Annotated in this window: 54 protein-coding genes (1 of these 54 running past the window's edge); 8 read left to right on the plus strand and 46 right to left on the minus strand. The window is 69.3% G+C overall.

The annotated features are described in order from the left end of the window. Window positions 1-124: 124 nt before the first annotated feature. A complete protein-coding gene (locus NOCA_RS26220) occupies window positions 125-700 on the plus strand; it encodes a hypothetical protein (protein WP_140403937.1) in 576 nt (191 codons plus the stop codon). 45 nt (window positions 701-745) lie between these two features. Here NOCA_RS26220 and NOCA_RS00010 read toward each other — a convergent pair whose 3' ends face one another. The 23 genes from NOCA_RS00010 to NOCA_RS00120 all read right to left on the minus strand — a co-directional run bounded on the left by NOCA_RS00010 (window position 746) and on the right by NOCA_RS00120 (window position 24,149). After that, entirely contained in the window at window positions 746-1,240 is a 495-nt protein-coding gene (locus tag NOCA_RS00010; RefSeq protein ID WP_011751413.1) for a hypothetical protein, read from the minus strand. Between the two features lie 54 nt (window positions 1,241-1,294). Next, window positions 1,295-2,041, minus strand: coding sequence for a hypothetical protein (locus NOCA_RS00015; protein ID WP_011751414.1), 747 nt, complete (start codon window positions 2,039-2,041; stop codon window positions 1,295-1,297). Between the two features lie 15 nt (window positions 2,042-2,056). After that, the gene (locus tag NOCA_RS00020; protein WP_011751415.1) at window positions 2,057-2,761 is read right to left on the minus strand and encodes a helix-turn-helix domain-containing protein; all 705 of its coding nucleotides are present in this window, start codon (window positions 2,759-2,761) and stop codon (window positions 2,057-2,059) included. A gap of 5 nt (window positions 2,762-2,766) precedes the next feature. Next, window positions 2,767-3,453: a hypothetical protein gene (locus NOCA_RS00025; protein ID WP_011751416.1), complete on the minus strand. Its 687-nt coding sequence runs from the start codon at window positions 3,451-3,453 to the stop codon at window positions 2,767-2,769. Between the two features lie 14 nt (window positions 3,454-3,467). Next, the gene (locus tag NOCA_RS00030) at window positions 3,468-4,940 is read right to left on the minus strand and encodes a type IV secretory system conjugative DNA transfer family protein (protein WP_011751417.1); all 1,473 of its coding nucleotides are present in this window, start codon (window positions 4,938-4,940) and stop codon (window positions 3,468-3,470) included. Between the two features lie 36 nt (window positions 4,941-4,976). Beyond that, window positions 4,977-5,465 (minus strand): hypothetical protein, encoded by a 489-nt coding sequence (locus tag NOCA_RS26865; RefSeq protein WP_140403938.1) that lies wholly within the window; start codon window positions 5,463-5,465, stop codon window positions 4,977-4,979. Continuing rightward, window positions 5,462-6,043 (minus strand): ATP-binding protein, encoded by a 582-nt coding sequence (locus tag NOCA_RS26870; RefSeq protein WP_041545908.1) that lies wholly within the window; start codon window positions 6,041-6,043, stop codon window positions 5,462-5,464. The genes NOCA_RS26865 and NOCA_RS26870 overlap by 4 nt, the downstream gene beginning before the upstream one ends. A 92-nt stretch (window positions 6,044-6,135) precedes the next feature. Then, window positions 6,136-8,802 (minus strand): endonuclease/exonuclease/phosphatase family protein, encoded by a 2,667-nt coding sequence (locus NOCA_RS00045; protein ID WP_011751419.1) that lies wholly within the window; start codon window positions 8,800-8,802, stop codon window positions 6,136-6,138. A 74-nt stretch (window positions 8,803-8,876) separates the two neighbouring features. Continuing rightward, the gene (locus NOCA_RS00050; protein ID WP_011751420.1) at window positions 8,877-10,412 is read right to left on the minus strand and encodes an ATP-binding protein; all 1,536 of its coding nucleotides are present in this window, start codon (window positions 10,410-10,412) and stop codon (window positions 8,877-8,879) included. A 564-nt stretch (window positions 10,413-10,976) separates the two neighbouring features. Continuing rightward, window positions 10,977-11,384: a hypothetical protein gene (locus NOCA_RS26235; RefSeq protein ID WP_011751422.1), complete on the minus strand. Its 408-nt coding sequence runs from the start codon at window positions 11,382-11,384 to the stop codon at window positions 10,977-10,979. 201 nt (window positions 11,385-11,585) lie between these two features. Continuing rightward, the gene (locus NOCA_RS00060; RefSeq protein WP_011751423.1) at window positions 11,586-13,151 is read right to left on the minus strand and encodes an SCO6880 family protein; all 1,566 of its coding nucleotides are present in this window, start codon (window positions 13,149-13,151) and stop codon (window positions 11,586-11,588) included. Next, a complete protein-coding gene (locus NOCA_RS00065; protein WP_011751424.1) occupies window positions 13,148-14,524 on the minus strand; it encodes a hypothetical protein in 1,377 nt (458 codons plus the stop codon). The genes NOCA_RS00060 and NOCA_RS00065 overlap by 4 nt, the downstream gene beginning before the upstream one ends. Further along, window positions 14,521-15,339, minus strand: coding sequence for a hypothetical protein (locus NOCA_RS00070; protein WP_011751425.1), 819 nt, complete (start codon window positions 15,337-15,339; stop codon window positions 14,521-14,523). Before NOCA_RS00070 ends, NOCA_RS00065 begins: the two co-directional genes overlap by 4 nt. A gap of 1 nt (window position 15,340) precedes the next feature. Then, window positions 15,341-15,670 carry a hypothetical protein gene (locus tag NOCA_RS00075; RefSeq protein ID WP_011751426.1) on the minus strand — a complete coding sequence of 110 codons (330 nt, stop codon included), beginning with the start codon at window positions 15,668-15,670 and terminating at the stop codon, window positions 15,341-15,343. A gap of 19 nt (window positions 15,671-15,689) precedes the next feature. Further along, window positions 15,690-16,622, minus strand: coding sequence for a hypothetical protein (locus NOCA_RS00080; protein ID WP_011751427.1), 933 nt, complete (start codon window positions 16,620-16,622; stop codon window positions 15,690-15,692). Beyond that, window positions 16,619-16,867 carry a hypothetical protein gene (locus NOCA_RS00085; protein WP_049774146.1) on the minus strand — a complete coding sequence of 83 codons (249 nt, stop codon included), beginning with the start codon at window positions 16,865-16,867 and terminating at the stop codon, window positions 16,619-16,621. Before NOCA_RS00085 ends, NOCA_RS00080 begins: the two co-directional genes overlap by 4 nt. 76 nt (window positions 16,868-16,943) lie before the next feature. Then, window positions 16,944-17,834, minus strand: a complete 891-nt coding sequence (locus NOCA_RS00090; RefSeq protein WP_011751429.1) for a hypothetical protein — start codon at window positions 17,832-17,834, stop codon at window positions 16,944-16,946. Window positions 17,835-18,153: 319 nt separating this feature from the next. Beyond that, window positions 18,154-21,483, minus strand: coding sequence for a LysM peptidoglycan-binding domain-containing protein (locus NOCA_RS28375; RefSeq protein ID WP_274378253.1), 3,330 nt, complete (start codon window positions 21,481-21,483; stop codon window positions 18,154-18,156). Further along, window positions 21,419-21,769: a pilus assembly protein TadG-related protein gene (locus tag NOCA_RS00100; RefSeq protein ID WP_158305601.1), complete on the minus strand. Its 351-nt coding sequence runs from the start codon at window positions 21,767-21,769 to the stop codon at window positions 21,419-21,421. Before NOCA_RS00100 ends, NOCA_RS28375 begins: the two co-directional genes overlap by 65 nt. A 71-nt stretch (window positions 21,770-21,840) precedes the next feature. Then, on the minus strand, window positions 21,841-22,557 hold the full coding sequence (locus NOCA_RS00105; RefSeq protein ID WP_238383334.1) for a TadE/TadG family type IV pilus assembly protein: 717 nt from the start codon (window positions 22,555-22,557) through the stop codon (window positions 21,841-21,843). Then, window positions 22,554-22,967, minus strand: coding sequence for a TadE family protein (locus NOCA_RS00110; protein WP_011751433.1), 414 nt, complete (start codon window positions 22,965-22,967; stop codon window positions 22,554-22,556). Before NOCA_RS00110 ends, NOCA_RS00105 begins: the two co-directional genes overlap by 4 nt. A 48-nt stretch (window positions 22,968-23,015) precedes the next feature. Continuing rightward, entirely contained in the window at window positions 23,016-23,213 is a 198-nt protein-coding gene (locus NOCA_RS00115) for a hypothetical protein (protein ID WP_011751434.1), read from the minus strand. A 36-nt stretch (window positions 23,214-23,249) separates the two neighbouring features. After that, entirely contained in the window at window positions 23,250-24,149 is a 900-nt protein-coding gene (locus NOCA_RS00120; RefSeq protein ID WP_049774147.1) for a hypothetical protein, read from the minus strand. Between the two features lie 220 nt (window positions 24,150-24,369). Here NOCA_RS00120 and NOCA_RS00125 point away from each other — a divergent pair, with 220 nt between their 5' ends. From NOCA_RS00125 to NOCA_RS00135, 3 genes are all read left to right on the plus strand, one after another. Then, a complete protein-coding gene (locus NOCA_RS00125) occupies window positions 24,370-25,497 on the plus strand; it encodes a tyrosine-type recombinase/integrase (protein ID WP_011751436.1) in 1,128 nt (375 codons plus the stop codon). 4 nt (window positions 25,498-25,501) lie between these two features. Then, the gene (locus tag NOCA_RS00130; RefSeq protein WP_011751437.1) at window positions 25,502-25,846 is read left to right on the plus strand and encodes a helix-turn-helix domain-containing protein; all 345 of its coding nucleotides are present in this window, start codon (window positions 25,502-25,504) and stop codon (window positions 25,844-25,846) included. A 308-nt stretch (window positions 25,847-26,154) separates the two neighbouring features. Beyond that, on the plus strand, window positions 26,155-27,630 hold the full coding sequence (locus NOCA_RS00135; RefSeq protein ID WP_238383335.1) for a hypothetical protein: 1,476 nt from the start codon (window positions 26,155-26,157) through the stop codon (window positions 27,628-27,630). A 5-nt stretch (window positions 27,631-27,635) separates the two neighbouring features. On the opposite strand, the gene NOCA_RS00140 is transcribed toward NOCA_RS00135, so the two are convergent. From NOCA_RS00140 to NOCA_RS26875, 6 genes are read right to left on the minus strand one after another with little or no spacing between them, the layout of a single operon-like run. Beyond that, window positions 27,636-28,529, minus strand: a complete 894-nt coding sequence (locus tag NOCA_RS00140; protein ID WP_011751439.1) for a type II secretion system F family protein — start codon at window positions 28,527-28,529, stop codon at window positions 27,636-27,638. Then, a complete protein-coding gene (locus tag NOCA_RS00145; RefSeq protein WP_011751440.1) occupies window positions 28,529-30,028 on the minus strand; it encodes a CpaF family protein in 1,500 nt (499 codons plus the stop codon). Before NOCA_RS00145 ends, NOCA_RS00140 begins: the two co-directional genes overlap by 1 nt. Beyond that, the gene (locus NOCA_RS00150; protein WP_011751441.1) at window positions 30,028-30,861 is read right to left on the minus strand and encodes a hypothetical protein; all 834 of its coding nucleotides are present in this window, start codon (window positions 30,859-30,861) and stop codon (window positions 30,028-30,030) included. The genes NOCA_RS00145 and NOCA_RS00150 overlap by 1 nt, the downstream gene beginning before the upstream one ends. Next, on the minus strand, window positions 30,861-31,640 hold the full coding sequence (locus NOCA_RS00155; protein ID WP_011751442.1) for an SAF domain-containing protein: 780 nt from the start codon (window positions 31,638-31,640) through the stop codon (window positions 30,861-30,863). Before NOCA_RS00155 ends, NOCA_RS00150 begins: the two co-directional genes overlap by 1 nt. Before the next feature lie 2 nt (window positions 31,641-31,642). Continuing rightward, window positions 31,643-32,566, minus strand: coding sequence for a hypothetical protein (locus NOCA_RS26240; protein WP_140403939.1), 924 nt, complete (start codon window positions 32,564-32,566; stop codon window positions 31,643-31,645). After that, window positions 32,551-33,567, minus strand: a complete 1,017-nt coding sequence (locus tag NOCA_RS26875; RefSeq protein WP_140403940.1) for a hypothetical protein — start codon at window positions 33,565-33,567, stop codon at window positions 32,551-32,553. The genes NOCA_RS26240 and NOCA_RS26875 overlap by 16 nt, the downstream gene beginning before the upstream one ends. Before the next feature lie 199 nt (window positions 33,568-33,766). On the opposite strand from NOCA_RS26875, the gene NOCA_RS00175 reads away from it, so the two are divergent. The 3 genes from NOCA_RS00175 (at window position 33,767) to NOCA_RS00185 (ending at window position 37,470) form a co-directional block, all read left to right on the plus strand. After that, window positions 33,767-34,123 carry an ArsR/SmtB family transcription factor gene (locus tag NOCA_RS00175; protein WP_011751445.1) on the plus strand — a complete coding sequence of 119 codons (357 nt, stop codon included), beginning with the start codon at window positions 33,767-33,769 and terminating at the stop codon, window positions 34,121-34,123. A gap of 207 nt (window positions 34,124-34,330) precedes the next feature. Then, complete coding sequence (locus NOCA_RS00180; protein ID WP_041545913.1) at window positions 34,331-34,738, plus strand: hypothetical protein; 408 nt, start codon at window positions 34,331-34,333, stop codon at window positions 34,736-34,738. A gap of 539 nt (window positions 34,739-35,277) precedes the next feature. After that, window positions 35,278-37,470 carry a hypothetical protein gene (locus NOCA_RS00185; protein ID WP_238383336.1) on the plus strand — a complete coding sequence of 731 codons (2,193 nt, stop codon included), beginning with the start codon at window positions 35,278-35,280 and terminating at the stop codon, window positions 37,468-37,470. An 83-nt stretch (window positions 37,471-37,553) separates the two neighbouring features. On the opposite strand, the gene NOCA_RS00190 is transcribed toward NOCA_RS00185, so the two are convergent. From NOCA_RS00190 to NOCA_RS28080, 11 genes are all read right to left on the minus strand, one after another. Further along, window positions 37,554-38,588, minus strand: a complete 1,035-nt coding sequence (locus tag NOCA_RS00190) for a PDDEXK nuclease domain-containing protein (RefSeq protein WP_049774150.1) — start codon at window positions 38,586-38,588, stop codon at window positions 37,554-37,556. 136 nt (window positions 38,589-38,724) lie between these two features. Further along, window positions 38,725-39,186 carry a hypothetical protein gene (locus NOCA_RS28075; RefSeq protein ID WP_238383337.1) on the minus strand — a complete coding sequence of 154 codons (462 nt, stop codon included), beginning with the start codon at window positions 39,184-39,186 and terminating at the stop codon, window positions 38,725-38,727. A 390-nt stretch (window positions 39,187-39,576) separates the two neighbouring features. Further along, window positions 39,577-40,185: a hypothetical protein gene (locus tag NOCA_RS00200; RefSeq protein ID WP_011751451.1), complete on the minus strand. Its 609-nt coding sequence runs from the start codon at window positions 40,183-40,185 to the stop codon at window positions 39,577-39,579. Next, window positions 40,182-41,153, minus strand: a complete 972-nt coding sequence (locus tag NOCA_RS00205; protein WP_011751452.1) for a ParA family protein — start codon at window positions 41,151-41,153, stop codon at window positions 40,182-40,184. The genes NOCA_RS00200 and NOCA_RS00205 overlap by 4 nt, the downstream gene beginning before the upstream one ends. Window positions 41,154-42,135: 982 nt before the next feature. Next, window positions 42,136-42,606 carry a hypothetical protein gene (locus tag NOCA_RS00210; protein ID WP_011751453.1) on the minus strand — a complete coding sequence of 157 codons (471 nt, stop codon included), beginning with the start codon at window positions 42,604-42,606 and terminating at the stop codon, window positions 42,136-42,138. Window positions 42,607-42,625: 19 nt separating this feature from the next. Beyond that, window positions 42,626-44,032: a hypothetical protein gene (locus NOCA_RS00215; protein WP_011751454.1), complete on the minus strand. Its 1,407-nt coding sequence runs from the start codon at window positions 44,030-44,032 to the stop codon at window positions 42,626-42,628. Between the two features lie 116 nt (window positions 44,033-44,148). After that, window positions 44,149-44,658, minus strand: a complete 510-nt coding sequence (locus tag NOCA_RS00220; protein ID WP_011751455.1) for a hypothetical protein — start codon at window positions 44,656-44,658, stop codon at window positions 44,149-44,151. 77 nt (window positions 44,659-44,735) lie between these two features. Beyond that, entirely contained in the window at window positions 44,736-44,972 is a 237-nt protein-coding gene (locus NOCA_RS00225; protein WP_011751456.1) for a macro domain-containing protein, read from the minus strand. A gap of 11 nt (window positions 44,973-44,983) precedes the next feature. Next, window positions 44,984-45,325, minus strand: a complete 342-nt coding sequence (locus tag NOCA_RS00230; RefSeq protein ID WP_011751457.1) for a hypothetical protein — start codon at window positions 45,323-45,325, stop codon at window positions 44,984-44,986. Window positions 45,326-45,478: 153 nt separating this feature from the next. After that, entirely contained in the window at window positions 45,479-50,653 is a 5,175-nt protein-coding gene (locus NOCA_RS00235; RefSeq protein ID WP_238383338.1) for an SNF2-related protein, read from the minus strand. A gap of 173 nt (window positions 50,654-50,826) precedes the next feature. Then, window positions 50,827-51,081 carry a hypothetical protein gene (locus NOCA_RS28080; protein ID WP_238383339.1) on the minus strand — a complete coding sequence of 85 codons (255 nt, stop codon included), beginning with the start codon at window positions 51,079-51,081 and terminating at the stop codon, window positions 50,827-50,829. Window positions 51,082-51,447: 366 nt separating this feature from the next. Between NOCA_RS28080 and NOCA_RS00240 the strand changes: the two genes are divergently transcribed. Then, window positions 51,448-52,737, plus strand: coding sequence for a DUF1173 domain-containing protein (locus NOCA_RS00240; protein ID WP_011751459.1), 1,290 nt, complete (start codon window positions 51,448-51,450; stop codon window positions 52,735-52,737). Between the two features lie 64 nt (window positions 52,738-52,801). On the opposite strand, the gene NOCA_RS27755 is transcribed toward NOCA_RS00240, so the two are convergent. From NOCA_RS27755 to NOCA_RS00260, 6 genes are all read right to left on the minus strand, one after another. Then, window positions 52,802-52,957 carry a hypothetical protein gene (locus NOCA_RS27755; RefSeq protein ID WP_172419838.1) on the minus strand — a complete coding sequence of 52 codons (156 nt, stop codon included), beginning with the start codon at window positions 52,955-52,957 and terminating at the stop codon, window positions 52,802-52,804. 21 nt (window positions 52,958-52,978) lie between these two features. After that, entirely contained in the window at window positions 52,979-53,896 is a 918-nt protein-coding gene (locus NOCA_RS00245; RefSeq protein ID WP_041545914.1) for a hypothetical protein, read from the minus strand. Between the two features lie 190 nt (window positions 53,897-54,086). Further along, a complete protein-coding gene (locus NOCA_RS27295) occupies window positions 54,087-54,245 on the minus strand; it encodes a hypothetical protein (protein WP_158305602.1) in 159 nt (52 codons plus the stop codon). Between the two features lie 19 nt (window positions 54,246-54,264). After that, window positions 54,265-55,326 (minus strand): DUF4192 domain-containing protein, encoded by a 1,062-nt coding sequence (locus NOCA_RS00250; protein ID WP_011751461.1) that lies wholly within the window; start codon window positions 55,324-55,326, stop codon window positions 54,265-54,267. 79 nt (window positions 55,327-55,405) lie between these two features. Continuing rightward, a complete protein-coding gene (locus NOCA_RS00255) occupies window positions 55,406-56,023 on the minus strand; it encodes a DUF3145 family protein (protein ID WP_011751462.1) in 618 nt (205 codons plus the stop codon). A 22-nt stretch (window positions 56,024-56,045) separates the two neighbouring features. After that, window positions 56,046-56,240 carry the 3' portion of a hypothetical protein gene (locus NOCA_RS00260; RefSeq protein ID WP_011751463.1) on the minus strand. The gene runs 543 nt beyond the window's last position, so the window shows 195 of its 738 coding nt (coding positions 544-738); its start codon lies beyond the right edge, outside the window — the gene reads right to left on this strand; the stop codon is at window positions 56,046-56,048.

A 56,240-nucleotide genomic window follows, 5' to 3' on the forward strand; every position in this document is an offset into this window, starting at 1 on the left:
ACGTCGGCTGACTCTGGGGATCTCCGCAACGTTCGCCGCGGGCGGCTCGTGAAACTTCGCTGCATCTCGACAGCTGCTGCCGACGGCGAGAGAGTGTCGGCGCGGCGTGGAACACTCGACCGACATGGAGATGGACCTCGATTCTCGGAACGCAGCGCTGGTCGTGGGAGACGAGCTACACGACTCCGTCGAGATCCCGGGCTACGAGGCCCACAGCACCTGGGGATACGACCCCAACACCAGGTCCTACTGGGCATCAGTGTGGCCCAACATGGGCGACCGAGACGCCCCTCCCACGGTCTCCGTTGGTTGGAGCGGCTCAGCTCTGCCGCGCCCCGACTGTGTTCTCGTCGAACTGTGCACCCAGCTCCGACACGATCCCCTGACCGTCGCGCGCGGCCTCGGCCTGATGCGACCGATCCATCCTCGAACGCCAGAACAACTGGCCACGCGCCACTTCGATGTGTTCGAGCCGGGCGTCGTCGACGGCTACACCCTCGTCGGCAGCTGGCTGGTCGGCGACGCGGACCGGTGCCCGGCAAGCGCCTGGCCTTGCTACCCCGGCTTCGTTCCCACCGCGGAGCATCTCTGGTCAGAGGTCCTGTACGTGACCGGACGCCTCTACTTGGGCGAGCGGACCAGTCTTCTGGCGTCGATCGACGAGGCTCTGGGCTACGCGGCCGGACTGGTCAGCGACTGACCGCTCGGTGGAAGGGTAGCCCTCGCCGGGGCCAGCATTCGTGAATCAGAACAGCGCCATCTGCGCCTCGTCGACCGAGGCCAGCGCGCGAGCGATCCGTTCATCATCCCAACCGTCGGCTACCGCGGCGCGCAGCGCGAGCGACCGGCGGTACATCGCCTCTCGGCCCAGCAGCCGACCCCGGTAGCCGCGCGAGTCACGGCGGCCGTGCTGGGCGATGCGTGTCAGGTTTGCGGCTTGGGTGGAACCTTCGAGGTGATCGAGCAGGGTGCCCTCGGCACGCACGCAGATGGGGTTGTCACACACGACGTGCTCGACCACGGGGGGAAGGTCGATCGACACGCCTTCGGCCAGAGCCCACGCCACTCGATGCGGCCTCAGCACCCTCTGGCGCCCGTCCCGGGCCACCCAAAAGCGCCCGTACCCGTCGTCACCGATCGCGGCCGTGCCGCCTCCGGCCCACAACCAACAATCGGTCTCCCGTGGGCCCTTCACGACGCGCGACCAGAACCGGTCGATCTCGTCCGCCGTGAGGTGCATGAGGTCAACGTAGACGCCGGCACCGACACTTTCAGTGCGGTCCTGGCCGAGGGCTCAGCGGCCGATGCTCGGATCAGTGCTCGGGAGGCTGAAGAGTCCTTCCTCCGGAGGCGCCGCCGTCGCCGGCGCCGGCGACGGCGCGGTGGCCGGGGCCCGGAGCGCGCCGGCCTGCATGGTCGCGGATTGGGTCGGCACGGCAGGTGCCGCTGGTTGCTGGTCGAGGAGCTCGAGGAGGTCCACAGGCTCGTCATCGACGGTCAGCGGGAGCGCGCGGGCGATCGCCGCCTTCTGGCGGTCCCACACCTCACGCAGTGCGACGAGGTGCTTGCCGTAGACCGCGTCCCACTCGGTCTCGGCAGCCTTGTGCTCTTCATCGGTGGCGTAGCGGCGCCGCCAGGGCCAGCCGCCGCGTTCATCGCTGAACTCGCTCCAAATGCGGTTCTCGTCGCGCTCGGTGCGCCGCAGTGTGTCCAGTTCGGTGCGCAACTCCTGCGGCAGGCGCGTGCCGTACGCCGCTGCCTCTGCCCACGTCACCTTCAACACGACCTTCGGCCGGATCCGGCGCCACGCCTGCGTTGCGTCGGCTGCACTGGCGTCGGCGGCCGCGCGCAATGCTGCGGAGAACTCGGAGTGATCTTCGAGCCAGACCGCCTTGCGGTTGTAGTTGATCCAGCAGCCGTCCTGCGGCGCCGAGCGGCCGCCTTCCAGCGTCCCACGCTCGCGGAGGCGATCGAGGAGAGCGTCGGCCGTCATCCCAGCGCCGAGCGACCCCAGCAGGTGCTGTTGCTCCCGGTTCAGCATTCCGCTCGTGCCTGCCTACCTGGCGGGTGCAGCTGAGACCGAGAGCCGCTGACCGTCTTCGTCGTGGTGGCGACGGGCGGTGTCGTCGCGGGCCTGGTCGAGCGCGGCTAGCTGGAGCGTCGTGCTGCGGCCACCGGCAGCGGTGGCGGGGTCCTCGGCGGGGATGCTGGTCGGGTCCGCGTAGTGGTCGTCGAGCTGGTCGACGATCCGGGCGCAGACCGCGTTGAGGCGAGGGTTGTTCGCGACCTTGTTCTGGGCGTACATGACGCTGGTGTGGTCTTTGCCGAAGTAGGTCGCGATTGCCGGCAGGGTCAGGCCGCCGCGGCGTGCCGCGGTCATGGCCACGGCACGGGCGTCGGTCACCGCCCGGTGGCGGTCGGCGCTGAGGACGGCGTCGCGGGTGGTGCCGAAGGACTGTGCGGCTGTGGCGATGGCGATCGCGCAGATGCCGTCGGGGCCGACGCCGGCTACCTCGCCGGTTGCGTTCTCGGCGGCGTTGACCTGGGTGGCCAGTGCGATCGCGAGCGACCGCAGCTGCTCGGCGTTCATCTGGTCGAGCGTGCGCTCGACGACGGACTGGTTCGCGTTGGCGACCAGCGCGGCGAACGCAGCCGCCTGCTTGGCGGTGAGTCCCCCGTCCGGCGCCGCGGCCTCGTCGGGCTGGGCCTGCTGGTCGTCGACGAGTCGAAGCCGCCTGCTGCTGTTGTCTGGAGTGGCCATCGCGGTTACCACCTTTCGTGAAGGTCGTCGTGGTCGGACTTGGTGTCGTTGGGCTTGCTGGCGACCGCTTCCAGCTCCGCGGCCCGGTCGACGTCGTCTCGGTAGCGCTGCTTGCGGCCGCGGCGCACCCGCGTGGAGGCGTGGCTCTCGTCGCGCTCGCGTCGGGGGCGGGGCTGGTGCTTGCTGGGCTGGCAGCCGTCGCCGAGCCGGTCACGCAGCCGCTCCAGGAACCCCGGCAGCCCGTAGCGGTGCCAGTCCTCCAGCGCGGCCGGGGTGACGGCGAAGCTGGTGTAGTAGCGGCTGCAGGCCAGCACCCCGAGGTCGTGCACCAGGTGAGGGTGCGCGGGCCAGCACTCGGGGATGCCGGGGCGGGTCACGTTCCACAGGTGCTGCTCGTTGACCCACATCGCGACCAGGTCCAGCCACGCCCAAAGTTCGGAGCGCATCAGCCCGGTGCACGTGGCCGGGTCCCACGGCCGCGGCATCTGCGCGAGCTCGCGCAGCGCCTCCTCATCAGCGGGAGGCTCGACCGTGGCCTGCTGCAGCTGCTCCATCGCCGTACGGATCGTCGGCCCGGGCTCGGGGAACGGGCGCACCATCAGCCCGACCAGCGGCATCATCCCGTTGCCGCTCGGTGCGGCGTTCCCGCCAGCTGCACGGGAGGCGACCTCGGAGGGGTGCATCGTCGTCATCGGCTGCTCCTCGTCTACTTCGGCATCCCGAGCCGCTGCCGGGTCCGGGACACCGGCTCGGTCGGCAACGTGGGCTCGACCGGCACCGGGTGGATGGGCTCCGCGGCGTCGCCGTGGCGCGCCGCGAGCCGGGCACGCTCCTGCGCGGCCAGCAGCTCCTTGCCGCGCTTGCCGTCGATGCAGCGGTGCAGGTTCGCGATGATCGGGTCGTACATCTCCGCCAGGACCAGGGCCTTGCGCTGCTCGATGCGGCGCAGCTCGGCCGGCTCGAGGATCGGCACCCGCCGCTGGTCGTAGGACCGGTCCATCACGCCGAACAGCTCGTGCCCGCGCGCGGAGTACCGGGTCTCGGTGTGGCTGGTGGACCCGATCAGGTCGGAGAGCTCCTGGTAGAAGCGGATGTCCTTGCCGCCGCCGAAGACCACCAGGTTGTTGGACAACCCGTAGATGGTGCGGGCCTCGTCCTCGCCGTAGCAGACCACGAACTGCCGCCAGGTCTGGGCAGCGAGGATGAAGGAGAGCCCCAGCGCACGCTCGTTGGCCATCCGGGTCGACAGCGTCGGGATCGGCGCGGTCGACGGCAGCTCGTCGAGACAGGCGAGGAAGGGCGGGCACAGCCGCCCGTGCGGGGAGGTCTCCCCCAGCCGCTTGGCCGTGTCCAGGATCTGCTCGGTGACAGCAGTCATCAGCGGAGACGCGCTCGCGTACGGGTCGTCGCGGCCCAGCAGATAGATCGTGCCGCCCGCCCGGATCAGAGCCTCGAGATCGGTCGCCGGCCGAGTCGCGGACGGGACGCAGCGTTCCCGGATCGAGCGCTGGAAGAACAGCGCCATGGACTGCTGCACGGTGGTGATCGTGTTGCCGGCGGTCCGCTCGTCGCCGTACAGGGCGCCGCGCAGCAAACCGTCCCACAGGGGCTCCGCGGCCCGGTGGGTACGCAGGATCTCCTCGGCCTGCGGGTACTCGCGCGGGCTGGAGACCCACATCAGCACCTCCTCCAGCCCGACGCCGGCGATCGCCGCGGCGTGGAAGTAGGCCTGCAGGACCTTCGCGCACTCCCCGGCGTAGAACCGGGCAGCCTGGTCGGAGGACTGAGAGGTGGCGCCCTTGATGGTGCCGTTCGCGAACGCCTTCGCCCGCCGCTCGGCGAGCATCGCGTCCTCACACCCCTTGATCGGGTCCCACACCAGCTCCGGCGTGCCGGGGGCGGCGTTGAACGGATCGAGAACCGCGACCGGGCGGCCATCGCGCTGTCGAGCCTCCAGGGTGAGGAACAGGTCCTCGGGCTTGGTCAGGGTCACCAGCGCACCCCCGGGCGCGTCCAGCAGAGCGGGCACCAGCAGGTCCAGGGTCTTGCCCGAACCCTGGGGGCCGATCACGCAAGTCGTCCTGTCGAAGGGCACCCACAATTCGGGGCCGCTGCGGCCGGCCTGGCCGAGCCGCCAGCCCACCTCCTGCGGCTTCACGTGCTTGAGAGCTGTGGTCATGGTTGGGGCTTCCTCTCCGCTGTCTGTGAGTCCCGGCTACTTGCTGGCGTCCGCGGTCCGTCGCCCGGCACGGGCGTACAGGTCTGGCCGGATCACCGCGGCGCTCGTGCGCAGCCGCGGCACCCCGAGTGCCTCCGCGGCCTGCGTCGGGGTGGCCAGGCCGTGCCGGGAGCCGGTGCCGGTGATGTCGCGCATCCACATGCCAACCACCACGGCAGCACCGAGAACCAGCACCTCGCCGAGGAGCGTGAGCACCCACATCACCGCATCCGACGGCAGCGCATCAGCGACCCCGCGAGCCAGGCCCGCACCGAAGTGGCCGTGCAGCAGCCCGCCGTAGGCATCCAGGAGGTGCCCGTTCGGCAACGCGAACACCCCCGCGGTCGCCCAGCCGACGAGCGCCTGGACGACCAGCGGCGTGACCAGGACGAAGAAGACCCCGGCAAGGAGCACCGCCACCGTGAACTCGCCCGCCGTCGGGGCGACGTTGGTGAACCGGGCGCGCCGGGAACGCTCCATGCTCATCGCGCCACCGCCCATGCAACGGCCGGTGCCTGCCAGCGATGACACGGGAAGTCCATCGGCCCCCGCTGATCCGGGATGACCGCGACAGTGCCGATCGGCCAGTCCAGGCGCCCCTGCCCGTCCAGTACTGCGGCCTCGGCAGGGTCGGCGTGATCGGGTCGGACCAGGCCCAGGCAGTCGAGTTCGTTGTCGAGTAGCGCGCGGCCGGCCAGGCTGTCGCCGTGAGAGGTCAGGATCGTTCGCGCCCTTCCCAGCGGCAGAAAGGAGATACGGCTGTCGTCGAGCAGGTCGATGTCGTCGACCACGACCAGACAGGCTCCCGGACGGCAGTCGCGGCCGACCGGGTTCTGCAGCTGGTCGGGGTCCTCGGGCTCGCAGCGCAGGTCTGCCCATTCGCTGGGTGCTTGGGCGTACACGTGGGCATGCCGCCGGGTGTTCGCCAGCCACCACCGGGTGAGGTAGCGCGCGGTGGTGGTCTTGCCTCGGCCGACGTCGCCGACCAGCAGCAGCGGCCGGGCGCTACTGGTGTCGAACCCGGCGGCCTGGCCGTCGACTGTGGTGCCGATACGTACGTCCATGCTTGGAAAGGCAACCCGGAACGGCGCCGATCGGACACACCAGCGCGACCGATTTTCGACTTCCGCTGCGATCGCCCGTCTTCCGTCGCGGCTTACGCGGCCGCGGCCGGCATCGCGCCGAGGTCGAACGCCTGCTTGGGCAGGGCCCAGGTGACCGAGCCACCGGGTGTGTGGACGTCGGCGAACCCGACGCAGCCGTAGACGCCGTTCGCGCTACAGCCGTAGTCGTTGCCGAAGATCTTGCCGCCGCCCACGTAGATCGCCACGTGGCCGACGCCGTTGCCGGTGTTGTAGGAGACCACGGCGCCCACGGGCGGGAGCGGGTCGAGGCCTGTGCCGTGGGACTGGGCCAGTCCGGCGTTGATGATGCCTTGGGCGACGTCCTGCCCGTTTCCGTAGCCCCGGCCGACGCCAGGGCCGCCGTAGAGCGCGTCGACGACCTTGGGGCACTGGTTGTCGTAGGTGCAGGGAGCACCGCTGGTCCACGACAGCCCGCAGAGGCCGTTGGGGGTGTTCATCATGGCGTCGAGGCGGGCCTTGAGTGCGGCCGAGAGCTCACCGGCGACCTGGATTGGCGACGCGGTGCAGCCGGTGTTGCCGACGTTCGCGGTGCCTCCGCCGGTTGCGCCGACCGCCTGGCGGGCGACGTCGAGGAACTGGTGGTAGTCGGTCTTCTCGAACGGGATCCAGTCGGCGAACTTGGCCTCGCCTGACCCGGGTCGAGCAGAGTAGAGCGCGAAGGTGTAGCGGGCATTGAGGAGCGGGTCGAAGATGTCGGCCTGCGTGTTCCAGCCGGGCACCTTGCCCTTGTGCTGCGCGGAGATCTGCCACAACCCGAAGTGGCTCCCGTTGGTGGCCTTCGGATCCCAGGTCGACTCCACACGGGCGATGGCCACCGCGGTGACCAGGTCCTCCCCACGGAAGCCGGCCTGGTAGGCGGCCGAGGCCGCAACCTTGGCGGCGTCGAGGTTGCCGGTCGCAGCGACGGGCTGGTGCAGTGTGCCGAGGTTCCCGAAGGTCGGGCACGGCGGGCAGCCGGCCGGCCTTGTTGCGCCGGGCTGGGTGCCGGTGGGCGCGTTCGTGCCGGGACCGGCACCGTTCATGGCCATGCGTGTTAACAACGCGGGGTGATCGGAGTGGACGGCGGCCTTGCTGATCTCCCAGGTCTTGGTGACATTCACGGGGGCGGCGTAGAAGTTGTAGATGACGCCGGAGTCTTTGGTGTAGAGGTAGCCGGCCGCCTCCATCCGTGGCGCGGCCGCGTTGGGCCCGTCGTTGGGGTGGGAGTTCATGTCGCCGCCCACCAGCACCGGCCCGTACGGGGCCAGCACGCCGACCAGGTCGGTCAGGTAGTCCATGCCGAGGCCGTACTGCTCGGCGCGGCTCATCGGCGGGTTCCCCCACTGGCCGGGGAACCGATAGACGTTCGTCATGTGGTGAACCGCGATGATCGAGACGACGGCGCCGTCGGAGCGCTGGAAGATGCCCCAGGCGGCAAACCGGTCCCACAGCTTGTTCTCGCCCTTGAACACGGTGTGGTCGTCGTCGACGATCTTGACGCGGCCACCGTCGAGCATCGTCCAGGTGTCGGAGCGCCACATGATCGCGCTGCCCATGGCCTGCCCCGCATCCTCACCGGCCGGCGGCTCCTCGCGATAGGCGTCGTAGCCGGGGACGGTCGAACGCATCTGGGACAACGGGATGCCCTCGACCTCGTTGAGCGTGATGAAGTCTGGCGACGGGCCGGCGAGCGCGCGGACACCAGGGTTGAAGCCGGCATCGGTCTTGATGTTCGCGTTCGCGACCAGGACCTGACCTGTCACCGGCCCACCGGGCGTGGCCGTGATCCCCGTGGGCATCACACCCAGGCCGGTGCTGGCATCTGTTCGACCCGACTCTGATCCGGTCAACTGTGCGGTGGTGTGGACGAACGGGTGGTCGGTGTAGCTGTGCGCCTTGTCGTTGGTGCTCTGGTCGACGACGGTGCCGGAGAAGCTGACACCGGGGCTGCCCATGATCCAGTCGATCTGCTTGTCGCTGGGGTTGGCGGCCGACCAGCCCTGACCGGCAACCGACAGGAACAGCCGCTGGAACCGGGCCTTGTCGTTCATGTCCCCGGTCAGGAACAGCGGCGTGCTCGGCTCGGCGGCTTGCAGCTTCCCCAATGCCTCGGCCTCGGCGCGGACGGCGGCATCGCGCATCGCGTCCGTGCCGCCGACGGCGTTGGCGGGGTTGTGGGTGTTGAGCACCCAGATCGACCCGAGCCCCGCCGTGGAGGTGAACCGCACCAGCGGGACCTGGATCATCGGGCCGCCGTACCTGATCGACACGTAGCGGACTTCATCCAGCTTCCAGGCGGAGGGCTGGTAGGCGATCGCGTCCGCGGTGGATCGGTGCCCTCGGCGCTTGCCGGCCACGATCTCCCAGGCCCCGTCAGTGGCCTCGAGGAAGGCCTGGGCCTGCGGAGGCTCGAACTCCTGGAACCCGATGATCGAGGCCCCGGACGCGCCGATCTTGGTCACCATGTTCGGCACCCGCTCGCCGTAGGGCCGCTCGCCGGGATGGGGGTTCTTCTCGTAGTGCGAAGCGCCGCGCCAGTTCAGCGTTCCGATCCCGAACGAACCGCCCGCGCTTGAGTTGACCGTGGTCGCGCACGCCGCGCGGACCGCCTCGATGTTCGCGCTCCCCATGCCCAGCATGAGCAGCATCAGCGGTGCGATCAGCAGCAGCGGCAGGCCGAGGAGGATGCCCTTCTTCACGACTTACTGCCTCCTCAGACAGGCGCCGAAGGGGTCCAAGTTCGACGCGAAACCGTCAGAAATCCGGCGAACATTCACGCCGCCGGGTCGATCGCGTCGTTGGTGTACGTGAGCCGCCTTTCGAGAGGCGTGAGCAGCGTCTGGACCTTGTACCGCTGGTCGCCGACCATCCACAGGGCGCGGCCCTTCTCCTGCATCGCCCAGTTGGTGATCACGCTCTGCTGCATGTCCGAGAGGCCCATCAGGCGGCCGAGTTCGTCGGCGACCGACTCGTCCTGGCCCATCAGGATTCGGACGTCGGAGAGGTTGAGCAGGTCCTTGGCGATCTGGGCGGCCTGGCTGCCCTCGTCGCCGGCCGAGAGCGGGTCGGACGGCTTGTGGTAGGTCACCAGCTGGATGTCGCCTTCGGTGCGGGAGAGCCGCAGGTTGGCGTCCAGCGCCATGACCGCGTCCAGCGACAGGCGGGTCTGCAGCCAGGCCTCGTCGCGGAGCACGATCCGCCGATCGCCCGCCTGAGCGGTCTCCCGCATGCCCTGACCCCAGGAGTTGAGGCACATCAGAGCGATGCCCACGGCGACCTTGTTGCCGGTCTCGTGGAGCGAGCGCAGCGACAGCGTCTGGATCGGTGCACGCCAGTCGGGGTGGAAGGTCGACTCGGTGTCGAACATGCCCTGCAGCGAGCCCTCGCACAGGGCACCCAGAGCGTCGCGCAGCGGCCGGGTGCCGTCGTAGAAGGCCTGCTCGGAGGAGTAGCGGCAGTCCGAGACCAGTTCCTTGGTGGGCGAGTCCAGTGCGGCCCACACCTTGGGGATGGTGACCGGCTTGAGCTGGGAGGCACCGACAGACCAGCCGGTCAGGTGCCGCAGCACCTTGTTGATGACCCGCTCCTCGGTCGGGGTGAAGGTCACGCCTTGGGAGCCGATCAGGCCCCGGATCAGGAACAGCCAACGGTTGAAGATCACGTTCGCGCGGCGGTGCTGCTCTTCGCGGGTCTGCTTATCCCAGTCAACGCCGAGCGGCCCGAGGTCGAGCGGGTTGATCCGGCCCGCGAGACCGGGTCCGATGCGGAACGGGTCGACGCCGAGGAACCGGGCGAGGTCCTCGTACTCGTCCTTGACGTCGCCGAGCACCAGGGACCGGTAGCCGTAGCGGATCATGCGGAGCATGAACGCCTTGACCGTGGCGGACTTCCCGCGGCCCGGTTTGCCGAAGATGAAGATGTTGGGGTTGGTGACCGGGATCGAGTCGTCGAGCACCCAGCCCATCGGGTCGCAGTAGAACTTGCCGCCCGAGAGCACGTCGTAGCCCATCTCGGCCCCCCACGGCGGGAGCCCGTCACCGGAGATCAGCGGCCACAGGACCGGGGTCTCCTCCGAGGTCATCTGGTAGCCGGCCAGCGGCGGCATCGTCGGCGCCCATCCATGCCCCATCCGGCGCACGCCGTTGGCCTTGACTGAACCGGGGAACAGCTTCTCCGCCGGGGGCTCCGCGACCGGAGCCGCCTTGCGGGGCATCGTGGTCCCGAAGTCCGAGAGCAGGTCGTCGATCGTCCGCGACGCCGGCCGTGCGTTCTTCGCCCCGCCGCGCGCGCGGGTCTTGGTCGCCGCCACCCTCACCACTCCCCCGTCGTCACGCGCGGCGAGCTCGAGAACGCGTGCTTGACCGTGAGCGGGTCGATCGCCTTTCCGGCGGACCCGACATGTCGAGCGGCTCGCACCCGGCGACTTCGTCCAGCACCTCGAACCCACGACCAGCGTCGAGGACGACCACCGGCCGCCGCCTTCGCCGCATCGCATCGACGTAGAGCCACCGCGCCAGGGCAGCCTTCGCGCCCCGTCCCGGTCGGCCGTAGCTCATACCGCGGCCAAGTTGGCCCAGCACCGTCATCTGCGGGCTCTTGATCAGAGCCCGGCCTGCCAGGTGGGGTCGTTGCCACCAGACCGGCGGGACTGAGGTGGGGACGTGGAGCGTGGTCGCCATCTCGTGCAGGCGACCAACCAGCGGCGTCCGTTCGCTCCGGCCCGAGCGGTTCCTCGGTCGCGTCGACATCACAGGTGTCTCCTTCGGCAGGGCGGATTGGTGCTTCATGCCTGGAGAAGCAACAGCACGGCCGCCAGATCGGACATCTGGCGGCCGGGATCTTTGAAGCCGGTGCGGGTTACCGGCCGAACTGTTCAGCAGGACAGCACGTAGTCGAAGCGGTACTTGAAGACGACGACCCGGGTGCCCTTGTAGTGCGTCCTGCTGACACCGGACAGGTGGTGGTCCCCGACAGTGCACTCGGAGGCCGCGAGGTGCTTGTTGAGCCGCCACTGGCGGTCCTTCATCGCGCGGTAGGTCTTCTTGGACCAGCCCTTCCGGACCTTGCAGCCCCGGTACTTCAGGACCATCCCGTCGCGGCTGTAGGGGTGCTCCCAGAGGTTGTCGAACACGACCATGCGACACCCCATGTCCTCGACCGGGGTTGCTGCGGCGGCCGGCGAACCACCACTCACGATGGTCACAGCCGCACACAGGAGCGCGACGATGGTGAGGCGGGCGGCCGGTCGCGCTCGGGCGAGCCTTGCAGAACTGGTGCTCATGGTGTGTCTTCCTTTCGTCGCCGCCCGGCACGGGGACGGGCGGACTGGTTCAGGACGGGCGACAGGTTGTCTGCGGGAGAGAACTGCGTGGTGACGCCCCAGGTCTTCCGTCATGCCTGGAGAAGCAACAGCCCGGCCGCCGGATCGGACATCTGGCGGCCGGGCTGTCTCAGGCCGGGCCGGGTCTGCGCGCTTCTCGGGTTAGCGGCGCTTCTTCGGCAGGCCTGCCCCCAGCGGGATCGCAGACACGGCGAAGGCCGCGTCGTGTGCCCCGTCCAGAGGGAGCGGGGTGAAGCCGCTGATGCGGATCGAGGCGTCGAGACGACGGCCGAAGTCCTGAACGTTCCACCCGGCCGGAACCGTGACCGAGATCGCCGAGGACACCTTGACCAGCGAGCGACCCATCTCGAGCTTCTCGTCGCGGTCGTGCAGCTTGCCGACCGACTGGCGGTCCTTGGCCCGCTCAACCTTGCCGGCCTTCTCACGCAGCGTGCCGGCCATCACCGCCGACATCTGTGCCCGTCCGGTGGCCCGGTCCGCGGACTGCTGCGAGACGGGCCGGTAGAACACCGTCAGCGCGCGCCGCTCGCCCGGCTGGGACGGCACCAGCACCCGCGCCAGCGCACCCATCCGGGCACCCTTGCGTGGCAGCAGGATCGTGGAGGAGATGGACTCCCACTCCCCGTGCCTGTAGGACCGCAGTGCGGTCGACGCATTGGTCGGACCCGCGGCCGCGACCGGGATACCGGCCGCGATCGACGGGTCTTCGCGGTGGTGGATCGCGGCGTCCGCGAGCGCCGGCGCATCGCCGGGCTCGAACCCGGTTCGGATCGCCACGGCGAGCTCGGAGCTGTCGAGCCAGTTCACCCGCGTGCAGCCGATCGAGCCGGTCAGCCGGGCCTCCACCTCGGCCAGCACCGAGTACAGGATGCGCGCGCGACCCGTCACGCCTCGCCCTGCGCGCTTGGCGTCCTTGTTGATGACGTCCTCACGAACCACCACGGTCACGAACGCCTCGCGGCGCACGGCCGCGCCGGCGGTCATCGACTCCAGCTGGGTGTTGACCCGGGCCGAGACCTCGGGCTCGTCGGGGCGCGCGTTGTGACGTACCCACTCGTCGCGCTCGGTGCCGTCGTCGGGGATGGTGCGGACCTGAACCACGATCAGGTCGATCTGGTTGCCGGCGGTCGCGGCCTCCATCATCTCGGTGAGGCCGGCGCCCATGCGGAACCGGTCTGCGTCGTCGCTCATCCCGATGCCGGGGTGGACGACCCGCGCGGTGGCTGCCCACGTGCGGGTTGCGTGGTTCTGGATGATCGCCGGGCGTGCGGTCTGCCCGGTCATCGGCGGGCCGTCGTGGATCTGGATGCTGGACAGGATGCCGGGCAGGTCCGCCTCGCCCGCGTCGCCGTCGTCCTCATCGTCGTCTGCGTCGCCGTCGTCCTCATCGTCGTCTGCGTCGCCGAGGTCGAGGTCGCCGGCGGCGGCCTTGGACTGGAACCGGGACCAGCCAAACGCTGCCCCGGCCAGGTGCCGGAACAGGACGCCGATCCACTGGAAGGCCGAGTGGCCTCGGATCGGTAGGCAGATCAGTAGCGCAACTACGCCCCACATCGGGACGAGGCCGAGCAGTGCGAGCCACTGCCCGATGGCGATCGCCATCCAGGTCGGGAACCCGGCGGCCAGCACCATGAAGAACTGGGGGCCGGTGAGCCCGAAGAGCCAGGCCTGCCGGTCTCGGGTTGCGGATGCTCCGTAGACACTCATGCGATGAACGCTCCGTCCTCAACTGCGGCCTGGGCCTCGGGGGGAATGTCGTTGGCGACGCCGTCGCCGTTGGTGTCGTTGAACGGCTTCAGCTTCTGCCCCTGCTGCCCCTGCCGCTTCTGCTTGGGGGTGTGGTCGGTCGGGTAATAGCCCTGGTTGCCGATGCCGGACTGGCCGAGCACGTCGACGCTCATCGAGGCACCGGCCTGGGCGACCTTCCCGGTCTTCTCCATGGCACCGCCGACGAACCCGCCGACCTTGCCGCCGAACTTCTTGAACCCCGAGGACTGGAACCGGTTCGCGGTCTCAGCCTCAGCACCGTTCTCCGAGGTCGTGCGCCCGTCCGAGGCGGTCTCGCTGGCAGCACTAGAGCCGGACGCCTGGGCGCCGGCGCCCTTGCCCTTCAACAGCCCGGCGACGCCGCCGTTGGCGTCCATCGTCGACCGGAACGAGGCACCCGAAGCGGTGCCGGGATCGACGAAGGCCAGCAGCCGGAACAACACCAGCGGCATGAAGCAGGCCACCAGCATGATGATCGACCCGACCACGGACATGCCGATGTTCTCCGAGGTCGAGGAGAAGTGCAGCACCTTCTCAGCGGGGCTCTGCTCCTCACCGTCGGGCATGCCGGCCCAGGCGAACTGCGTGCCCATGCCCACCACCAGCGCCAGCAGCGGCTCTATCAGCACGCAGGCCAGGAACCAGCGGATCGACTTCCACATCCACGACTTCGTGCCCTCCGACAGCGCTCCCGCCGCCGCCATGGGCATGGTGGCCACCAGGATCAGCAGCGCCGCCGAGCGCACCATCATGATCACCATGTGACCGAAGGACGCCGGGATCAGGATGAACAGCGCACAGATGCCGAGCGTGGCTGCCTGTGTCGTGCCCGAGACGCGGTCAACGAACCCGTCGCCGGCCGCGTAGCCGGAGAAGCTGTCGACACCGAGCAGCGTGTCCAAGATGCCCTTGGTGAGCCCGGAGGCGGCGGCGATGAACCCAGCGCTCACGGTGACCCAGCAGGACAAGACGACGCCGTACTGGACCACTCCGGCCGCCAGGGTGCCGAACCCACGGCCGTCCTGCCGGATGACCGCGAGGCCGATCTGGCCGAACGCCATCACCAGGGCGATCACCAGGGCGATCCACAAGGTGATCGAGTACAACTTGGCCAGGTCGGGGTCGGCGACGTTGGGGGTGAAGTTGTCGATCAGTCCGAAGGCGGTCTTGAGCAGCCACAATGCGCCCGACCAGATCGACATCATCATCGACGTGAAACCGTCGGCCAGGCCCTCCTTGGCCTTGTCCCCAAGCCAGTGCAAGGGGTTGAGATTGATCATGGGGACGATGCCCGCAACGGTCTGCGTGCTCATGACTGCGGCACCTCCAGCCACTGGTAGCCGGCGTCGAAGGATGCCTGGGAGCCGGGCCACAGCGACGGTGCGGGTGCCGGCTCCTCGCCCTCGCCGATCACCCACCGACCGTCCTGCCACACCATGCGCTGGCAGTCGGCGGCAGCGACCTGCTGCGGCTGGCCCGACGCGGTGGTGGCGGTGATGATGAAGTCGATGCACGGAATGACGAAGTCGTCACCGACCGTGCCCTTGATGAATCCCATCTTCGGCTCTGCGCCGATCGTGATCGTGTTCTGAGCCTCCGATGACATTCCGGCCGACTCCAGGAGTGCGGCCAAGCCCTGCACACCCGACCAGCTCTCGGCTGTCGGACCGCCGGGCGCGGCCCACGCAGTGATGACCTCCTGGGCCACTCGAACCGACGCCGAGGTCAACGCGGTCGTGTCGATCGCGGCCAGCTGAGCCAGGGCACCCTCCGGCGTGTGCGGGAACCCGGTCGCAACACCGACCTCCCCCACCCCCATTGGTGCCGGAATCTCGATCGTGCCGGTCTCGCCCGACGACAAGCTTCCGGGCTGTGCGGCCTCCAAGGGCGCGTCGGGCAGTTGCTTGTCGGCGAGCTGGTCCTGGGCGGACTGTGCCGAATCGGACCCGGTTCCGTCGCCGGACGAGGAGCCGGTGAGCATGCTGACCACCGACCACACGCCGCCCGCCGCCAGGGCGAGTACGACGACAGCCACGGCCCCCAGCAGGATCTGGAGCCGGCGGCGGGTCCATTCGGTGTCGGGGTCAACCAGCTTTGCCTGGTAGACGTGTCGGCTCCGGTCGAACATGTCAGCAGCCGTTCCCGACGATGCCGTTGAGGATGGCGTAGATGCACACGAACGCGATCGCGCCGATCACGGTCCAGAACAGCCCCGAGGCGCCGATCTGCGCGGCCCGGCCCATCTGTCCGAACTTCCCCACGATCAGCGCCCCCGACGAGGCGAAGCCGGCGCCGATGATGATGGCGATCACGCCGTACTTGACCCAACCGAGGATGTCGTTGACGTACGGCTTGACTCCGGTCGGGGCCTGAGCGCACACGTTGCCGACGCCTTCGGCCTTGATGTTTCCCGCGGCCGCGAACTGGGTGGCGACCTCCGAGATGGTCTCGATGATCATTTCTTCTCCTTCTTTCCTTTCACGTCCGGTTCGCCGTCAGCGGGCCGGTGATGGTGGTGATCCGCTCCAGCAGGTGCTGGGAGGGACTTGTGAGCTGCTTGGGCAGCGGGTCGGGGCCGAGACCCGGGAGGGCCTTGGCGGGCAGCAGCGGCGCGAACAGAACGGCGTCCTGCTGTCGAGCTGTGCGCAGCAGCCGGCCTGCGGGGGCGAACTCGCGGTCGCTCCAGCGGGCCGCGCCCACCACGACGACCACGACCCCGTCGCGGGCGAGCTGGTCCTCGAGGTCCGCCAGCGCCGCCTCGGTCTGGCTCAGCGCCAGTCCATGCGGCCGGGTCACCAGGACCTCCGCGCGTGCCGGCGTCGTGGCGACCCAGGAACCCGCCCCGGAGGCGGCGAGCTCACGCATCGACCAGCCGGCGTCCAGAACCGTCAGGTGCACGCCATTCACCGACCGCGGGCTGGGCACCTCCCCGGGGACCCATACCGGCTCCTCGACGCGGTCGATCAGCACGCCGTCGCCGCGGCGGCCGCGGCGCCATCCCTCGGCCGCGCCCAGCTCGGTGACCGTGGCGCCCAGCAGTCCCGACCACGCCGGAGCGGCCGCATCAAGCACACGGGTGCGGATACCGGCGGCGTCTGCGACATCGGCCAGGGCGAGGGCGATCGTCGAGGCACCGGCGCCGGCGTTGGCGGCACGCACCCGCACCAGCGGCCCGGCCCCCGTCGACACCGTCGACGTGGCGCCCGGGCTCGGCGTGTCGCCGGTGCCACGGGGGGCACGGTCACGCTCGGTCGCGGCGGTCGCCTCGCGGGGCGCCCGCAGGTCCTGGTCCTCGGCCGTCTCCGGTGTCGAGGGTCGCGTGGCCGTGGTGGAGAACTTGCCGGCCGCCAGTGCGGCGGCCGCGGCCCGCAGCTCACGGGTGGAGTACCGGGTCGCGGTGCTGGTGCTCATCGGGTCGCCTCGATCCGGGCTGCCCGGAGCCGCAGCGCTTCGCGGAGAACGGGTGCGGGGGTATTGCGGAGCACTTCGCGTGCCTCCGCGGCCTCCTCGGCGTTGGCGCGCAGGCGCGCGATCATCCGCTCGATGTCGGACAGCGCGTGGTCGACGCTTTGGTCGGCCACCACGTCCAGCAGCTGCGCGACGACCTCGGGGGTCGGCTCGGAGACTGTGGCTGCGGTGTGTGCCTGCTCGCTCATGTTTGGAGAAGCAACCGCGCCCTGTCCGGATCGGACAGGGCGCGGCAAAGTTCTTCGAGGATGCTGACCGAGGTGCTCAGGCGATGGCGGCCAGGTACTTCGGTGCGGCGTCGCGCAGCCGCGCGGCGGTGCGGTCGCGGCGACGTCGGATCGTCCGCATGGCGACGCCGTGGCGCTGGCCAACGACCCGCTGGGCCTCCTCGCGGGCCATGCCGTCGTTCTCCGCGGCGAGGAGCTCGATGAGCAGGTCGATCTCGTCGGTGTCGATCACGCCGACCTCGCGTGCCCAGGTGAGCAGGTCGGCCAGGTCGTCGACCGGGTCCTGGACGTCGGGGACCGCGAGGATCAGGTCGCGGTCCTGGTCGGCGCGGCCCGCGCCGTCGGTATGGCTGCCGAGCACCAGCGAGTTGTTCACCTCGGTCCTCGCCTCCAGGGAAGTCGTGTCGACCCGGGAGACCATGCCGGCGGCCGGGCGGCTGAGACGCTGCCGGGTCCGCCGCAGCAGGTAGGTGGCCGCGTGGCAGCCCACCTGCGGCTCAGCTCCCTTGACCTCCTCCCACACCGTGGCGTTGACGTCGTCGATCTCGCACACGTCGGTCAGGGTCATCGCTACCCGGTTCACGCCGTCCTCGAGCAGCACCGCCACGGCCAGCGCGGCGTCGTCGTCATCGCCTCCGCGGCGGGACCCGAGGGCGGTCAGGCCGGCCACGACCTGGTAGCAGCGCTCGTCGCGTCGACGCCATCCTTCTCGTGCCTCGTCGAGGCTGGCGAACTCGGTTAGCCGGGGCTCGACCTGCTGCCACTCGCCCCACTTCCCGGAGCGCTCCAGGCTGCTGATGACCGCGGTGGCCAGGGCGCTTTGGGCCTTGCGCCGGTGGTGCTGGCGGTCGCTCCAGGACAGACGCGGGGTCGGGATCTGGGATGCGGCGCCGATGGTGACTTCGTGGGCGGGGTGACTGGCCGACATGGCGGTCCTCCGAGAGAGGCGATCAGGACGCGCCTACTGCAGAACCGACCCCTCACCACCTCGCTCACCACAGCGCTCACCACACCCCCGGACCAGCCCGGTGACCGCTCACCGCACCCGCTCACCAAACGCAAAACCGCAGGTCAGAGCCGGTGAGGCCGCTCACCAGATCCCTCCGAGAAAAAGTCAAAAAAGTTCGTCCGAACGGTTGCGGACACCCCTTGGACGACCCCAAAAACGGGCTTCGGCCCTGTCCCACCATCCAGGTGAGACAGGGCCGAAGCCGTCCTCGAGAGCCCCGTTCGGAGCCAGCCGTGGGCTAGCCGGTGGCACCCCACTCGCGCTGCTCCACGATGGCCTCCGAGCGCGGCGGGAGGTCCTCGTCGAACTGCTCGAGGACCTGCTCGCGGACCAGTTGACCGGCGGCCTCGCGACCGGATTCCGCCTCGGTGGCCGCGGCCAGATCCAGCCATGCGATGTCGCCGTGGGGGTTTGCCCTCCGGGCCGCGTCACAGGCCAGCCGGACCAGATCGGTGCGGCCCTCGGTGACGGCCCGCGTCGCCAGAGTGTGGGCCGCGTCATGGATCGCGCCAGCCAAGATGACGTCGGGCCGCTGCAGCCCCTCCTTAAAGACCCACTTGAACCGGCTCTCGGTGATCCCCTCGAACGGCGTGCTGGTGACCAGCGACAGCGCGGTCACCAAGTCCTCCTCGCACCCGTTGTCGCCTCGCCGCTGTGCCCGGTGCTTCAGCCGGATGAACAGGTCGGCGTCGCTCAGCACCCCGCCGCTGTCCCTCACCAGTTCGTAGGTCGGGCTGTGGCCTCGGCGGGCACTGGCGCTCATGCTCGCGTCGGGGAGCCAGTCGCTGCCGTCGGGCCGGGTTCCCAGCAGGAAGCGGGCGTTGGTGGCGCGATTCTGAACCGTCTTCTGGGTCTGCCACCCGCATGCTGCGGCGGCACGCTCCCCGGTGACTCCGCGGTCCTGCCAGGCCAGGTAGGCGATGAAGGAGACAGTTCCGCCAGCGTTGTCGATCGCCGCGGGGTCGCCGCCGTTGAGTGCGGTGACCGAGACCGGACCGAGCAGGTTCACCTTGGGACGCGGCGAGGACTCGTCGAACCAGTCAGCGACGTCTTGGTCCAGCGTCGGGTCGAGCGCCGCGATCTCGGCGCGGACCTCCACGGGAACACTCGGCGCGGCCGCGGCGAGGTCTTCGGCGGTCGTTGCCGCGGTGGCCAGGTAGACCTCGTCGGCATCGGGCAGCATCGAGGAGCGGTCGTTGCCCTCAGTGTGCCGCGGCTCTGTGTACTCCTCACGCAGCGACCCGTCAGCACGGGCGTACTTGCCCAGCGGACCATCGTCGGACTGCATGGCCGGCACCGGCTCGTCCTCGAGGCTGCGGGTGGCCGCCAACAGGTCCGCCATCGGCGCCACGTGCTCCGGCTTCAAGGTCAGTGCCTTGACACTGATCCCCCACACCGGCAGGAACGCCATCCCATCGCCGGACAGCTCGACCGCCGGCGACTCCTCATCCCCGTGCACCACCACCACCCGGGAGCGGTCCCGGTCCTCGATGTCACTGACGAACTCGCCCTCGGGACGGGATGCAAGCACAACCACCACCGGGCTGGTCGTGTCCAGCAACAGCCCGTCGCGGCGTCGCGTCAGCACGTCAGCGTCGAGGTTGTGCTCGCCCTCACCCATCTCGCCGGTCAGCACGGCAGCCCGGGCCAGCGCGTCGCTGCGATTGACCTGCCGGAGCCGCGCCGGGTTGAGTCGGATCGCTTCGGCGGCGAACTGGTCGGCCAGCAGAACCTCGCAGCCATTGGCCCAGTCGTTGACGGCGAGCTCGGCCACCATGAAGCGGGCCATGTCGGCGACCTGCTCCGGCTCACCTCCGATGCCGCACACGCCCAGGGTCTCCAGGTCCAGGTACCAGGTGCGGCCGCTCTCGTCGAGGCCGATGCTCACCAGCGCCGGGTACGGGGCCGGCTGGTTCTCGAGGTCCTCCTCGAGGAAGGTCCAGCGCGGCAGCATCCAGGCCTGGGCGTCATCGGTCGCGGTCCAGCCCTCCGGCACCTGCCCGGGGGCGGGCTGGGTGAACAGGAGAGTCAGGTCCTCATCGCCGAGCACGGCGGCACCCAGCTGGGGAAGCCGGTCGCCGGCCACCTTGCACGACGCCGCGACGTGCCGCAGTGCCCGGTCGAGGAACTCCGCGTCCTTCTGTGCCTCTGAGCCGTGCTCGAGGATCGCCTGTTCCACCTCGAGCAGCTCGTCGGGAGTCGAGGCGATCGTCCGACCGATCGGGCGCTGACGGAACTGCCGACGACGGTTGGCGATCACCAGTCCCAGCGCTCCCGCCGAGAGACACAGGGCCGTGGCCAGCAGGGCCCGCAGGCCCGTGATCCCGCCCTCGTCGCTGGCCTCGTCGGCTTCGGTCGAGGCCTGCTGCTCCGTGCTGTCCGGGGCCCCCTGCGCCGATCGCTGCGACGGTGCGGTCGGGGCGGCCGGCTCGGCGGGCGTCTGCTGCTGCTCCTGTCCCTCCGCGTCGTCGGCTCCCGTGGAGCGGTCGTCCCCCGTGTCGTCCGCCTGCTCGTCCTGGCCGCCGGTGGACGTGCCGGGCTCGTCGCGCTGACCGGGCCCTCGCTGGTGCGGCCGGTCGGTGCCCGTGTCCGGGTCGACGGCACCAGTACCCGGCAGTACGAGAACCTGGCCGGGGTAGATCAGGTCGGGGTCGCTGCCGATGACGTCCTTGTTTGCCTCGTAGAGCGCCTGCCAGTTGTCGGGGTCGCCAGTGGTCTCCTTGGTGATCCCGGTCAGCGTTTCACCCGGCGCGACGACGTGCTCGGTCGCGGAGGTCTGGTCGCCGGGCAGGCCGGTCGCACCGGCGGGCAGCAGCAGTTCCCAGCCAGGCTCGATGCTGCGCGGGTTGTTGAAGGTGCGTCCGTCGACCATGACCCGGCCATGGTTCAGGTCCGCGATTTCCTGCCAACGGAACCCGTCTCCTAGGTGCTTCTCGGCCAGGCCCCACAGGGTGTCGCCCTTGTCGGTGACGATCCTCGGGCGGTCGGCCCGATGGGTGGTGTCCGGGACGGCCTGTGCCGGCGATACGGCGGGACTTGTCTCCGGGTTCGCGGCCGGAGTCTGGTGTGCGACATGGGTGACAGGCCGCAGCGGTGCGGCCGGTGCAGCCTCCGCGGTGGCTGCGTGCGACCCGAGCAGTGCCGTCGAGGTGACTCCGACCGCGAGCACTGTGTGGACCAGTATCCGGATGAACCTCTGCTGACCACCGACCGCGATCGGCAGCCTCGAGGCCCCCTCGGTCTCGTGACGCAGGGCCGGCGGGATCTCCCACAGGGTGCACACCAGCAGCTGCCCCCACACGAACCAGCCCAACAGCGAGACGATCCCGAGCACGGCCGAGTTGCTCATGAGCGACAGCTCGTTCAACCCGCCGTCAGGCCACGGGTTGCCCACAGCCGCGAGCAGCAGGGCAGGGAACCCGACGAGGAGGCCCAACAGCAGTGCGAGGGCTCCGAGTCGCTTGACCAATCCCAGCATGGCGTTTCTTCTCTCTCCTGGGAACCTAGTTCGGGCCCGTGATGGACGTTGCGGTGCCGGTCTCGTCGACCGGGAAGCTTGTGAAGCCAAGGACGTTGAGGAACGCGTTGTCCGACTTACCGGTCACCCTGACGGTGACGTCGAGGCCGTCGATGTTCACACTGCCGCTCCAGCCGGCCTGCTGCAGGATCTGGTTGGCGCGGGCGGTCGCGGTCGCCTGGTTGATTCCTTCGGTGCCGTCACGGACGCCGCGCATCTCATCGGCGGCCGCACGAGCGGCCTGCTCCGCGGCGCGGTGGGCCGCGATCCGCTGATTCATGGCGTTGCCGCCGTCATAGACCAGGCCAAGCAGCACCAGGAACACCCCCGCGGCCATGAGGATCGTCCACGTAGAGACCACACCCCGCTCGTCGCGCCGGGTCCGCAGTCGTCGGATCAGCCGCGAAATCATGGCAGCCTCCGGTACTGCTCGATGGGGACCACGGCCGTGCTGGTGAAGTCCTTGGCGCCAGGCAGGCCGAACCCGACGACGTCGCTCAGGTTCGCGTGGCAGGTGACCTCGACCCTCACGTGGCCCGAGGTGCGGAAGTCGGTTCCCGCGAACGACACTGTCAGATGGGTGCAGGCCTTGCCCCGATCTGCCAGCGAGTCGGCAGCCGCGTCGCGGCCTGCGATCTGTCCGGCCTCGAAGTTCGATTCCAGGGATGCTGCCCGCGCGGCCGCGTATGCAGCGTCATCAACCTGGCTGTTCGAGTCGACGATCCGGCCGCCGCCGACGACGACGGTGATGAAGCCGACCAGCACGGTGGTCATCGCCAGTAGCTCGACGGCGGCGTAGCCGCGCTCGTCGCGGGGTACGCGAAGACGCTCTCGCCAGGAACGGCCGTGGCGCGGGTAGCGGTGGCGGGAGGAACGGAGCGACTGGACCACGACCCACGGCGAGGCAAGGTTCCTGTCACGTCCGACTCGCCATGACCCATCTGTCTGGCGGGTGACTCTCCCCCCGCCGATCTTCAGCGGCTCGTCGTCGGGCGTCAGCTTCTGAAGGGCGGCCATCAGGTCCGGATGCTGGGCTGCGAGCGCTTCATCGCCTCCGGGGCCGTTGTGGCTGAAGGAGTCGATGGCGTCTCGCCAGTCTGCTGTCGTGGTCGGCGGCCGCGTCATTCTGCGAACCTCTCCCGTGGCACTGTGGCAGTGGCCGAGACCCGCTTGGTGAAGCCGGGCAAGAGAGTCATCACCTCGCCGGAGACGGTGACGGTGACCTCGGTCGCCCCCACGTTGATCTTGACGCTGGTGTTGGACAGGTCGCTGCCGGAGTCGGCCAGGTACTCGTTGGCGGTCTGCCTGCCTGCGTCCTCGGTGCCTTCCCAGGAGGCCGCGTCGACCGCTGCCTCACGGGCCGCGGCGTGCACGATCCGGTCGTTGTACAGCTGCACCGACCACTGCACCAGCATCAGGAAGATCAGCATCACCAGCGGCATGATGACCACGAACTCCGGGGCCGCGATGCCGCGCTCGTCGCGGCGGCGCAGCCCGCGGCCCTGCACGGGCCGGCGGGGGTTCGGGATGGTCATGGCTGGCTTCTCGTCCTCGGTATCCAGGGGCAGGTTGGCTCGCCGGCCCTACTGGCCGTTGAGCTCGTTGCCCTTGTTAGTGACGAACGTGCGGACCGCGAGGATCGCCAGCCCAGCGATCACCAGAATGCCGAGCAGCAGCACCAGGTACTCCGGCGCCGAGGCTCCGCGCTCGTCGCGGCGGGCGACCTCCCAGCGGGAGCGCCAGTACTCCATCGCCATCTTCAGGTGGGTGAACTCGTTCATGAGGTGGTTCCTTTCTTCAAGCAATCGACGTTGGAATTAGGCGGAGAACAGGAACAGGACGCGGGCGAGGATCACGTAGGCGGCGGCCACGAGGGCCATCACCATCAGGTTGTTGCGCATCGCGTCGGTGGACTTGTTCGCACGGGCGTGGGCATCGGCCAGTCGGGCATCGCGCATCGACTGCGCGCGGGCGATGAGGGTGTTGCGGATGCTGGTGCCCTCGTCCTGCGCAAGGTTCAGCGAGGCCCGCAGGTCGAGCAGCTCCACGACGCCGAATCGCTCACCGACCTCGCCCAGCGCCTCCCACGGCGTCATGCCGTTGGGTCGGGCGTTGTCGATCGCGTCGTAGATGGTGTGGAAGGCCCAGCCGGTGCCGATCTGCGCCACGGTGGGCAGCGCGTCGGCGTGGCTGCGGCCGCCCTCCATCGACATCACGACCAGGTCGAGGAAGTCCGAGAGCGCGTCGCACAGTTCCTCGCGGCGCTTGCCGGCGGTCTCCCGCAGCTGGCGGACCTCGCCGAGCACCGCGACCACGGCACTCACGAGCCCCAGGGCGGGAGCGACGAGGATCGGGATACCCAGTCCGGCGGCGTTGCCGAGCAGCACCAGCGCGACCGGGCCGAGAAGGCCGATGAGGAACCACACCAGGAGCTTGGCCAGCCACTCCTCCATCGGCTGACCCGTGACGGCGAGGTCGCGCTCGTAGGTCTGCATGTCGTCGGGGCGGCGGGTGCGCAGCTGCTCGGCGAACCACTCCGCGGCCCTCTTCGACCAGGTCTGGTCCTCAGGTGCGATGTCGAGACGGGCACGGCGACCGGCCCGGGCGCGTGCCCGTTCCCACCGAGCCGCCTGGTCGGCCAGCGGCGGTGCGGAGGGGAACGCCAGCCGGTGGAGCCGCAGCAGTCCGAGGCCCGCCACCGCGGAGATGATCAGCATCGGAATCACCAGGCCACCTCCCGGCCCGTGGCCTGTGCCAGGGCGTCTGCCCCTACTTCAGTTCCATCCAGTTCGTTTCTCGACGGTTTGTCCTCGCGGGGCTGTGACCTGCGGTGTTGAGAGCTTTGGGCGACATCGACGAACTGCGACGGAGTTTCAGGATTCATGACAACACTGCTAGGTTCACGACAGTTCATTCCGACTCCTGAAGCGGTGGCTCGTGACTCTTACGGTGGTCCGGTCGCTGGACTCCGCGCGCAGCCTGCGTGGCAGCGTCGACGTCGAGGAGTTCGAGCAGGAGCTGATCGACCAGTACTCGCTCGCGCTCGGCGCGGTGGGGATCAACGACAAGACCGCTGCGGCGGATCGTTCGGTGGTCTTCGAGTTCGCGCACTTCCTGGGTCGGCCGTTGTGGACCGCGCAGGTCGAGGACGCCGACCGGTACCTGCGGACGGCACGGCGAGAGCGCGGTCTGGCGAGGTCGACGGTGGCGGGCAAGGCCGCGTCGTTGGCGAAGTTCTACGAGTTCGTCATCGTGCGTTACCAAGGCGACATCCACGCCCTGTTCGACCAGGTCATGGTCCAGCCGATCGATGAGTTCAACCGGCCGCGAGCGATTGCGGCCGCCACCTCGGGCAGGATCCCGCCACGGGCCGACGAGGTGCGTGACCTCTTCGAAGGCTGGCGCGACTCCCTGCCCGAGGCACGCAAGTACCTGCCGGCTGCCCGGGACTACCTCGCGGCCTCGCTGTGGCGACGGATCGGGCTGCGGATCAACGAGACTGTGATGCTCGACGTCGGCGACTGGCATCCCGAGCTCGGCACCCACGGCAAGCTGCATGTGCGCCATGGCAAGGGCAGCCGCGGTCGTGGCGCGAAGGTCCGCATCGTACCGGCCATCGACGAGGTCGATGCGTTGCTGGAGTGGTGGCTGACCGACGTGCGACCACAGTTCGGCGACGACTACGAGGACCCCAACGCTCCGCTTCTTCCCAGCGAACGACGCGATCCGATGACGGGACATTGCACGCGCATCGGTGCCGAGGCGCTGCGCACCGGTATGGGCGAGGCCGTCGGCCGGTGGCTGCCCGGGTGGACGGGCCGGCTGTCGCCGCATGTGCTGCGGCACTACTGTGCCTCGCATCTGTATGAGCAGGGCATGACGCTCAAGGCGATCCAGGAGCTTTTGGGCCACGGCTGGTTGTCGACCACGACGCAGTACATCCACGTCCGCTCCACCCACATCGAGACGTCCTGGGCAGTCGCCACCGAGCGGACCCTGGCACGCCTTGGCAGCACGGTCAGCACAACGAGCGAGCGACCGACGAGCGAGAAGGAGGAGGTTTGAGTCGATGCGCTGGAACATGAGGATGAAGGCCGCGGAGGCAGGGATCTGGAAGTCCACCCAGCTGCGACGAATGTTTGCTGAGGCCGGGCTGGAGATCAGCGCCGGGAAGATGTCGGGCTGGTGGGCCGGCACCCCAACCACGATCCGGCTCGATGACCTCGATGTGATCTGCTTCGTGCTCGGCTGCACGCCCGCCGACCTGCTGATCTGCGAGCCCGAGGCGGTCGCGGCACGCAGACCCGCGACGAAGACGGCGGCCCAGGCGGGGTCGCAGACGGGATCGCAGACGGCCAGGAAGAGCACACGGCGCCCGGCGCCGGGACGGACTCGGAGCAAGCCACCCGCGTGAGCGCACCGAAGATGTGCGAAGCCTGCGGCCACAAACCCCAGAGCTACCAGGGTCGCCGCTGGTGCTACGACTGCAAACCAGGCACAAACGGTCGTCCGTTGCCCTGTCGTCGCTGCGGCGCGACCGGCGACTACTGGGCTCAGCGGTTGTGCCGGCGCTGCCACCTGTTCGCGCCGCAGCTGCCCGACTCCTGCCGCGACTGCCTGGCCTGGGGTGCGACGCGCACCCTGAAATGGCTGTGCGGGGCCTGCGTGGGCTGGCGCCATCTGCACCCCAGCGCCAGCGAGTGCATCTCCTGCCACCGAGACGTGGCAGTCAATGAGCACAAGGCCTGTCGACTGTGCTGGCTGCAGACCGTCTACCAGGCCCAGGCCGGACTGCCCCGCGACGTCCTTGCCGCCAACCGTCACGGTCAGCAGCTGTGGCTCGCGAACATGTCCAACTTCAAGAACGGCTACCGGCCACACCCGCGCCGTGACTACGGACGACCCAAGGACCAGATCCAACCGCCCGGATACGACTCGCAACCGGAGAACGCCGCCGACCAGCAGACCGGGGCGCGGCCACCCCGCGATCCCGAGCAGCTCGACCTGTTCGCCTACGACCGCATCGAGAACCCGGCCCGACGCTTCGGGTTCGGCGAACCACCCAGCCACAGGTTCGCCGCACGCCTCGACCAGCATGTCCTCGACCAAGCCGAGCGACACGGCTGGACCGAGCGGCAGACCAGGCGGACCCGGATCACGCTGCGGGTCCTGCAAGCCCGACACCGCATCGCCACCGGGCCCGTCAAGGCCAGCGACGTCCTCGAGCTGAGAACCTACGGCCTGCCCATCCGGTTGGCGCTCGCCGTCCTGGAGGACAACGACCTCCTGGTCGACGACCGTGTCCCGGCGCTGCGCCCCTGGTTCGCCCGCCAACTCAGCGGCCTGCCCGAGCCCATGGCCAGCGAGCTGCAGACCTGGTTCGATGTCCTGCACCACGGCAGCACCACTCCACCGCGCAGCCGACCCCGACACGACGTCACCATCAAGACCCGGACCCTGTGGGCAATGCCCACCCTGCGCGCCTGGGCTGACGCCGGACATCTGTCCCTGCGGGAGATCACCCGTGCGGACGTCCTCGCCGTGCTCCCCGCCCAGGGCACCCCGCGCGTCAAGCTGGGCAACGCACTGCGGTCGATCTTCACCACCCTCAAGCGCCACCGCGTGCTGTTCGTCAACCCCATGGCGCGGATGCGCATCGGCAACCTCGAGCGTCGTGTCCCGATGCCCATCGACACCGCTCGGATCCGCGGGGCCTTCGAGTCCGCCGATCCGACCACTGCCGCGATCACGACGCTCATCGCGATCCACGGGCTGCGGCCCGGTGAGGCCTGCGCCTTGCTGCTGACCGAGGTGCGTGACAGTCGAATCCTGTTGCCCACCAGGACGATCCTGCTGGCGCCGGTGACCAAGGCCAGGCTCGACGCCTACCTCGCCCACCGCCGCAAGAGGTGGCCCGGCAGCATCAACCCGCACTTCCTGATCCACAGCAGGTCTGCGGCCACCTTGGAGCAGGTCAAAGTGCCCTGGCTCACCGACAAGCTCGGTATGTCCGCCAACGCGCTGCGCCAGGACCGCATCCTGGCCGAGGTCCACGCCGGCGGTGACCTGCGCCAGATCTGTGACTTCTTCGGCGTCACCATCGCCACCGCCGAGCACTACGCCAGCACGATCAACCATCCCGAGCTCGACGACTTCACCACCGCACCCGCCGGTTCGCGAACCGATACCCCCCATTGAGCGCGTCACGACGACCCCACCCTTGGGTTCCCGGCGAGACGGGCTTCAGTTTCCGTGAACCGAGCGGAATTGGACAGGAATCGGGGGTGTGGCTCAGGGGAGGCCAGCCGCTGCAACCGCACCAGCAGGCCCACGTAGACCGCGGCCAGCACGGCGAGGACCATCTGTCCGTACACCGTGCTGTACGGCTCGACCCAGCCGCGCAGGAAGACCGCCTGCAGCCCCGCCAGCGCGAGCAGGCCGAGCGCGACCTGGTTGGACTGACGGCGGACGCCGTTGCGCTCGGCGAGCACCTTGCGGCGCATCTCCAGCTCCGCACGAGTATTGGAGGCCAGCGTCGTGAGCACCCGCTTGAGGCTCCCGGCACGCTGCTGGGCGGTCAGCGAGAGTGCGATCACGACCTTGTCGGCGCCCCGGTCATCGACCTCGTCGGCGAAGTGGGCCAACGCGACCGGCAGCGGCGTACGCAGGTCCAGGGCGTTGACCAGGTTCCGCAATGGCCGGCGCAGCAGCGCCGGCGCACCGTCCAGGGTTGCCGGCAGCGCTTGCTCCAGCCCCGACTCGGAGGCAGCGGCATCGCGCAGCGACTCGGTCCAGTTCGCGATCGCCTCGATCTTGGCCACGCTGTGCTTCTCGATCGCACCCGAGCGCGCCAGCTTCGGCCACAAGATCACCACGGCGACCGCCATCAGCCCGGCCACCGGCCAACGGGTCAAGATCCCGACCACGACGCCGACGATCAGCGCGATCGTGACCTGCCGGGCAGTCTGCTGGGGGTCGGCCACCTTACGCCGGGCCGTGGTCACCCGCGCCGGGAGCAGGTTCTTGCCGCGGGCGGTGCGGATCACCCCGATGATGCCGAGGCAGACCGCCAGGACGCAGGCCACGAAGAGGGTCATCAGATCTGCCACCCCTCATCGCCGTTGGCACCGCTCGGCTCGGCGAACCTGTTCAGGTCCGTCGTGCCGTCGGGGTCCCAGCCGACATCGAGGAGGGCTTCCTCGCGGATGATCGCCTTCCGGGTGAACTCGGTGCGACCGGTGGCCCTGTTGTACTTCCACAGCTCGGTCGTCTTCACGCCGTCCTCATCACGTCCGGCAACCTCACGGATCGACTCGACGATCCGGCGCTGACGGCCGTCCTCGGTGCGGATCCGGCGAAGGAACACGATGAAGTTCAGTGCGTTCGCGATCAGGCCGTTGGTGGCCTCGAACGGCAACCGCTCCTGAGCCTGCAGAGCGTAGGTCTGGATCTTCCCGATGACATCGCGCGAGGAGTTCGCGTGGATCGTGCTCAGCGACCCGTCGTTGCCCTGGGCCATGGCGTTGAGCATCGTGATGACCTCATCACCCAAGACCTCGCCCACGATCACCCGCGAGGGGTTCATCCGCAGCGAGTTGCGCACCAGGTCGGCCAACCCGACTGCGCCTTCTCCTTCGACGTTCGCCAGCCGCTCCTCGAGCGGCACGATGTCGGGGTGGCGCTCGGGGTCCTCGTGCAGGCCGAGCTCGATGGACCGCTCCACGGTGACCAGACGCTCGATCGGGTCTATTTCGGAGGCCAGCGCTCGCACAAGCGTGGTCTTCCCCGCACTTACGGCTCCGGCGATCATGATGTTCTGACGCGACTTCACCAGCGCGGACAGGAACGCGGCGAGGTCGTGGTCGACGGTTCCCTCGCTCAGCAGGTCCTTGGTGCGCAGCGACTCCGGAACCCCGGCGGCGCGCTCCCGCTCGGCCAGCCCGGGAACCGGAAGCAGGGTGGCCCTCTTGTGGCGGTGCTTGCGGATCGAGATCGACAGACCGTTCGCGCTCACCCCCTGGACCGCGTGCAGACGTGAGCCGTCGTGCAGCCTGAGGGTGACGTTGTAGTTGATCAGATCGAAGGCACGGGTGGACAGGCCGTCGTGGGCAGAAATCGTCTTGACGATCTCCTCCAGCTCCTTGTCCGAGGAGGCGACCGGCGGCATCTGCGCCTTGGTGCCGTCGGCGTAGGTGACGAACACGTTCTGCCAACTGTTGATGACGATGTCCTCGGCCTCGGGATCCTCCAGCAGCTGATCGAGGTTGCCTGCGCCGAACAACTGGGCCTTGAGCGCGGCCTCCAGCCGGTCCCGGGCGTCTTCCTCCAGCGGGTTGTGGCCGTCCTCGACCAGGTCGGACTCGTACTCGGCCAGCACCGAGGCCAGCAGGGCTTCGGTGTGCTGCCGGGCGTCCTCGCCCTTGGGGATCGGCTGGCTGTTGCGGCGGAACTCCTCCAGCGCCTTCCCGCGGCGAGCACCCACGCGGGACTGGAGACGCTTGACCAGTACCTGGTCGACCGGCACGAGCTGCTTCAGGTGCATCCCGTTCAGGTGCGCGCGACGGCCATTCGAGCTGGCTCCGTTGTTGCTGTTCATCACACCTGTCCCCCCTGGCCGGCGTACGCGTCCACCGCTGCAGCCTCATGCGCGTCGTACGGCCCGAGACCAGCGGCCTGGTTGATCTGGTCGTTGAGTACGCCCGCAGACCTCAGCAGCGGCGTGCGCGCGTTCTTGCCGCCGACCTGGCCGGCATGCATCGCCTCGACCCCTGTGGGGTCCAGCGCGATCCAGCCGATCCCGGCGATGACGCCGGCGGCGTTGCTCGGCGCCAGCATCCGACCGACGTGCTCGAGCACCGACCCGGCGATCCGCTTCGGCGTCACCACCACCGGCACCACGATCGGCGGGGCGTTGCGGATGTTCGCCAGCACCGGAGCGAGCCGCTCCAGCCTGTCCTTGAGGTGCATCACCGCACCCACCTCGGGGCGGGTCACCATCACGACCACATCGGCGGCCGCCGCCACCGGGATGGTCGGCGAACTGGAGTGGATCCGTCCGAGGTCGGCAACGACGCGCGATGCGGAGGCGCGCAGCGCCTCGGCCAGTGGAGCCCAGTTCTTCACGCCTGCGGCCTGCTCGGCCGAGAAGTGTCCCGGCACGATCCGCGTCGAGCCCGTGAACTCATGGGCCTTGCTGGCCGCCAGACCGGGGGTCACCGACGTACGTGCCTCGGTCGCCAAGGTCAGCACCGTCGGAGTCGGCGGGAACGCCTCACCATGGCCACCGGGTGCTACACACCGCAGGGCGAGGTCACCGCCGTACGGGTCGGCCTCGACCACGATCGTGGGCTCCGGTGTCGAGACGCCCAGCGCCAACGACGTCGTCGTCGACCCCGGGGCGCCGCGGTCGCAGCACACAGCGATGAGCATTAGCCCTGCCCTCCGGTAGCGCTGTCGTCCTGCGGGGCGGAGTCAGCTGGGTCACCCTCGGTGATCGGGGCCTGCAGCAGCGTCAGCTGCCCCACTGCCCCGTACGCCGCCACCGTCTTCGCGTCGGTCTCCGCGATCAGGATCGTCACCACCACGGTGCCGTCCTGTGACTGCTTCGAGGAGTACACCGTGGCACCGGCTGAGATCACCACAGGGTCATCGAGAGCCTTCGGGTCACCCGACTGGCCCTCCTGCGGCACCGCGATCGCGTCGACCACCGAGCCAGGGGCCAAGGTGTCAGGCACCCGGCCGGCCGGGAGGTTCACCGCGATGAGGCGCTTGCCCTCCTGCGGCAGCAGGTCGCTGGTCAGCGAGTCCTGTGTCAGTACCTGACCTGGCAACAGTGCGACCGTGGTGCGCTGCCCGAACACTGAGTCGACATCGGAGACCAGGATCGCCCCGTCGATGCCAGACACGCTGCGCGAGACCAGGAGCGGGTCCTTGGAGGTGCGGACATCGTCCTCGGTGATCGGGTGCCCAGCCGGGATCGGCTGGGCAACCACCAACACCTCCTCCACGCCGCCCTTGTTGACATAGAGCCAGCCGCCCGCGATCACCGCCGCGATCACAACCAGCACGCTCATCAGCATCTGGCCGTACTTCCGCGGAGCCTTCGACACCGCCTTCGACAGCGAGGCAGCACTAGGCAGCCCGCCCGGAGGCGGATTGGCACGTCCATTGTTCGCCCGGCGCGAAGTCCGAGAATCCAGGCTGGTCACATCTACCTCACTACTGTCTGTCGCTGATACACCGTGATCGAGGTTGAGTCACCGGCGAGCGCGGTCACGTCGCCGAGGTCGCCGCTGGTCTGGCCGCCGCAGTTGCCGGTACAGGTCCATCCGACCGAGTAGTTGATCCGAGCCGACACCGTCCACTTGTCGCCCTTGGGGTCCTTCATCTCGTCGTAGGCGTACGAGCAGTTCGTCGGCGCGTCCTCAGGCATCCCCTTGACCCACTCACGGCCGGGACCCACACACGAGACGGTTTCTCCGTTGCCCATGTCCCACGAGGTGTAGGACGGGGTCGCCGTTAATGTGACCGTCGCGCCGGCAACGGTCAGGCTCACCGATACGTCGTGCCACTGGTCCTCGGGGATCCACAGCCAGTTCGAGTAGTTGATGTACGTGTGGTAGGTCGGCGGCGGCGCGATGTGCGCGTTGGCCAGTTCGAACGGCGCCTGCTCCACGAGCTGTTGGGCAACCTGGGCCGGGTCGATCACCGCCGCCCCGTTGGGCACGAACCACACGTTCTCGGGAACCGAGACCGTGGGATCGCACGACCAGATGGTGCCTTCGGCCGGGTCATGGCCACCCCAAAGGGGGCTGTTCGCCTCGGGCTGCGGGTCCAGCGGGAATGCGTAGCAGTTGTGGGCGCTGTTCCAGATGAAGCCGTAGTCGTTGACGCAGATCCCATTCGGAGCGCCGGGGCAAGCCGGTCCGGTAGGCCCATCGCCCGTATCCCCCGGGTCGCCGGGATCAGTATCCCCCGGGTTCCCTGGGACGGTGTCGGAGAGGCAAAGTCCCGTCTCGTCGACCGGGTCAGGAGGGCAGTCCGCCATTGCAGGGCTGCTGGTGCCGATCACCAGAACCACGACAAACGAGACCAACATCGCGGCTGCTGCCGCAGCACTCACTCCGCGGCGCATGACTTCTTGTCCTTCAGATCTGTCTCGTAATACATCCAGCCGTGCTGCTCGTCCGGCTTGGTCATCGTGATCAGCAGCGGCGTCACGAGGTGCTTCGGCTTGTTGATCTTCTGCGGCTTCCCGTTTCGGGTGTAGCGCAGAGGCTCGTAGTCGGTGCATTCGACGATCACTACTTCGCCTGACTTGCCACCGTTGTTGAGCCGAACTGACTTCACGTAGGACCACAGAGCTTCGACGTCGGTCTCTCGTCGCAGGCCGCCCTTCTCGTAGGTCTCACCCAAAGTCACCATGTCGCGCTGCCACCAGAAGTCGTACTCCTGGAGCGTTGCCTTGGCTCCCGGGGTGAGCACGCCGTTCCGGTAGATCTCGGCCGAGAGCTGGCGCCACTTCTGCCAGCGGGCGAGGGCCTTCTTGCCCGCGGCCAGCTCTGCCTGGGTGAAGTTCGATTCCCAGTCAGTTGGCGGGCCGCCTGCGTCGCTGGTAGGGGTCGGCGACGAACTCGTAGTGGGTGGTTGCGTCGGGTCGGCCTTCGGCTCGTCGTTACCCCCGCAGCCGGCGAGGGTTCCCGCCAGGGCGAGTGCGGTTGCAGCAATGAGAGTGCGCTTCATGAGCGTCCTTCCTGAGCCCGAGTCGCCCGGTGCACGGGCCTGGGGCACCAGTCTTGACGACATGGCCGACAGGTTGCCGACCGCGCCGTACTGCGCGTCGGGTTCAAGGTGATGTCCTTCCCTCTTGGTGGGGCTCTCTAACAGCGAATGCAACCGGCGGCGGAGCGGATCGGACACCGTCGGCGAACAATCTTTGGGACGCGCGATCGAGCGCCTCAGTTGCAAGCGGCGGCGCAGTGTCAGACGCGGCAGTTGGTGCGGTGGTTCGGCCACCAGCGGCGGCTGGTCGATGGCGCGGGTCGCAGCTCCACGCGGGTGAGCGAGCGGGGAGTCTGGCGCACCGGATCTCGCCGGGGGCGTCTGTGCCCCCGGTTGTCGGATCTGCTGACGCATCCCCAAGACCGAGCGTCCTTCCCGCCCCCGGCCCGAACCGGGGGCCTTCATTGTCCAAGACGCCGTCAAGCCCGACGCTCTGGACTGACCCGTGGTTCCCACCACCGGGTCGTGTTCTGCATTACCCTGAGCATGACACATGACAGGTGCTAAATACACGTCATAACGAAGAGTCCGGCGAGTTTCGCGTTCCGGCACAATGCAGCGCGTGCCACGTCTGTCGAAGCCGCCCACGATGCCCGAGGGGGTGCTGGCGATCATCGACGCGATTGGCAACAGTGCGCGCACCGAGATCCTGCGGCACCTCTCACTCCGGGCCATGAGCGCGCCGGAACTAGCCAAGGCAATCGGCGTCGACCCCAGTCAGGTGCGTCGTCACCTATCTGCGCTCGAGGACCGGGGACTGGTCACCGCCGACCACCCGCGGGGCGACCGCCGTGCAAAGGGGCGGGTTGTGCTGTGGGAGACCGACCCCGCCCGCGCTGAGGAAGTCGGCAAGATCTGGATCGACTACGTCACCGGCCGCCACTCCCCCGACACCGCTCAGGATCGGTAGGAGTCACGACAGGTGAGACAGAATCTCGGGGCAAGTGTCCGATCCGGTGTGACTGGTGTTGCTGTTGTTGATGTGGGACCACGAGCTCGCCGCGTTGACGACACCAGGCGATCCGGACTCCGCATTTCTGCTATTTCAGAAATTTTGCGACACGCCGGGATGGATCGATTGCCGGGCGTAGGTGGCGGCAGCCGATTGGATATCCGCATGGGTCGCAAGTCCAAGGGTGAGCGCCACACGTTCATGACTCGCGTTCCGGAGCTCGCCGGGACGCGAGTCCGGCACGAGGCAGCTGCGCTCGGCTGCTACTACACCGACTACCTCGCGTACGTCATTTGCCGGCACGTTGATGTGCCGATGGAACTACCGACCGGCGAGGTCGTCGACCATGCCGAGCCTCCCGCCGTCGGCGACGGTCGCGTCCAGTTCATCGCCAAGGTGCCGATGACGGCCGCGGCAATCGTGAAGGCCGAAGCAGAGGACATGGGCGTGTCGCTGAGCGACTACATCGCCAAGGCGATCTGCGACTTCCACGAGGTCCCCTTCGAACCGAGGGTGATGAAGAAGGCCCTGAAGGCTTGGGCGAAGGCCGCGGAGCTGCCGATGACGGGATGACCGGGTCAGGGCAGTGCCCTGAAAACGACGAAGGCCCCGTTGCACCGGGGCCAAGTCAGATGCTCCACCGGGTTGCACCCCGGTTTCGCGAAGTTATGAGAACCACCAGAGGAGGCTTTGTGCTGCCCACTGTAGAGCACGTCCACGGCGTGCGGGAGTCATTCCCGCGCCCGCGTGTCGACACTCACAGCGCGCACGCCGCGGCCTCCCCTGCCCGGCTCTGCGCATCGCGGTCGGTTGCTGACCTGGTCGTCGAGCTGCACGCCGTGACCCGGCCCACGAGTTCCCTGTCCCAGCTGACGTGGAGGGAGGTGGGCGCCGCCGGCGGTAGCCGTAGCGGGCGTGGATCGCCCTAGAAATGACGAAAGGCCCCGTTGGCGCGGGACCTGACCGTCTTGGTGAAGACCGGGACCAGTTGGCGCTGGAGACCCGGGGGTGCCTCTGAAAGGAGGTAAAGCAAGTTGTTGCCGGTGACTGTACCGGCGTCGCGTGGCGATGCCGCACACCTTGATGCAGGTCGGCGTGTCTCGCCGGCGCTGTTGGCGCTGGATGAGCACCTGTTCAACCCTGACGCGTCGCAGTGGCTGGTGATCGACTCCGGCAACACGGCTGTTCCCCGGACCGTGGTGCCGTCGCTGGTCGACGGGCTCGAGCTGATCGGCAAGGGCCGTATCGCCGCCCTGGTCGGGCACCTGCGCGACGGCGTCGGCGTGGTCGACGTCGACGTGCCCGGCGAGTTCGGTGACTTCCTCGCGGCCGAGGTCGCCGACTGGCTGTCCCGCCGCGACTGCTGGGTGCTGGAGCGGCCCTCCGGCGGCGCGAAGGGTCGCTGGCACATCTTCTTCGCCCACTCCGACTTCCACTACGCCCCCGCCGCTGCCCGGGCCGGGTTCGCGGCTGCGGTCAGCGGCTTCCTCACAGCCCTGGCCGAGGACGTGAAGGTCCCGCGCGGTGAGCTCGACCTGCGCGACGCCGTGCGTCCCCTTTCCTCACCTCACCGGTTCGGTGCGGTGACCAGGCCGAAGGGCGAGCTCCGTGAGGCGCTGCGCGGCCTGAAGCGAGTGCTCCCGGACCCGCCCTCGCCGTCGCCGCTGCGGCCCCGCGCCAAGGTGAAGCCCACCAACGCTGGCCATAAGTCCACTGCGACCGGCTCGGGCCTGGTGGTGCCGTTGGCGTTGCAGCGGTGGAAGCGCCAGCTGCGCACTGAGTGGCGCAATTACCTGCTGACCGGGGAAATCCCGGCCGGGTCGTGGGCCGCGGGCGCGACGAAGACCCGCGCCGCGGTCGAGGTCGACCGATCCCTCGTCGAGGCGGCCTGCACCCGGGAGATGGTGTGGGCGATCGGCGACCCGGAGATGGCCTGGCGGATCATCCGTGAGTCGCATCCGACCGCGATGACCAAGGCCAAGCACCAGGGCTACTCGTGGTGGCTCGGCTACGTGTGGAACGACCTCGTCCGCTCGGCCAGCGAGTTCAACACCACCAGCGAGAAGCCCAGGCAGGTCGAGGCGCCACCGGTCGAGGTCGTCGAGGCGGTAGCGGCTGCCCGCGCCGAGCTAGGTCGTCTGATGTGGTCTGTCCCGGACCGCCAGCGGGCGGCGCTGCTGCTTGTCGGGCACCACCTCCTTGACCGCGTGCTGCGCAAGCGAAACCTGCGTGTGCCCTGCCCCGAGCGGGACCTGCTGCTCGACACCGGGCTGGGCGACCGCAAGACCGTCCGCGCCGCCCTGGCCCGCCTCAACGGCCGCCTCGGGACTCTCCACACCGACTGCCTCTCCCCCGTCGAGCGGGACTCCACGAGCTACGAGTTTGAAATCAACCAGGCCCCGGAAGGGGAGGGACGGCAAATCCCCCCACCTGGGTTTGACCCACCCCCCGCCCCCCGCGGCCTCTGGGCGACCCTCCCCCGCTCCAGCCACAGCCTCTGGCGCACGCTCCTGACCTGCTCGACCCCGCTGGAGCTGGGGGATCTGGTGGTGAAGGCAGGGCTGGTGAAGGCTGCAGGTGATGAGGTGTCGAAGTCTCAGAGGTCCACGGCGAAGGCGGCGCTGGTCGCGCTGAGCAAGGCTGGGATGGTTCGGGTTGACGAGAATGGATGCTGGCAGGCAGCCACGCGGCCCCGGTCGGTTCAGGTCGAGCAGGACGCGGCCGCGGCGTACGCCCGTCAACTGGAGACGATCGAGGCAGAACGAGCCGCCTACCGCGCCGGCACGACGTCGAGCTGGACCGCAGGCCGGGCGCGCGCCATCAAGGCACAGAGGGCCAAGGAGAAGGCCTGGTGGGACAACCTCTCCCCCGCCGCCCGCGCCGAACGTGCCGCAGCGAAGCGCCTCGAGTTCGACCAGATGTCGATCAGCCAGCAGGCCGCGCTGAAGTCCCGTCTCGCCGAGCGACGCATGCGCGCTGGTATCGACGAGCTCGAGACCTACCAGACCTGGCTACGTAGCCTCCCGGCCGACGAGTACGTCGCCCGCAGCCTGGAGCGCAAACAACGTTTCCAGGCCCTCTCCCCCGCCGAACGAGGCGCCTCCGTCGCCGCCTGGGATCGCCACCGGCTCCGCTACGGCCTCACCGCCCAGCGCCTCGCCACACCCGCACTCGACGCGCGGACAGCGACCCCTGACGTCGAGCAGGCAGCACTCCTGCCCGACGGAGTCGCCGCACGCGATGCAACTTTCCTCGAGCGCCAGGGCAACCTTCTCGACGACGTCGAACGCCAGGCCGCGGGCTAGAACGAAGTTCCCCCGGCCTGGCGTCGTGGACGGGGCAAACAGACGTTAGGTTCGTCCACCGTGCTGGTGGACAAAGTCCCAGTTCACTCGCCGGAGGGCAGCTCCCGGCGGGCGAGCCGCTCGCGTGCGTCGCGCAGCATGGCCTGGAGCCGCTGCTCCAACTCGTGTTTGGGGGGTAGAGCCGTCCAGTACTCGGCCACCACGATCCCGTCCTTGTGCATCTCCAGGAGCTCGACCTGCTCGCGGCTGGCCTCCGTGCACAGGATCAACCCGATCGGTGCGTCCTCGTCCTCCTGCCGCTCGTGCCGGTCGAGCCACTTCAGATACAGCTTCATCTGACCCTCGAACCGAGCATCGAACTTCCCGATCTTGAGCTCGACGGCGACCAGGCGCCGCAAGGGCCGGCTGAAGAACAGCAGGTCGAGGTAGAAGTCGTCGCCGTCGATGACCATCCGCTTCTGGCTGGCAACGAAGGCGAAGCCACGACCGACCTCGAGCAAGAAGGCCTGCAGATCGCGCAGGATTGCGGCCTCCAGGTCCTTCTCCAGGTAGGTGTCCCGAAGGCCGAGGGCGTCGAGGATAAGTGGGTCGCGGAACGTGTCGCGCGGCACCGCCGACCCCTCGGGGATCTGGGAATTCGCAATCTCACGGCGCTCGTATGCCTTGCGGCTGATCGCCGCTCGAAGCTCGCGGACGCTCAAGCGCTTGGCCGCAGCCTCCTCGGCGTAGAACGCCCGTGCCTCGTCGGACTTGATCGCCAGGAGTGCCTTGACGTGGGTCCAGCTCAGCTGACGCGCGAGAGCGGTGACCTTCTCATAGTCTGGGAAGAGACGGGCGAACATCACCATGCGGCTGAGGTTCGAGGGGTCGAAACCAGCACCGAACCGCTCGCCCAATTCCTGCCCCACTGAGGCAAGAATCGCCCGTCCGTACTCAGCGCGGCCGTCGCGGAGGATGTTGACGGAGATGGCCCGTCCGACCAGCCAGTAGGTCACGGTCAAGGTGGCGTTGACCTGGACGGCCGCGACCCGGCGCCCCTCCTCGACGATGTGGACGAGGTAGCCGAGCAGAGCCTCCTCGTCCTCTGGGACGTCATCGCCCGGCACCAACTCGCTCATGACTCACCTCCGGGTCGTCGACGATCCTTGCCTCGCTGGGGCAACAATCTGCCCGCAGGTACCGACACTTCCGCTCGCTTCGGCCACCGAGAGTCGACCAGCACACGGCCGGACGAACCGAACCCGAATGGGCCGGTCACGCCGATGGCGGCGTCCAGGCCGTCGTCAACGTGAGCGATCGAGGCTCCTTGGTGGAGGTGAGCACCCGGAGGCGGTGCAGAGTGTCGATCACCGCCGATGCGATCCGACCCTCCACCCCCAGAGCGTCGGCGAGCTCACGCCACGTCGGCCCCTCCCCCGTCTCGGCCCACACCCGCGCAACATGCTCCCGAGCCGCCTTCGCGTGTTCGTCAGCGAGCTCACCCGCCTGCCTACGCGTCTCGGCCGCGCGTGCCTGCTTCGCCTCACGCCGGCGCTTCTCCTCGGTGTAGATCTCCCGCACATGCGGCACCTCGCCGCGGCCCTGCGCGCCGTTCAGCAGCGCCACCGCTGCCTTCCACCGCGGCAGTCCCGTCTTCCCGGCATGCGTCGTGAACCGGCGATGCTCCTCGAGGACCTCCGGCGTGATCGCCCGGTTGTAGCCGGCCGCCCGCAGCAACTCCTCTACCCGCTCGTCGGTCGCCTTCGGCCGCGGAGGCCTGGCTCGCCGAGTCTCTTGGCGGTGATCGGGCGTCCCGCCGTGCTTCTCGGTGGTTTCTGGCGACGACGCGGTGTCAGGGTCGACTCGTGGTGTGTCCACGGGAGACTGCTGAGCTGGCGCCTTCCGCTGGCCCCTGGCTGCATGGCCGCAGGACTGGCACACGGCGTAGGGCCACTCCTCTACTGCCCTGGGACGGGTCTGGTCACCCTCGCGACGTAGCTCGACCCAGGTGTTGGTCGACCCGCACGCCCGGCACGGCCTGCCCAGCGGCCGCCGTGCATGGGTGGCTCGCCTCGCCTCGTCCACTCGCGTGCTCACCAGGACCCCTTCCTCTCGCCGTGCCCTGGTTTAGGCCAGGTACGCGGACAGGGCCGCCGCGACCAGCTGCGACCGTGAGTCGGCGCCGTGCTTGTCGACCAGCTGGTCGATCACCTCGAGGTTGCCTGACTTGATCCGCAGGGAGACGCCGACGAACCGCTCCCCCTTCGCCCCCGGGGTGCGGTCGAACAGGCCATCGCTCACCGTCGGCTTCTCGCTCCGCGCCGACACCAGATCCGTCAACTCGTTCTGATGTGCCACGAGTGCGTCGAGCAGCACGTCGACCTGCGACGTGCGGTCGTTCTTCGCCCGGTCACGCCACGCCTCCGCCATGGTCAGTGGCACCGACACCGACACCGGCCGCATCGTGTCCGCACTCGCACTGCGTGCCGTCGCCTTCTCGGCGCGCGGCTTGCGCGTCCTGGCGATGGGCTTTGACGCCTGCTCAGCCTTAGCCGTCGCCCGAGTGGTCTCCTTCGCCGGCGACGCGGTCGCAGCGAGGTCCTGCGACTGCTCCCCCGCCGGGTCCGAGCTCGGCTCCGGCACCGGCTGCAAGGTCCGAGGCCGAGCGCTCGGAGCAGGAAGGTCGGCGGGCTTCTTCAGTCCTGCGATCGGGGCCATCGGCTCGCGGCGGCTCATGCGCTCGCTCCCTGACCAATGGTCGCCCCGCCGTTCGAGTCCTCGACGTTGCCGATACGGGTCAAGATCGCGTTGGTCAACAGCAGGTGGTCATCAGCCAACGCTCCGACGCTGCCAGGGATGCGCTCAGGTCGCCGCCCCTCCCGTAGCGCCTTCCACCACGGCTCCCCCACCTCCTCCTCGCTCGCGATCTCCGCAAGCTCGTGCACCAGCTTTCCTGCGGTGCGCGCGTCAATCGCGGCGCTTGAGTGACGGATCGTGATCACCTCGCCGGCCTCATCGACGAACAGTGACGAGGCGCCATCGAGAACGGTCTCGATGTCCTCCACGGCATTCCGGAGGATCCGGGTCGCCTGCCTGTCGAAGTCGAACGGCACCACCCCGAGCACCTCAACGTGCGGGTTCGCGTGGCGCACCGCTTCGAGCTCGGTGGCGAGCTCGCGGACGTTGCCGATGCTGGAGCGGTCGCTCTTGGTCGGAATGATCAGCCACCGGGTGGCGCCCAGTACGAGCTGCAGCACGGCCGGCGAAGCTCCGGTTGCGGGCGGGGTGTCAATCACGATGAGGTCGTAGTCCCGTGCGAGCGGAGCCAGAGCCTCGGCCAGCATCAATCGATACTCCGTGCCGCGCCTCTCCTTCCCCTCGACGATCTCAACGATGTCCTTGAGCGCGGCACGCCCCATCGGAATGACGTCGAGATTCGGACGAACCTCGCGCAGCACCGGCTGTAGCGGCCTATGTGCATCGAGCACCTCGAGCATGTGGGCGCCCTTGTCGTTCTCAGGGCTCTGCTTGTAGCCGAGGTCGTCCCCGGCATCACCCTGCGGGTCGAACTCGATGAACAACGTTTTCCACCCAGCAGCGGCGCACAGGGCAGCGAAATTGGTGGAGGTCGTGGTCTTGCCGACCCCTCCCTTGCCGTTAGCGAAGGTGATGACTCGGCTGAGCACATCCTGGGTCAAGGCCATCGTGGGAAGGAGCCTCTCTCTGCGAAATCCGGGAAGCGGGACGCGTCCGATCATTCCCTAGTGCACCACCGCAGCGCAGTAGCGACACGCGGTAGCGCGATGCGGTATGGCCCCGCGCCAGCGCACCCACCACCGCGCCGCCCTACCACGCCGCAGCGGGGCGCGGCACCACCGCGACGCAACCGCGCCCAGCAGCACGGCGAACCACGAATGCACGTAGCACCGCAATCCACCAGCGCCCCCCATCAACGCGGGGCATCACCGCAGACCGATGGTGGCAGAGGTCCTCGCCAGCAGCACTGCCAATCAGTAGTGACGTACAGCAGGGTGCTGCACTGGCGGCCTGCGGGGGTGACGTGCGGTAGTGCAGCGCGGTAGTGCAGCGCGGTAGTGCCGTGGTGGGGGATGCGGCCGTCTCAGCCGTTGGCCTCGTGAGGCGTGGTCTTGCCCACCGCAGGGCTGTTCGTCGCTCAGAGGCCGGTTGTAGAGCGTCTGACGAGGCCAATGTGCGCGGCATGACCCACGAGTTGCAAACCCGGTCAGGGTCGGCAGGAATCAGATGCTGAACGTACCGGGGGAGACGGTGGGAGTGCGTCGGGGCCAGGAGAGACATTGCGCGCCGCAGTCGACGGGGTGTCGAGCGCTCCAGCCTGGAGGGGTCGCAGAACGACCAGCCGGCCCGCTCCCGCCACCGCGTGAAGGCACCGGGCACGTCCGCGAACGCGCAGCTCGTGTTCGGGGATGCCGTTGCTGGTCGCGACGGCGCGCCACGTCGCGGCCGCGGCGTGAACCTGGGTGAGCACTTCGACGCCGCGGTCGGTGGTCAAGACGAGGTGCGGCGCGGCCTCGAGGAGTGCTTCGCCCTCTCCGGTGGCAGCTGTTGCGCCACTGATCGAGGTGGCGCGGGCCTTGGTCGGATCGGGATTCGGGTTGACGTCGAATGCCGGGAGAGCGTCCAGCCGCCGGGGGAGTGGAGGCACCGTCAGCGTGCGGGGGTCTGGTCAACGCCGGGGGACTGCGGCCCAACAGGCGGGCGGCTCGGTGACGCTGGTGCATGTGAGTGGAGCGCGGCCGCCTGGAGGGCAACCGAGGGGACTGGCGCCCAACCCGGCTGTTGGGGGAGAGGCTGGTCGGATGGAGTCGCCACCCGCTCGTCGAAGAACGCCGCGTCGGCCTTGACGCCGCCGTGGGCGCCCATCGCCATCGGCACCAGCGACCGGGTTTCCATCCGCACGGCCTGCCATGTCGCGAGCCGGTCCGGCGGTGCTTCATTCTGCTTCAACGGCATGATCCGGTACTCCTGGCGCAGTTGCATCACCGCGAACGCGGCGGCTCGGTACCCCGACTGCGCCGCGGCCTCCCGCGCGATCCGGCGCACATGGTCGACCGCGAGGTCCGGGTCGGTGTAGCGCGACTTCTCTGGGGTGGGGCTGTCAGGACTGTCTTCCGTCACGGGCTTCTCCTCGTTCTGGTCAGAAGGCTGGGGCGTCGTACGTCGCCGCGCGGGCCGCGGGGAACGGCGTCGGGGTTCGCGACGACGAGGGGGTCAGGTTCAGTGCTTGTTGGAGTGCGGCCCGTTGAAGCGGGCTGCTGAACCGGGCCACCGGCTCGTTGGGAGCGGGCATGTTGACCAGATCGGTCAGCGTGGTCTCCAGCCGAGAGCGCCGGCCGACGCGGACCGGCCCGTCGCGGTGGCGTGGGTGGGCGTCGAGCAGGTTGCTGTTGCCGCGCAGCAGTTCGCGGCGCAGTGCCTTGCCCAGGTTGTAAGTGACCTCGTGGGTCGCCTTCGCCAACTCGACCATCTGAGTGGGCTGCAACCGGATCGGCACGCCTTGGTCTTCCATCCGGGCAACCGCGGACGTGAGCTCGCCTTGCTGCCAGAAGCGGCGCATGTTCGGGTCCCTTTCCTCTGAGACGTCGGCCAGGTGGCTGATCTGGGGCTGCAACGACTCCAGCACCTCGGCGCGCTCCTCGAAGAACGTCGCGAACATGCTGGTCTTGGGCGAGAGACCGGCGGCCTTCGCGAACGCACGGCACAGGTAGAGCTGGCTGGCCGTGACCTGCCGTGCGGAGTCGGCGGTGATCTCCGGCTCATGGGCGTAGAACGCGTCGGAGGCGTGGAGTGGCCGCAGGAACCGGGCAAGCCGGAGCTGTGCGGCCGCCAGGTCGTCGGGTGTCGAGACCAGCGACACCGGCTCGACCACCGTCGACGGCGCCGCCTGCCGGAGACGCGGGGTGGCCTCGTCGGGGCTCGCGCTCGTGGCGTGCCACGTCGCGACCCGGGCTGTCTGGGAGAGCACCATGCGCTTCTCGTCCAGCCCCATCGCGTAGTCCGGTCGCTGATGCTCAGCCAGCAGGCCGACCTCCTCGAGGCGGGAGTCGAGCACCAGGACCGCCTCCAGGGCCACCGACACGTCGCGCATCACCCACCAGCCGGTGCCCGGATCGGTGCGCCAAGGCTGCTCGGCGGCCGCCGACAGCGCGTGGGAGGCCGCCAGCAGCTCGATGGCCGCGGTGCGCCACGCCTCGACCGTCGGATCGGTCGAGGCGGGCGTGAGGTAGTCCGCGGGGGAGCGGCGCTCGTCGAGCGGGAGCGTGGGGAGCGCGAACGCGATGTTGTCGACCAGCGTCGCGAGCTTCTCGTCCAGCCCGGCCAGTGTCGGTTTCGGCGTACGAGATGGAAGGTGGTCCGGCGGCGGGTACCAGCTGTCTTGGCCGACGTCGTAGAGCCGCTGTCGCAGCGCGTCGACCACGGCCTCGCGGCAGTGCAGCAGCTGGTCGACCGCGGCCTCGTCGGCCGGGATCACGTCGTCGCGGATCAGGGCGTTGAGCGCCTGGGCCGCGTTCTCGGCGTGCTCGCCATAGGTGGAGACCGTCATCGCGGGCCACCAGCCGGTCGCTGTACGGCGGGCCAAGTCGTTGCCATGCCCGGAGAAGCAACCGCCGCGGTGTCGGATCGGACACCGCGGCGGGAAATGCTTGTGGAGAAGTGCGCCTACAGGGTTGGCGGGGCGGGGGAGCGGTCGACCCCGTCGCAGACGCCATCGTCGAGATGCCTGCCGTGATCGGCGCCGGATGAGTCCAGTGCGCCGGCCTGCAGCAGACCACCGCGACCCGGCACCGATTCGGTGGTCGGCGATGGCACGGCGGGTGTTGGTCCCGGGTCGGGGTCTCCGAAGCGGCTCGGGTCGCCCGGGTCAATCAGCGTCACCCGGCGCCCGTAGTCGGCGCACATCTTGGCGATCGAGGCCGTATCGGTGGTCACGTACACGTCGTCGAGCCACTCGTCGCGGTTGGTGTCCTCGGCGAAGCCGTCGATCAGGGGCAAGTCCTGCATGGCGGCTACGGCCTCCATATGCGACGAGTACGGGCCGACGACTTCCGGTCGCGGGTGCACCGAGTCGGCGAACCAGCGCAGGGTCACCCACCATCCCGCCGCCTCGGGGCCGCCGTGCGCGTTGACGTAGTCAGTCCAGGTCGCATCATTGGGCAGCGCGTTGGTCATGTCCGGAGAAGCAACCGCCGACGGGCAGGATCGGACACCGAGACCCCTGACGTGAACTACGTGCAGTCCTAGACAGGTCAGGCCGCCGGCGCGGGCCTGTCGGGTGTGCACACGAGGACGTCGAGGTCGACCGCGGGCGAGCCGCTGGTCGAGAAGACGGAGTCGAGGCCGCGGCGGATCGCCGTGAGCGAGGTGGTGGGGGAGAGGTGGCCGTTCCCGGTGCCGATCAGCGGCATCGCGATCGATGAGAAACCCAGCTCGCTGGCCCCCTGGACGGCGCTGCAGGCGCACGATCCGACCGATGCCGCGTTCATCGCAGGGTTTCCTAGGCGACAGCGGCCACGCCGCGGCGCAGCAGCCGGCGAGCACAGTCGAGGCGGAGACTGTGCTGGAGCACATGCGAGTGCGCCAGGAGCGCGGTGAGGCGCTGCTCGAGGTCGGCAAGCCCGGACCGCAGGTCGCCGATCTGCACGGGGACGTAGCGGGCTGGGCGCCGCTGCCCGAAGTCGGTGAGCTCGGCGCGGGCCATGCCCAGGAACGGCAACACCATGGCGTGCCCCTCCTGCCCGGTCGCGCTCTCGAGCGCGGCGAGCAGCGAGACCGCGTAGACGAAGTCCGGCGTCGCGTCGTACACCTCACTGGTGCTGTAGGTGGCGGGACTAGTCATCGGACGTGGTCCTTTCGAGAGAGGTCGGCAGCAGGTTCGACCCCGCTAACCAGTGGAGCAGAGTCGGCCAGCACGGCGCATCCGGCGCGCCCGAACGGTGGAGAACCGCCGTGCAAGGCCGCCTGTGGACAGAAATGGGACCTCGCGCCGTGCTCATCGCGACCACCCCGCAGGGGCGGGCGGTCGTGGACCCTCGTCCGACCGCGGCCTCGCGGGAGGGGGTGGCGGCGCGATCGCGGGCCGCCCCGCCTGGTCAGTCGGATCGGGCACCGTCGTGGGAGTGTTGGGCTGGGATCCGTTAGGCGCGGAGTGCTGCTCAGCGGCTTGCTCGCCTGATGCCTGCTCGGCGCTGTCGGCGGCCAGTTCGGCCGAGAGCCGGTCCCGCTTCGCGCGCACCTCGGCGAGCTCGCCGGCGCGCGGGAAGACATCGGCGAGGCCAGCGTGGGCCCTCTCGGCTTCGCGGTTGATCTTGGTGGTGTCCGTCTCGACGTCGTCGAGCACCCGCTCCAGGCGACGGGGGAGGTTCTCGACCCGTGTCACTAGGCCGATGTTCGGTTGACGCACGTCGCTGGCCTCGACGAGCAGGTGCACCCGCGGCACCTCGACGAGCGAGACGACGTACCGGGGCTGGCCCAGCCACGAGTCCGCGGACGCCTGCAGGTGCAGCCCGCCCACGTCACCGAGCGGCAGGGGGTCGCGCTGGTACGGCTGCACCGTTTGCAGGGCCCGCTGCAGCGCGGGGGCGGCGTCGGCTCGCTTGCCGTACGCCGCACCGTTGATCCTCATCGAGAACGCGTCGCCGTCGGTGTCGCGCCGCATCGGCATCGCCGCCAAGAGCTGCTCACGGTCGGTCGCCAGCCGCTCCAACCGGGGCCCGGCCTCCCGGATCGTCGCCGCGAGACTGCGCTGGGCTGCCGCCCAGGCCCGCTCCAGGCGCTCCAGCTTGGTCGCATCGGTCTCGGCCTTGGCCAGTTCCATGATCCGCGGGTCACCTGAGGCCAGGGCCTTCACCTCGGCGTAGGAGAGCGCCGAGTCGCCGATGTCCTCGATCTCGCGCACGTCCAGGCGGCCGCGCATCAACTGGTTGATGAACTTCGCCTTCCGCTCCACCGTCTGCCACAGATAGGTGTCGAAGGATGACTCGGTGACATAGCGGTACACCTGGACGGACTCGTTCAGGTTGCCCTGCCGCATGATGCGGCCGTCACGCTGCGCCAGGTCGGCCGGCCGCCACGGACAGTCCACGTGATGCAGGGCGACTGCGCGGCGCTGCACGTTCGTGCCCACGCCCATCTTCTCCGTCGACCCGATGAGCACCGACACGTGGCCGGTGCGGGCCTGCTCGAACAGCCGCGCCTTCGCGCGGTCGTTGTTGGCCTCGTGCATGAACCGCACCTTCCCGGCCGGGACGCCCCGGGAGACGAGCTGGGCCTTGAGCTCCTCGTAGGCGTTCCAGCCCGCACCGGTCGGCGTGCCCAGGTCGCAGAACACCAGCTGCAGGGCGCCCGGCTCCGGGTCTTGGCCGAAGGCGACGTCGGCGTGGTCGTGGTAGATGCCGGCGACACGTTCGGCGACCGCGTCGACCTTGGAGGGTTCCCGGTCCAAGAACGCCCCCAGGCCGTCGAGCTGGTGGTCGACGAGCCGCAGGTCAAGCGCGGCCGCGCGGCCGTGGCCACTGATCTTGAGCATGTTGTCCTCGCTCGGATCGACCGACCGCGAGGAGACCGCGTCGGCCCGCTTGGCCAGCAGCGCCATGAAGTCGACCAGTTCCTGGCTCGGCGGGACCACCACCGTCTCCGGCTGGCCGCCCTCTAGGTCGGGGGTGGGCAGGTGGAGGTCCTCTGCGGTCTTCACATCGGCGACCTGGTGCCACAGCCGCAGCAACTCGGGGACGTTGTTGAACTTCGCGAACCGGGCCTTCATCCGGAACCCCGTCCCGGACGGGGAGAGCTCAAGGTCGGTGACGACCTGCCCGAAGGTGGCCGCCCAGGTGTCGAAGTCGCTGATCCCCGCCGCGTCCAGATCGGCCGGGGCGAGGTAGCGCAGCATCGTGTACGCCTCGGCCACGGAGTTGGCGATCGGCGTGGCGGTCATGAACGTCGCCACCCTGCGGCCGTGGCGCCCGCGCAGGTAGGACATCTTCAAGTCCAGGTCGGTGGCCCGGTTCGACCCGTCCACGGCTACGCCGGGGATGTTGGAGGCCAGCCGGAGGTTCTTGTAGCCGTGCGCCTCATCCACGCACAGATAGTCGATCCCGGTGGCCTCGAAGGTGATCGCCGGGTCGCGTTCGACGTCGCGCAGCGCCTTCAGCCGCTCCTCGGCCCGCGCGAGTGTGCCCTCGAGCCGCTTGACCGACAGTCCGCGGCCGTCCTTGGAGGCGGCCAGCCACATCCGCAGCTGTGTCAGCTGCTCGTCGAGGTAGGCCTCCTCGGTGTCCTTGGAGACCGGGATCTTCTCGAACGCCGAGCGGGACATGATGACCGCGTCCCAGTCGCCGGTCGCGGCGCGGGCGACGAACAGCTGCCGCTTGTCCTTGACCAGGTCCTCGGTGCCGCACGTCAGAATCCGGGCCTGGGGGTAGGCCTGCAGCCACTCCCGGGAGAACTGCTCGAGCATGTGGTTGGGCACGACCACCGCTGGTTTGCGAACCAACCCCAAGCGACGCAGCTCCGACACGCCTGTCACCGCGGCCAGGGTCTTCCCAGCTCCAACCTCGTGGGCCAGCAGCACCGACGGCTGGGCCACCATCCGTGCCACTGCGGCGTGCTGATGGGGCCGCAGCCGCAGCTGCCGGCCGTCCTGGATACGGGCCATGCCCGGGTAGTGCTTGTCCTCGTCGACTTCGTAGGAGCGCAGCACGATCGCGTTCAGGGCGTCGTTGTAACGGCGCACCAACTGCTGACACCGCTCGGGGTCCTCCCACAGCCAGGTCGCGAACCGCTCCTGCAGCTCCTCGGCCTTCTCCTGCGCGGCGAACGTGGCGGTCTCGTTCGGAATCCGCCGACCGTCGGGGGTCTCGTCGGTGACCCGGATCTGCCGCTGCTCCAGACACGCCTGGACGACGTCGATCGCGCACGCCCGTTCGGTGCCCCACGTGTTCCGGGCGGCCACCGAGTGCCGGTTGCCACGCACCGACCACACCGATCCGCCCGGATGTTCAACCTCCACGGTGCGGTCATCGAGAGTCTCGCGCAGGAACTGCTCCACGGTCTCCGCCGGCACCCACGGCACGCCGAGCTGGGCGACGATCTCGGTCGGCCCCAGGTCCTCGGGCAGCACCTCGCCAAGCGCGGCCTCGGCAGCCTGGAGGCGGCGCACCATCGGCTGCTCCGACGCGTCGCCGGTCGCGGCCGCGCCCTCGACCAGCTGCTCGAGGACCTCACCGACCCGCGTCAGCCGGGCCCGCACGTTCCCCGACAGGAACTCCGCACGCGGCACCCAGTCGGCCGTCCAGCCGCCCTCGGAGCGCTTGACGGTGTCGGGGTCGACGAACGCGAACGACTCCAGCTCGGCCGTGGCCTGCTTCTCGTCGACGCCGAGCAGCCGGGCGACCTCGCTGGTGCGCAGTTCGCCGTACGTGTCCAGACACAGCGACACCGCATCGGCCGGGGAGTCCGCGCGGGTGCGCAGCACCCGCGGCGCGACCACCCGATCGGTGAAGATGTCGGCCTTGCGGGCTGTGCCGGTCGCGGAGTCGTAGTGCTCGAGCGCGAACACAGCAGGTGAGTGGGGGTCGCCGCGGAACCCGCCCTGGCGGGGCCGAACCTGCGCGAGCACCGGCTCACCGGTCGTCCGGTCGAGCCGGCCGGTGTTGCGGCTGGTGACCCGGTTGATCGGCCCGTACCGCTTGACGTAGGCGTCGTACTGCCGGTTCAGCCGCTCCCGCAGCGCCGTCATCTGCTCCTCAGCCGCGGCTCCCGGTCCCTTGGGCAGGGTGGCGGCCGTCGGCAGGTCACCTGGTAGGGGCGTGGTCGCCTCGGCCTCCAACAGCGTGACGACCGTGTCGCGCAGTCCCAGCAGCATCCGCAGCTCGTTCTCCTGGGACTTCGGCACCTCCAGCGGCTCGGGGACGCCGTGACGTACGTGCAGCCAGCCGCCATCCTCACCAAGGCTGATGTGACCCTCGGCCCGGACCACCGACCCGGGCAGCACCAGAGGCTCCTCCTCGACAGCACCACGTCGGGGTCGTGGGACCGGCGTACGCGGCGGCCTCGGTCTGGACGTCGGGGTGGACGTCGGCCGTGTCGTGGCCGGGGGAGGAGTGAACAGTTGCCGTACGTCGGCGTAGTTGGACAGGTCGAAGGCGAGCTGCCGCTCCAGATCCACAGCGACCCGCTCAGCGAGGCTATGGCCATCGCTCGCCAACGGCGGGCTGACCGCGACCTCGGGACCGAACCGGCCCGAGCGTGAGGTGAGCCAGCCGAGCACCCGGGCCGGCTGCTGCACGAACAGCGAGTTGAGGTTGACCTCGGCGTCTTCGAGCCCGGTCCCGGCACGGAACGACGGCAACCGCTCCAGGTTCCGCCACCCGGGCGTGAGGTCCAGTGGCTTCTCGCCCTCGACACGTCGGCGGAAGACCAGCAGGTCGGTGATGACGTCGGTGCCAGCGGCCTGGTGGTGGGTCTGGTTCGGCAGCCGTAGCGCCGTGACCAGGTCCGCCATGTCGGCGAACGCCTCGCGCGCGGCCGGGTTGGCCGCGTCCATCGTCCACCGCGACGTCAGCACCGCCACCACGCCACCGGGACGCACCAGGTGCAGGCTCTTGTAGATGAAGTAGTTGTGCAGGCTCAGCCCGAGCCGGTTGTAGGTCGAGTCATGCGGGACGACGTCGGCGAAGGGGACGTTGCCGATCACCAAGTCCCGCTTCCCCTCGGGCAGCCGGGTCTCAGCGAACGACTCGCCGCGGATGTCCGCGGCCGGGTAGAGCAGCGATGCCACCCGCGCGGTCGTCGGGTCCAGCTCGACCCCGACCACGTCGCGGACATGGTCGGGCGCGAACCCGATGAAGGTGCCCGAGCCGCAGCCGGGCTCCAGGACCCGGCCGCCCGCGGACTGGTCGAACCCAGCCGTACCGAGCGCCGACCACACCGCCTTGACCAGGGCCGCGTCGGTGTAGTGCGCGCTCAGCGTCGTACGCGCCGCAGCCGCACGGGCTCGGCCCTGCAGCAGCTCGCGAGCCCGCGTTGCGGCCTCGTTGTGGTTGGCGGTGTCGTCGAAGACCTCCGGCAGCGACCCCCAGCCCGACCAGCGTGCCAACACGCCCTGCTCATGGGCGGAGAGGAGCCGGTTCTTCTCGTCGAGCTGGGCCAGCAGTTCCAACACGGCCACGTTGGCGGTCAGCCGCTCCCGCGGCGTCGACGGTGCAAGGTCCCGCTGCGTGCCCGGCCGGAACCGGAGCGACTCCCCGGAAGGAACCAGCCCGGCAGGTTCCACCGCCGGCGCTCCCGTCGGAGCGGTCGCAGTCGTCGGCTGTATGTCGACGACGGGGTCTGTCGCGGTTGTTACGTGTTCGGGGGAGTCGTCAGGCCCGGCTTCATGTGCTGCCGCAGGACCTCCGACTCCGCCGACGTCCTGGCCTCGGTCAGCCTTCCCACCCGCTCCAGGTAGCCCTCCGACGGGTCCGATGGGCCGGCGATCTGGTCCGCCAACGTGTCGATCTCTGTCTCGATCTGCAGCCCCAGTTCCTCGAAGAAGCTCTCCGGATCGGCGATCGCCGCCAACTCCGTGGCCCGATGCTTCGCGTAGTGCTCCCGCATCCGCGTCCCGTACGGGTTCATCCCGAGCCCCTTCCTCCGTCACGACCTGCAGTGAGCTGCCCGCGTGGCCCTCGTCCTCGCTGGTGACCTCACCGGCCGGGTTACCAGGCTCCTCACCAAGATCCCACAGCGCCAGCTGATCAGAGTCAGCAACACTCGCACGCCCTCGCGCCACGACCGGCACCTCCAACCCATTGGTGAGGACGCCGGCCGCGACACCCACGCCACGGCTCACCACCGCCCTCACCACGAAAGGCACCCACCCGGGCCGCAGATCGGACACCTCGGCGAGAAAATGTGGAAAAAGTTCCCGCCGGTCCGGCGCGAGGCGTCCGATCGGCGCGTGGGTTTGTTGCTTCTCCGGGCATGACCACTACACACAGCGCCCCGCCAAGCGGCCGGGCAGACCACGCCAGCGACCACGACCGTGACCGGCAGACCTTCGAGCTCTACGGCCGCCGGATCACCCACATCAACAACCGCGACGTCCAGCAGCTCCTTGCGGCCGCGCACACCGACCGGGTCCGGCCTCTGTGCCGGTGCCGCCCCGACGGCGTCGCCATGTACGTCGCCAAGATCGGGCCTGACAAGTACGTCATCAAACGCATGCCCGACTCCGGCCTCGAGCACGCGCACCGCTGCGCCTCCTACCTGCCGCCCGAAGAGCTCTCCGGCCTCGGGCAGGTCCTCGGCAGCGCGATCACCGAGGAAGCCGACAGCGGCCTGACCGCCATCAAGCTCGGGTTCCGCATGTCTAAGGCCGAGCGCGGCGCCCCGACCGGCGCCGGGGGCGGGGGAGTGGCCGACTCCGTCGCAGCCGACCCCAACCGACTAACCCTCCGCGCTGTCCTGCACTACCTGTGGCAAGAAGCCGACCTGGCGACCTGGACGCCCGGTATGGACGGCAAGCGCAACTGGCGCATCGTGTCCTGGTACCTGCGCCAGGCAGCCCGCGGGAAGTTCACCAAGGGCAAGCCGCTCGCCACGAGGCTGTTCGTCCCCGAGCCGTTCAACGTCGAGAAGAAGACCGAGCTCGCCGCGCGGCGGCTCTCCGCGTGGGCGCCGATGCAGCAGCACGGCTCCGGCCAGCAGTTCATGATGCTCATCGGCGAACTCAAGGAGATCGCGTCGGCTCGGTTCGGGCACAAGCTGGTCATCAAGCACCTGCCCGACGCGCCGCTTATGGTCGACGACACGCTCCTGGCCCGCCTCAACAAGCGGTTCGGTGACGAGCTCGAGCTGTGGCAGAGCGACGACGACGGCCACCTGATGGTGATCGCGACCTTCTCCGTGGGCCGCGCCGGACTGGCCACCGCCGAGGAGATCTCCCTCGTCATGACCGACAGCCACTGGCTGCCGTACGAATCGCTCCTCGACAAGCTGCTCCTCGACGCCGCGCTCGACTCCCGCCGCAGGTTCACCAAGTCGCTGCGCTACAACCTCGCTCCCGACACGCCCATGGCCTCCCTTGTGTTCACCGACACCGAGACCCCGACCGCGGCGTTCCTGCTCCTCAGCGACGAGGACCGCGACACCGCCGCCCAGATCGCCAGCGACACTGGCACCGAGGTCTGGACGTGGATCGTCACCGAGGACATGCCGCCGCTCCCGCCCGTCGCTGACCATCGGCACACCACGGCCCACAGCGACCACTGAGCAGATCCATGTCGCACTCACCCACAGTGCTAGGCGGCGTGGTCCTTCGCCTGAACAGCCGGGGTCACTGGTCAGCGTCTTCGATCAGCCGCAGGTGGTCGCGGGTCGGCCAGGCGAGGTCAGGCCGCGACTCCCGCGAGGCCAGGACTGCACCTGGGCAGTTCGGGTCGTTGCAGGGCCCGAACAACAGGTCAGCCTCGAGGTGCAGGTCATGATCCATGAGCGTGGTCCTTCCTCCGGCTCAACGGAGCGCGGTGGGGTGCGCCAGCACCAGCGCACCACGCTCATCGGGAGTCGAGGCCTCGACGTTCTCGCGCTTGGCCTTCTGCTCGGCGGCCGCCGCGCTGATGCGCTGCACTCGCTCCAACGATGCGGAGCCGTGCTGCCACAGCGCGAGCTGGACCAACGAGCCCGCGAGACCGCGCTGAGCGACGATGCGGTCAGCGTCACGCTGCACCACCGCACGCCAGGCCCGATCGGCCGCTGGTGCGACGTAGCTGATCGCCACTAGCACGCCGCTGGCGATCCCGAGCTCAGGGTTCCCGCCCGGCTGGAAGCCCTGGAAGACCACGATGACACCGACCACGATCCGCAGGTGCCAGGCGAACCCGCCGGCCGGCACCCACGAAAAGATGCGCGCGATCTGCCGCACAACGACGAACACCAACGCCCACGGGAGCGCCCACAGCCGGGCCGCCAGGTCGAACCGGGAGGGGCCGACCCGCTGGCTGGAGACCGCGTGCCCGATCGCCGTCGCGGCATCCTCGGTCGTCAGCCGCCGCTCGTACAGGCCCTGCACCAGCCACGGCTCCACGATGACCGTCCGCCGTCCGATCGGCGTAGCGGGCAGCCTTCCGTCGTCGTCCAGCCGCACCAGCACTCGCCCGGGGGCGAGGTCGAGCTTCTCGAGGAGCGCCAGCGTCGGCGCGAGCACGGCGCCCTGACCGGGACGAAGGCCTCGCGCAAACCCGAAGACCCGGGCAGCAGGAGCCTCCAACCAGCCACACGCCAAGACGAGCGACACCAGCAGCGTGCCCAGGAACGCGAACACCAGGCCAGCGCCGGGCAGGAAGCCCAGGCCGATGACCGCGACGAAGCTCCCGGCGAGACCAGCCGGCACGACGGCGCACAGGCGGATCAACTTGGTCGACGTCCGCATGTTCCTCACGTCCCCTCGTGGCGGGACCATCATGAATCCCCGCCCAGCCGCCACGACCCGATCGTGCCGACACTGCCACTCTGAGTGTGCACCGAACCACCGACAGCGCAACCGCACCGCCGACGGCCTGTGGATTGCGAATCTCTATCCACAGGCCCCGGGCCGGAACCTTGACAACTGCGGCAGCGGCCTACTCACGCAGGCTGCTGTTCAGGCGGTCTTGGGTCTCCTCGTCGAGGTAGACCAAGTCGACCTTCGTGTGTCCCGCCGTGCGCCGAGCAGCGAGCGGGGGAGTGGCGGCGAGGAGCTTCGCGAGGCGCGTCTCCAGTCGCGAGCGAGTGTTCTGCACGGGTCTGTCTCCGTCCTTCTCAGAGGCCCGGGACCGACGACTCCGGGCCGGCATCGTTAACGCCAGGGGCGTTCTTGGCGTCCTGGTCGTGGGCGCGGCGCTCCTGCGCGAACGTGTCGCGCAATGCCGCCTGCTGCATCAGAGCACCGGCGGCCGCGGGCACCGCACGGTCCCACTCACGCGGGTCCACGGCCTGCTCGAGGGCAGCGGCCACCAGGTCCGCCAACGGGTCGCTCTCCGAGAGCTGGTCGAGGGCGGTCCACGCCTGCGCTCCCTTGCCCTCCAGGAACGAGCTCAGCGCCAGCATCGTCGCCGGGCTGTCACGCACCTCACTCGGCGCCCGCCGCACGAGGTCCTGCCAGAACTCCGAGAAGACGGACGCGTCCTCGCGGCTCATGCTGAACACCGCCGCGTCCCGGGCGCCGCTGTCGTGGAGCACGGCCAGGACCCGGGCCGCGTCGCCGTCGGAGAGGTACTCCCGATCACGGCGGAACTGGTCGAGCCGTGCGCCCAGCCACTCGACTTCGGACCGGCGGGCTGCCACATCCATGTCGAGTGCGCGGGCCTCGGCGGCCGGCAGGTGCTCGGCAACCGCGGTGGGGTCGCCCTGCATCGCGGCGGCGAGGTCCTCGCGCCGGCCGACGGGCATGACCCGGCCCATCAGGGCGAACTCCGCGTCGATCCGGGCGCGGGCGCCGGCGTCGACGATTCCGCGGGTGCCTTCGAGAAGGTCGGTCCACTCCTCGCCGTTGACCCACAGCACCGGCCCTACGTCGGGGCCGCGGACCTCGCTGTTGACCAGAGCCTCACCCAAGGCAGCCAGCGCCTGGACGCAGGCGCGGCCGTCCGCGCCGTACGCCACGAGGGCGACGCGGTCGGGGTGGTGCCGGTGGAGGTAGACGTCGGTGAGCGCCTGGAGGAACTCACCCATCTCCTCGGGGGACTCGGGAATGTCGAGGCGGGCGGTGGGACCGTCGCCGAGAGCCAAACAGACCATGCTCGATACGGGGGTGAATCCCAGAGTGTGGGGGATGGACGAGATCAGCTCGTCGTGCGAGCTGATCTTGAGAACGTTGGTCATCGACGATCACCTGCTCGGGTTGGAGGGCACGTTCTCACGGAGAAGCAACCGGTCACGCGCCGGATCGGACAGCGACCCGCTACCGATCTGGGGCCGTTGTCGACCGGGCCTGTCCGGGGGCGTCGGCGGGCATCCACCGCGATGGTCCGGACGCGAGCTGGTTGAGCGCGGCAGCTTGAAGCGGCGCCGATCCGGGAGGGGCATCGCTTGGGATCACGATCCCCTTGTTCGCCGAACCGAGCTGCTCGAGCGCCGTCCCCCAGGTGCGGCCTGTCAGGTGCCCCAGCTGTACGCGGTCGGCGTCGGTGCGCTCGACGAGACGGTCGATCGCGTCACTGGTGAACACGGGGCGGCCCTGCGCGTCGCAGTCCGCGACGAACACACCCAGGTCGGGGTGATTGAAGTGCACCTCGCCGAGGTGCTGGTACTTCGGGTCCTCCCAGACCTTCCATGCTGCGTCGGAGGGCAGCGCCGCGGCGATCTCCGCGCTGGAGCCGACCGAGATCTCGCTGTGGATGTACCCGCGGCCCAACTCGAGCCGGCGCTGTCGGCTGGCGTGGGCGGGCCCCGGCGCTGGGTCGCCAGGGAGCACGAACTCGTGTCCCAGTCCGAACTCCTCGAAGACCTCGAGGACGGCATTCACCCGCTCCGGCGGGCAGGAGTAGACGATGACTTCAATTGGTGTGCGATCACCCATGACGTGAACCTCTCTCCGGGGTTCAGATGGCGATGCCGGAGTCGCCCGGCTTGTCTGGCTGGTGGGTCTGCTGCGGGGGACCGCTGGACCACGGCTGGCTGGTGGTGGCCCAGCCGCCCGACGGAGCGGCTGGCGGGTGGGCGGCCGCGTAGCTCAGCGACCCGGCCAGGGCGGCTGAGGTCCGCGCCCGCGACTGCGCGCTCTCGATCACCGAGCG

The sequence above is a fragment of the Nocardioides sp. JS614 genome (assembly GCF_000015265.1).
In the GTDB taxonomy this organism is placed as follows: domain Bacteria; phylum Actinomycetota; class Actinomycetes; order Propionibacteriales; family Nocardioidaceae; genus Nocardioides.

Excerpts from the sequence above, each read along its gene's own strand:
- NOCA_RS00015 (WP_011751414.1), bottom strand. The coding sequence starts at position 2,041 with ATGCTGAACCGGGAGCAACAGCACCTGCTGGGGTCGCTCGGCGCTGGG.
- NOCA_RS00230 (WP_011751457.1), bottom strand. The coding sequence starts at position 45,325 with ATGACTAGTCCCGCCACCTACAGCACCAGTGAGGTGTACGACGCGACG.
- NOCA_RS00080 (WP_011751427.1), bottom strand. The coding sequence starts at position 16,622 with ATGAGCACCAGCACCGCGACCCGGTACTCCACCCGTGAGCTGCGGGCC.
- NOCA_RS00070 (WP_011751425.1), bottom strand. The coding sequence starts at position 15,339 with ATGTTCGACCGGAGCCGACACGTCTACCAGGCAAAGCTGGTTGACCCC.
- NOCA_RS00225 (WP_011751456.1), bottom strand. The coding sequence starts at position 44,972 with ATGAACGCGGCATCGGTCGGATCGTGCGCCTGCAGCGCCGTCCAGGGG.
- NOCA_RS00085 (WP_049774146.1), bottom strand. The coding sequence starts at position 16,867 with ATGAGCGAGCAGGCACACACCGCAGCCACAGTCTCCGAGCCGACCCCC.
- NOCA_RS27755 (WP_172419838.1), bottom strand. The coding sequence starts at position 52,957 with ATGGATCATGACCTGCACCTCGAGGCTGACCTGTTGTTCGGGCCCTGC.
- NOCA_RS00250 (WP_011751461.1), bottom strand. The coding sequence starts at position 55,326 with ATGACCAACGTTCTCAAGATCAGCTCGCACGACGAGCTGATCTCGTCC.
- NOCA_RS00115 (WP_011751434.1), bottom strand. The coding sequence starts at position 23,213 with ATGAACGAGTTCACCCACCTGAAGATGGCGATGGAGTACTGGCGCTCC.
- NOCA_RS26870 (WP_041545908.1), bottom strand. The coding sequence starts at position 6,043 with ATGGACGTACGTATCGGCACCACAGTCGACGGCCAGGCCGCCGGGTTC.
- NOCA_RS00180 (WP_041545913.1), top strand. The coding sequence starts at position 34,331 with ATGGGTCGCAAGTCCAAGGGTGAGCGCCACACGTTCATGACTCGCGTT.
- NOCA_RS26875 (WP_140403940.1), bottom strand. The coding sequence starts at position 33,567 with ATGCGTCAGCAGATCCGACAACCGGGGGCACAGACGCCCCCGGCGAGA.
- NOCA_RS00130 (WP_011751437.1), top strand. The coding sequence starts at position 25,502 with ATGCGCTGGAACATGAGGATGAAGGCCGCGGAGGCAGGGATCTGGAAG.
- NOCA_RS00030 (WP_011751417.1), bottom strand. The coding sequence starts at position 4,940 with ATGACCACAGCTCTCAAGCACGTGAAGCCGCAGGAGGTGGGCTGGCGG.
- NOCA_RS26220 (WP_140403937.1), top strand. The coding sequence starts at position 125 with ATGGAGATGGACCTCGATTCTCGGAACGCAGCGCTGGTCGTGGGAGAC.
- NOCA_RS00100 (WP_158305601.1), bottom strand. The coding sequence starts at position 21,769 with ATGGCCGCGGGGGTGTTCCTGGTGCTGCTTGGCCTGGTCTATGACGGC.
- NOCA_RS26865 (WP_140403938.1), bottom strand. The coding sequence starts at position 5,465 with ATGAGCATGGAGCGTTCCCGGCGCGCCCGGTTCACCAACGTCGCCCCG.
- NOCA_RS26240 (WP_140403939.1), bottom strand. The coding sequence starts at position 32,566 with ATGCGCCGCGGAGTGAGTGCTGCGGCAGCAGCCGCGATGTTGGTCTCG.
- NOCA_RS00120 (WP_049774147.1), bottom strand. The coding sequence starts at position 24,149 with ATGCTGATCATCTCCGCGGTGGCGGGCCTCGGACTGCTGCGGCTCCAC.
- NOCA_RS00215 (WP_011751454.1), bottom strand. The coding sequence starts at position 44,032 with ATGACGGTCTCCACCTATGGCGAGCACGCCGAGAACGCGGCCCAGGCG.
- NOCA_RS00010 (WP_011751413.1), bottom strand. The coding sequence starts at position 1,240 with ATGCACCTCACGGCGGACGAGATCGACCGGTTCTGGTCGCGCGTCGTG.
- NOCA_RS00075 (WP_011751426.1), bottom strand. The coding sequence starts at position 15,670 with ATGATCATCGAGACCATCTCGGAGGTCGCCACCCAGTTCGCGGCCGCG.
- NOCA_RS00245 (WP_041545914.1), bottom strand. The coding sequence starts at position 53,896 with ATGCGGACGTCGACCAAGTTGATCCGCCTGTGCGCCGTCGTGCCGGCT.
- NOCA_RS00025 (WP_011751416.1), bottom strand. The coding sequence starts at position 3,453 with ATGACGACGATGCACCCCTCCGAGGTCGCCTCCCGTGCAGCTGGCGGG.
- NOCA_RS00150 (WP_011751441.1), bottom strand. The coding sequence starts at position 30,861 with ATGCTCATCGCTGTGTGCTGCGACCGCGGCGCCCCGGGGTCGACGACG.
- NOCA_RS00220 (WP_011751455.1), bottom strand. The coding sequence starts at position 44,658 with ATGACCAACGCGCTGCCCAATGATGCGACCTGGACTGACTACGTCAAC.
- NOCA_RS00020 (WP_011751415.1), bottom strand. The coding sequence starts at position 2,761 with ATGGCCACTCCAGACAACAGCAGCAGGCGGCTTCGACTCGTCGACGAC.
- NOCA_RS00140 (WP_011751439.1), bottom strand. The coding sequence starts at position 28,529 with ATGACCCTCTTCGTGGCCTGCGTCCTGGCGGTCTGCCTCGGCATCATC.
- NOCA_RS00105 (WP_238383334.1), bottom strand. The coding sequence starts at position 22,557 with ATGACGCGGCCGCCGACCACGACAGCAGACTGGCGAGACGCCATCGAC.
- NOCA_RS00255 (WP_011751462.1), bottom strand. The coding sequence starts at position 56,023 with ATGGGTGATCGCACACCAATTGAAGTCATCGTCTACTCCTGCCCGCCG.
- NOCA_RS00090 (WP_011751429.1), bottom strand. The coding sequence starts at position 17,834 with ATGTCGGCCAGTCACCCCGCCCACGAAGTCACCATCGGCGCCGCATCC.
- NOCA_RS00200 (WP_011751451.1), bottom strand. The coding sequence starts at position 40,185 with ATGAGCCGCCGCGAGCCGATGGCCCCGATCGCAGGACTGAAGAAGCCC.
- NOCA_RS00190 (WP_049774150.1), bottom strand. The coding sequence starts at position 38,588 with ATGAGCGAGTTGGTGCCGGGCGATGACGTCCCAGAGGACGAGGAGGCT.
- NOCA_RS00240 (WP_011751459.1), top strand. The coding sequence starts at position 51,448 with ATGACCACTACACACAGCGCCCCGCCAAGCGGCCGGGCAGACCACGCC.
- NOCA_RS00065 (WP_011751424.1), bottom strand. The coding sequence starts at position 14,524 with ATGAGCACGCAGACCGTTGCGGGCATCGTCCCCATGATCAATCTCAAC.
- NOCA_RS00205 (WP_011751452.1), bottom strand. The coding sequence starts at position 41,153 with ATGGCCTTGACCCAGGATGTGCTCAGCCGAGTCATCACCTTCGCTAAC.
- NOCA_RS00145 (WP_011751440.1), bottom strand. The coding sequence starts at position 30,028 with ATGAACAGCAACAACGGAGCCAGCTCGAATGGCCGTCGCGCGCACCTG.
- NOCA_RS00110 (WP_011751433.1), bottom strand. The coding sequence starts at position 22,967 with ATGACCATCCCGAACCCCCGCCGGCCCGTGCAGGGCCGCGGGCTGCGC.
- NOCA_RS26235 (WP_011751422.1), bottom strand. The coding sequence starts at position 11,384 with ATGAGCACCAGTTCTGCAAGGCTCGCCCGAGCGCGACCGGCCGCCCGC.
- NOCA_RS28080 (WP_238383339.1), bottom strand. The coding sequence starts at position 51,081 with ATGCGGGAGCACTACGCGAAGCATCGGGCCACGGAGTTGGCGGCGATC.
- NOCA_RS00060 (WP_011751423.1), bottom strand. The coding sequence starts at position 13,151 with ATGAGTGTCTACGGAGCATCCGCAACCCGAGACCGGCAGGCCTGGCTC.
- NOCA_RS00175 (WP_011751445.1), top strand. The coding sequence starts at position 33,767 with ATGCAGCGCGTGCCACGTCTGTCGAAGCCGCCCACGATGCCCGAGGGG.